This window comes from Arcticibacter tournemirensis, from assembly GCF_006716645.1.
Lineage (GTDB): Bacteria > Bacteroidota > Bacteroidia > Sphingobacteriales > Sphingobacteriaceae > Arcticibacter > Arcticibacter tournemirensis.
Genome location: NZ_VFPL01000001.1, coordinates 2,997,937 through 3,055,607 on the forward strand (window position 1 = coordinate 2,997,937; position 57,671 = coordinate 3,055,607).

The window sequence follows — 57,671 nt, forward strand, 5'->3', positions numbered from 1 at the left end:
GACGATGACGGAAACCGCTCCTTTCGGGGTATGTATTTTTGTGAGTCCAGATGCTAAAACTCAGTATCCGATGAAGAAGAAGGTTATCAGGCTGTGTAACTGATTAAATACTTAGCCAGATTCATAAAAACAGAACTTATACGCGCCTAGGAATTCGTTCATTGGCTGGATATTTCTGAAAGGGTTTAATGAGGGGCGAATTATTGTCACTATCTTTTTGTGTTTTAAATTTCAAGGACAACCAATGTACGTGATAATTAGCGGATTAGCTTTTGAATAATATTGTTAGCGAGATAAGTCTGCCCGGCAGCATAAAAAAATAATTCCAAACTGCGGTGTAGTCGCAGCCTGGAATTATTTTAGTGGACCCACTTCTTAGGACAAGAATGATACAATAATAAGCTGTGTTGTTGTTATTGCAGGTGTTGGAATGTGTGTAAACTCGAAGAGTTTTCCACATTTCCACGCCTTTCTCTTTTTTGCTACTTTTTTCTCTTTAAAAATCATTGTTGATAACAGCCTAAGCAGCATTGAACAGATCAGCAGGGAGGCGATCCTCCAGGCTCTGATGGTGTCTTTGATAGTTATAAAAGTCGAACCACTTTTTTATTCCCTGGTAAAGGCTTAATCCATCTTCCTGTGGATTCAGATAAACGTATTCCTGCTTCAAACTTCTCCAAAGGCGTTCGATAAAGATATTATCGGTCGCCCTGCCTTTGCCGTCCATACTGATCTGAATAGTGTTGCTTTTAAGTAGTTCTGTATACTCATCACTGGTAAACTGACTGCCCTGATCGCTATTGATTATCTCCGGTTTTCCGTGACGTGCTATGTCTTGTCCTGAAATAGCTTTACATTTAATGTAAAGCTATTTCAGGACAAGACATTCATTTGAAGTTCCGCTACACTTGTTTTGTCCTCACCTGCAAAATCCCTGAGGATGGAAAGTTTCGAAGCGCCGTTTATTGTACCGATACCAAAATTTCCATTAGAACTCAAATATACTCTCGGTTGTCCGCCTGCGAAAAATTTTATTCCTCCGTATGACGAGAGGTAGGCAGACGGCCCACCTGTATTCCATGAGTCGTGATACCAGCCAAGTGCATAGTGACCAACCAGGTTTGAATTATAGCTAAACTGATCTGAGAGGGCTATGACTCCTGTAACCTCCCCATTTTTAGGACAGTTTGTAAATATACGCATGCACATTTAACTTAGTGGTGTTCATCAAGAAACGGAAACCGGCTCTGCTGAGGAGCAACCTGTCAGGGATATTGATGAACCACGAAGAATAAACGGGATGCGTTGTACCTTGTGCAGCGCATCCTTCTTTCATATTCTTTGTGCCGTATGCCTTAAAAAAACCTATCCGCATTTTTTCAGTCTGTAAGTAATGGGACTTAAATCGTTCAAGGATTCATGCGGCCGGTACATATTGTAATCCTCCAGGAACTCGTCGCTGAGTAACCTTACCTGATGAATGCTCTCAAAGAGATTGGCATCAAGAACATCTTCCCGGTAAGATCGATTAAATCGCTCAATATATCCATTCTGCATAGGTTTTCCCGGCTGGATGTACAGCAGTTTGATCTGCTTCTCCAGGCACCATTCTGAAAGAGCGGAAGAGATAAACTCAGGACCGTTATCCACGCGAATGGCCATTGGCTTACCTCTTTCAAGTACCAGGCGTTCAAGTATTTTGATGACCAGGTTGCTGCCAATACTGAAGTATGGTTCTATTCTTAAGGCTTCCCGGTTAAAGTCATCAATAATATTGAGTACTCTGAATTTTCTTCCATTCATCAGCGTATCATGCATGAAATCCATTGACCAGGTATCGTTAGGCTGGAGCGGAATAATTAAAGGCTGCTTTACTCTGGCTGGCAGGCGCTTTCTGCCACGCCGCCGCTTATTCAATCCCATCATCTTATACACTCTTGCTATACGTTTACGATTCCAGTTCAATCCCTGATTACGGATGCGGCCATAGAACTTATCCTGACCTTCTTTTGGCTTTTTCTCAGCCAGTTCCTGCAACTTCTCAATTACTTCCGTGTCATCTTTGATTGAAACGTAGTAATATACCGATCTGGGAAGGTTGATTATTTTACAAACCCGTTGTGCGGTTTAAGCGGCAAGGGCATGTTTTAAGTGATTAATGGGTTTGTTGTTTTTGAAATTGATCAACTGCAGAACGGCTACGCCACTTATCTTTGAACACATCCTTGTGAAGAGCCCGCTGAGCGATTTTGCATAATTCCTTTTGATGTAAAGGTGGTCGCAAAGCTGAGAAAACAGCGTTTCCACTCGCTTTCGGACGTATCGGTAAGAAGGATTCCAGAGCGTTGTTCTTTTCTTCATATTATTCCTTAAAGGGGTGATTAACCGAATCCTGTCCTGTTCAAAAAGAGTGGTTTGATAGGGCAGGGATAAATATCCTTTATCTGCAATTAATTCACATTCATTTAGTTCCAGATTTTCAAGCTGGCTGAGATAGTGTACATCATGTACATTAGCAGCCGTTATTCCCATTGATACCGGAACACCGGCTTTCGAAATAATCAGTTGCATTTTGAACCCGTAATAATGCAGCCTGTGAGATGCATGATACCCTCTGGAAGGTTGTACATGCAAATCTTCTCTGCATATGCTGGTCCTGGAAATCCTTACATTCTGACAAATAGGAACAGGTACCGAATCTATAATAAACTGGTGGTTATCGGGATTGATTATTTCCGATATAGGTTGAGCCACCAGGGCAATATAATCCTGAAGTCTCTTTCGTCTTCTGTTGTAATTAGACCGGTCTATTAAATTAGGAAACTCACCGCTATATTCTGTTCTAAGTTTAGAAAACAGCAGGTTTTCCGAGTCAATACCCAGTGCTTCGGAAGTAATAGACAAAGCAACTATCTCTATATCTGACAGTTTTGGCAAATTCCTGTACTTGAAGAAGTTGCCATCCGCTAACATATATTCTGTCAAAGCAAGTTTGCTAATCTCAAGAATCTTATCGAAATTGGTCTTTAAGTTGTGCATGTAAGAAAATGTAGAATACTTTCTTAATTTACTGCTTATCAGTAACGTGCACAACTTTATTCCTTCTTCTTTTTTCATTTATTTACTTTTACTCAAACCGCACAACGGGTTTTACAAGCTCTTGTGAGGCTATATCCATGCTCGCTGCGGATATAGTCAACCCGGTCCTTCCGCTCACAAGGCTTTAGAACTTTTTTGAAAGCACATCTTTCAGCACTTTATTATCCATGGCCAGCTCTGCATACATCTGCTTTAACCTCCGGTTTTCTTCCTCCAGTTCTTTCAGTCGCTTCAAATCCTGCGTCTCCATCCCACTGTACTTATTCTTCCAGTTGTAAAAGGTCTGCTTATTGATGCCCAGACCCCGACAAACATCCGCAGCAGGCTTTCCTGCCTCGTACTCTTTGATAGCCGCAACAATCTGGGCCTCTGTAAATCTCGTTTTCTTCATTTTTGACAGTTATAAAGTTAATTATTCTACTTTTAAACTGTCCGATTTTTAGGGGAGGTTACAGGTGGTCGCCATGGTGATGATACATTATCCGTAACAACCACCATTGAGGAATTGAATAAAGATGAATTAGCAAGAATTCATCCCTTTGCCTTGTCGACAGATGGGTTTTACCTAGCGGTTAAAATCGATAAGGAGTGGTTGCAAATAAGCCCCCCATACTCCTCCCAGACTGCTGGCAGACTGACGGCAGACTGCTCTCAGGTTTATTCTACGGATATACTTCCGCCCGAGCCGGTTTATTCGACTCCGACTCGATGAATTGTCGATGAATTCAGCATACGCAGTCGATGAATTCTCGATCAAATGTGCCGGCAGTGTGCCAGTAGTCTGCCAGCAATGTGCCAGCAGACTATGGTAACACGAACCTTTCCGATACTAAGATGATGCCGGTGACATCAAAACAGGTCCGGCAAAGAGTACGGACTTTGTTCTTCGGTGTTTTTTATTTCTGAAGCGCTTCTCTTACAGTATCTGCAAGCGGTGTCGTTGGCCGTCCGATTAAAGCAGAAAGCTGTTGCGTTTCATCAAATAAAGCACCCTGGGAGGCTGAAACGTCCCATCCAGCTATTGCCTGGGCTAGCTCTTGCGGCAAACCAAAGGAAACAAGTGCGGCGGCATAGTCACTTTCCGGCAGATTTTTATATGGTATATTTTTGCCTGTCTGACGCGAAACTTCTGCGGCCAGATCACTAAGCGTCCATGCTTCGTCCCCTGCAAGTTCGTAGGTCTTCCCCTGGTGGTCCTCTCCGGTTAAAACGGCAACTGCAGCCTCTGCGTAGTCGGCCCGTGCAGCAGAAGAGATTTTTCCTTCACCGGCGCTGCCAATAAATGCGCCGCCAGCAATAGCTCCCTGAATAGAACCGGTATAGTTTTCTGTATACCAGCCATTACGCAGCAAAGTAAACGGAATGCCTGAGTTCTTCAACGCAGTTTCAGTAGCAAGGTGTTCCTCCGCAAGACTGATAGTTGAAGTGTCGGCACGAAGGATACTCGTGTAAATTATCCATTGAACACCGTTTTGCTTGGCTGCCTCAATAACATTTTTATGCTGCACGGCACGTTTGCCCACTTCACTTCCTGAAATAAGCAATAATGTATCGACGCTCCTTAATGCATTGTTCAATGTTTCGGGTTTATCGTAATTGGCTTCTCTCACTTCCACGCCCAGATCAGAGGCTTTTTCAACAGAACGAACGAGGGCAACGATACTTTCTCCATAACCCTTCTCTTTTAGTTTATTTACAACCAATTGGCCAAGTTGACCTGTTGCTCCGGTAATTGCTGTTTTCATTGTTTTTTGTTTTATTGTGAGGCAAAGATCGTGCAATTCAACGCCAGAGAAAGGTAAAAATGGGACGAAGAATGATACTTTCGGGAACTTAACGATTAAAGTATGCTTCTCTGAATTCTATAGGTGTGTTATCTGTATGCTTGCGAAAGTACTTGATAAAGTTGGTAGGTTCTTCAAAGCCGAGGTCGTACCCAACTTCTTTAATAGAGCGATTGGTATAAATAAGCAATCGTTTGGCTTCCAGCATCACCCGTTCATCGATGATAATTTTGGGCGATTTGCCCAATGTTTTAGTTGTAGCATGTGTTAAACGCTTCTCGGATACGTTCATTAACGCGGCATAACCAGTAACTGATTTAAGAATTTTGAACTTTGAATCCAGCAGGTCTCTGAACAAAACGGTGTAATCGAGATCGGCTCCTTTGCTGATCTCACTGAACCCTTGCTTTCTTCGTTCTCTTTCGGCTAATAAAAGCAAGTTGTGAAGCAGGTTATGTAAAAGGTGGTAATGGTAAGTGTCGTTGTTTTCTGTTAATTCTGTTTCAATGGCACTGAAAGCTGTTTGTAAAGAAGGTGATGAATTAACGTTGATGACAGGCGTATTCAAGAGGTCGTTGAACAGAGTGGTACTGTGAAGATATTTGAGATCATCTTCCGTTTTTCCAAAGAAGTCATCCGTAAATAACATGATCTTGCCATCGTGTTTGCTACGGTTGTCAATTGCCTTCACCCGGTCCTTGTTAACGAAGAGAAAGGAATTTGCTTCTGCTTTTACCGGCTCAAAGTCTATCAGGTATTCGGCGGTTCCTTTTTGTATCCAGAAAATATGATAAAATGTTGCGCGGTGCGGTACGGTGATCGAGTTGTGATGCTTTGCTACTGTCGCAGCAATCGGAATGATCTCTATTTCTAAAGGAAGCCCGGACTTGAACGTTACCTGCTTAATTTCTGATTGCATATGCGAAAATAAGAGATTATTGGCGAGCTTCTTTATAACTTTACCCTGAACATGCTATCTTTAGATAATGCGGCACCAGGAATTTGAGCCTCCTGAAGAGCTTCGGGATACCATTAAGTGTTTTTGGTATAACATTAGAGACTTCGGAGAACAACAAACGGACTTTGAAGTGGTCCCTGACGGGTATACAGAAATTATTTTTTATTTCGGAAGCCTCTCTACCATTTCTTACAGCAACGGCTTACAGCAGCTGCCATCGCCGTTTATGATGGGGCTGCTTAATCAGCCCGTCCGTTTTTACACGGAAGACCGTCTGGAGATCATTGGTATAAGGTGCTTTCCCTGGACGGTGTTCGATTTGCTTGGATTACCATCCGGCAAAGGCGGCGTGCACATATTTGAACATCCTATCGCTACACTTCAATCGTCATTGAATGAGTTGGTGATCGCTGGCAGGATAGACCAGGCGCTGGCTCGTGTAAAAGAATATTTTCTTAATATACGATCAGGTATTGCTACCAGCAGTATGCTGTTCAAAGCAGGAGTTGCAATGAGAGAAGCAAATGGTAGTATGCCGGTAAGTGAGGTTGCTGCATCTGCTCATGCAACGGTTCGTACGCTGGAAAGGAATTTTAAACAATCTTCAGGGTATACCATTAAAGATGTGTCTGCCCTGATCCGTTTTGAGCAGGTGCGCAACCATTTATGGTGGTATCCGGACTCTAACCTTACCAGTCTGGCTCACGAGTTGGGTTATGCGGATCAATCTCATCTAAGCAGGGAGTTCAAACGCTATAGCGGTTCTACGCCCGGGGCATTCGCACGAAAATCAAAGAAAAGAAAACAGGCCCTGGGCGACGATTTTGTCGCATTTATACAAGCCTGAGACAGGGGCAATCCAGAATTTTGTATTTCAATTATTTAACATGAAAGAAATACAGAAAATTATGAAGTCCGCGCAAAATTATAGTGCCCACATGAAGGCACTTCAGAATCCCTTATTTGTTATCTTCACAGCCATTGCTCTTGATGCGATTGGTATTGGGCTCATTTTCCCCATCCTCCCTGAGCTATTGCGGGAGGTGACTCATGCAGGCAATGTAGCGCCATATATAGGTATAACCACTGCGCTTTACGCCTTTATGCAATTTATCTTTTCGCCCGTTCTCGGTTCTCTCAGCGACAGACTGGGGCGCAGGCCGGTGCTGTTAATTTCACTATGCGGCGCGGCTGTTAGTTACATTTTTATGGCATTTTCATCGCAACTCTGGATGTTGCTTATTGGGCGTGCTATTGCCGGGCTTACCAGTGCAAATATGGCTGTTGCCACCGCCTACATCACCGACATATCTCCTGAAGAACAAAGGGCCGGCCGGTTCGGGATTTTCAATGCGATGTTTGGCATCGGGTTTATCATAGGTCCTGTTCTTGGTGGTCTGCTGGGTGATTACTGGTTACGACTTCCTTTTATGGTTGCTGCCGGTCTTAATACCTGTAATATGTTACTGGCTTTATTGGTGTTACCCGAGTCGCACAAGCCGCAGCGTCGCAATATAGATTGGGCTGCGCTCAATCCGCTCCGGCCAATGAAATGGGCTTTTTCAATGAGAGGATTAACGCCCCTGATCTTAATCTTTTTTATTTTCAGCTTTTCTGGTGAAGTATACGGAACCTGCTGGGCGCTTTGGGGTATGGATACGTTTAAGTGGAACGGCTTGTGGATCGGTCTTTCTCTAGGGACGTTCGGCATTTGCCAGGCGCTTGTACAAGGTCTTCTCACCGGACCTGCAGTTCGGCGTATGGGAGAACGCACTGCTATTTTTACCGGCATTGCATGCGCCTGCCTTGCAGCGGTGTTGATGGCTTTTGCAAGACAAAGCTGGGCGGTTTTTGTGATAATGCCGGTGTTCGCGCTCGGCGGTATTGGCAACCCGGCACTGCAATCTTTAGCAACAAAGCAAGTCGACATGGCGAAGCAAGGCCAGTTTCAGGGAGTACTGACCTCTGTGATTAGCCTGTCGGCCATCATAGGTCCGCTTGTTTTTTCGTCTGTGTATTTTCTGGTGCAAAAGGAATGGCCCGGAGCTGTTTGGCTTTCGGTAGTCGTTGTCTATATGATTGTAGTGCCCTTAGTAGCCAGCCTAAGATTGTCGCCGGGTTCTATCGGAAGATAAAAATCAAAGCTCAGCAAGTTTACCTTTTACAAAACCAAGACGAAGACTTTGTTGAAATCCCTGAACTTTGGGATAACATTATTAAGATCTTATAGTATGAAAACAAAAGTTGGATTTATTGGCCTTGGTAACCTGGGCACACCAATTGCTCAAAACCTGATCGAAGCAGGATATCTCCTGCAGGTTTATAACCGGACAGCGTCAAAGCTGGATCAACTTGACCAGGATGCAATCACAAGATGCGCTTCTCCCGCTGAGTCTGCTGAGGGCGCTGCCTTTATAGTGACCGTATTATCGGATGACAACGCCGTAAGGGAAATAGCCACTAAAGATGATGGGATCTTAAAAACGTTACCTGAAGGCGCTATTCATATCTCCCTCAGCACCATACTGCCAGAAACTGCGAAAGAGCTTGATGCGCTCCATCGTGACGCAGGCAGCTACTACCTGACATCGCCTGTGTTTGGAAGGCCTGAGGCGGCTGCGGCAAAAAAACTATGGGTATGCGTTTCCGGCTCTGAGGATATTAAAGCGGCGGCTAAGTCCCTGCTGGAAAGTACAAGTCAGGGTATCATCGATTTCGGAGAAGAAGCGGGTGCCGCTAACGTGGTAAAGCTTGCCGGGAATTTTATGATACAGGCATCAATGGAGATGATGGCTGAAGCATATACACTTGCAGAGAAGTACAAGGTTGACCGGACGAAGGTTGCTGACTTTTTCGGTTCGACGCTGTTTAATTCTCCTATTTTTAAGAATTACGGGAAAATGATTGCCGAAAAAGACTACTCGCAGGTGGGTTTTACTACGCAGCTAGGTTATAAAGACGCAAGGTTGATATTCAACATGTCGCAACAAAGTCACACACCTATGCCTTTCATTACAGTTGTGCATAACCGGTTACTGTCTGCTCTGGCAAAGGGATGGAATGAACGTGACTGGTCAGAGGCCATAAGCAGGGGAGTAACAGATGATGCCGGACTTGGATAACGAAGGCTCCGGTTAAGTATACTGGGCCATTCAAATCGTTGCATTGCCGCAATTTGGATCATTTTCGACATGTTTTAATATTTTAAAATGATGTTTGACTAATAAATCTGTATATTCTTTCGTGTCCAGAGAGGCATGAAATACATTTTCTCCGCCCATTACTCCCCATGCCTCTCCGTGCTCCGATCCCGACGTGAAAAGTAAAATTCCGCCGGGATTTAAATGCCTTTCAAAAATTGCAAACATCGCCGGCTGATCCGCAGCCGGCAAATGGAAGAAACTATGCCACGCAATTACTGCATCATATTTGCCGGATAAATCCAGCTCCCGCATATCTGCCAAAATAAGATCAGCAGAGGGAAAGTTTGTTTTAGCGATTTCGAGAATTCCGCTGCTGGCGTCAACCCCGGTGACCCGGAGGTTTCTGCTGAGAAGGTACTCAAGGATTGGCTTTCCCGTGCCGCAGCCTATATCCAGAACAACGCCATCAGCTGGCAAATAATCTATTAAGCTGTCGAGATATTCTTTTTCCATCAATCCGGTGTATCTGTCTTCAGAAAACCAGTGGGCAATCTTATTGTATACCTTGTAAACATCTTTTCTCTCGCCATTTTCCATGTACGAATAAACATAAATATTTATTAATTGATGTGCAGCAATTACTAATGGTCACCTATTCGTTATAAACATCAATTGCCAGTTTTAAATATCTCGTTTTTGAAGGCCCCATGTGGTTTGCTTTGATAATCAATCCAAATCCCAGCACTGATAAGGTGGCTGCCGGAATAATGCCAGTAAATGCAGTGCTCTTCCATGACGAGTCGTGACGTTTTTCCAAATCAGAGGAAGGCGCGTCCGTATCGATGGAGAACAATACAACTCCTGCTAAAAAGGAGGCAACTGCAGATGTATATAAAATAGTTCTTTTCCTTTGCACAGATCTGTATTTCTTGAGAAGCTCTATGCTTTTAGCATTGGAGGCTAAATCACTGCTCAGGTCTACATAGTTGACTTTTTTAAGGTTGCCATACCCTAGATTATAATAGTTTTTTGTTTGGACGACGGTAGGGTTACGAGTATAGCCATGTATGCTATCATAGGTAACCCATTTGATCGTTTTTGCTTCATATAAGTTCACCTTTCCTTTTCTGATACGCTCAGAAAATGTTATTTCACCGTCAACATCGAAGTCTTTCACATTGGCAAAGAAACCACGATTGTTGTTAAAGAATTTTACCTGATCCGGATGGATGCGCCGTGAATCAACCCACAGATAAAATGAACCTGCAGGGTCTCTTTCAAGGTCAATACGATTTGCATGAATTACTGAATCAGAATAAAGATAAAGGAAATCTCCGGATTCGTCGGATTGGGCGTGCCCAATATGCATGCACATTGCATACGCAGCGATCAAGGTTAATAAAGCTTTCATCTCAGTGTGTTTGTGTGATACTAACTTAAGAAAAAGTAGTGAATACAGCAGAGAAACCTTTGTAAATAGATGGTGACAATGTTTTGCAGGCAAACTCAGAAAAAGGCACTCTTTAACATATATTTTTGTAACTTTTAGCCCGATAAACCTAAAATGCTCTTTTATGGAATTTTTAAACGGCGTTAATGCACTCACGCTGATTTTTACGGGCTTACTCGTTTTTGCTATTGCTTACCGGCTGTACGGTGTGTTTATGGCCAACAAGGTATTGCGTTTGAGTAATAAAAACCTTACCCCGGCGGTTGAGTTCGCCGATGGCCAGGATTACGTTGCGACAAACAGGAATGTACTGTTCGGGCATCATTTCGCCGCCATTGCTGCCGCCGGACCGCTGGTTGGTCCCGTACTAGCTGCACAGTTTGGATATCTGCCCGGTGCTCTCTGGATCCTGATAGGATGTGTATTAGGTGGAGGAGTACATGATATGGTAGTATTGTTTGCTTCCGTACGCCATAAAGGTCAGAGTCTTGCCACCATTGCCTCGAGGGAAATTGGCGCCGCTACGGGGACTATCGCCGGGCTTGCCATTTTATTTATTCTGATCCTCACGCTCGCAGGACTATCCCTTGCCTGCATTAATGCCATGCATGAAGCATCCTGGTCGTTATTTACTGTTGTTATTACGATGCCTATAGCGATTATTATGGGCTTAATTATGCGTTACAGGAAGGACAGTGTTGGCTTCGCGAGTATACTGGGCGGTGTTTTGCTGATTGTCGGCATTATAGGCGGACACGATCTGATGCAAAACCCTCAGATTAACAGCTTGTTTAGCTGGAACATCGGTACGATCTCTATAGCTATTCCGCTATATGGTTTTCTTGCCTCTGTTCTTCCGGTATGGCTATTACTGGTGCCGAGAGACTACCTGTCAACCTATCTTAAGATCGGTACTATCCTTATGCTTGCAGTGGGCGTGATATTTATTCATCCCACAGTGCAAATGCCCGCGCTTACGGCATTTATTCATGGCGGCGGCCCCGTAATAGGAGGCCCGGTACTGCCGTTCATTTTTATTGTGATAGCCTGCGGCGCCATCTCAGGATTTCATGCGGTGATCGCTACGGGGACAACGCCCAAGATGATTGCAAAAGAAAGCGAGATCCTCTTTGTGGGTTACGGCGCAATGCTGGTAGAAGGTTTTGTGGCCTTGATGGCTCTCATTGCGGCCTGCACGCTAATGCCGGGAGATTATTTTGCTATTAATACTCCAAAAGAGGGCTATGATGCATTTCTGGCTGCTCATCCCAACTTACATACCGTAGATCTGAAACATTATTCTGATGTGATCGGCATCGATCTCCATGGGCGTACAGGCGGGGCCGTATCTCTTGCCGTGGGAATGGCCCATATCTTTAATAAAGTACCTTTTATGGATCAGCTTACTGCATACTGGTATAATTTTGCCATTATGTTTGAGGCGGTATTCATCCTCACTGCTATTGATGCAGGTACGCGGGTAGGCCGCTTCTTTTTACAGGAAATGCTTGGTTCGGCGATACCAAAGTTTAATGATAAGAATTGGGTGCCTGGCGTTATCATAAGCAGTGCATTGTTCACCTTCGCCTGGGGATACCTGGTATATACAGGTAATATCGGTAGTATCTGGCCTTTGTTTGGTATAAGTAACCAGCTGCTTGCGGCGTGCGGGCTCATCGTTTGTACCACCATGCTGATCCGCATGAATCGTGGACGATATGCTCTCTGGTCGGCTATCCCAGGGGTTTTCATGGCACTCATTACTTTTTGGGCCGGATACATACAGGTTACAACGATATATCTTCCCAAAGAGCAATATCTTCTTGCTTCCCTCGCTGTGATCGCTATGTTTCTGATGCTTTTGGTATTTATTGGCGCCTTCGGAAAATGGTATAACCTGCTTAAAAGTAAGGCCCCTGATCAGATTGATTTTTACGGAGAAAGTGTAAAAGAACTGGTGGAACGTTAAGGTTCTTATTGCGGACGATCATCAATTCTTCCTCTTTTGACATTTTTGCTGGTTTTTTGAATATTCTTATCCGTGTTTAGCACAACACTCTCATAGTTTTGGCTGGTACTATTTGATAAACCAACAAGCCAAATAATGAAGGAAGAGATTTACAAAGAATTAAGTTCGGTTGCGTCGCAGGTGCGCCGCGATATAGTAAGAATGGTGCACCAGTGCCAGTCGGGGCACCCCGGCGGTTCCCTGGGATGTGCGGATTATCTCGTCGGTCTGTATTTTTATGCCATGAAGCACAATACGCGCTTTAACATGGATGGTACGGGCGAAGACCTTTTCTTTTTGTCCAACGGACACATTTCACCAGTATGGTATAGCGTGCTTGCCCGCGCAGGATATTTTGATGTTAAGGAGCTGGGTACATTCAGAAAGATCAATTCGAGGATTCAAGGGCATCCGACCACTCATGAGCACCTTCCCGGAATCCGCATCGCTTCGGGCTCGCTGGGACAGGGGCTTTCCGTAGCTATCGGTGCAGCGTTAACCAAAAAACTAAATCATGATCCTTCGCTTGTGTTCTCATTGCATGGCGATGGAGAGCTTCAGGAAGGCCAGATCTGGGAAGCCGCGATGTTTGCTTCACACAACAAGGTTGATAACCTTATTTCTGCCATCGACTTTAACGGACAGCAGATTGACGGCCCCACAGAAAAAGTGCTGTCGTTGGGCAATCTTCGTGCGAAATGGGAGGCATTCGGCTGGGAAGTACTCGAAATGAAGGGGAATGATATGAAAGATGTTGTGGTTGTACTGGACGAGGCGAAAGCTAAAACGTCGGGTGGAAAACCGGTAATGATCCTGATGCATACGTCAATGGGCTACGGTGTCGACTTTATGATGGGATCGCATAAGTGGCACGGCGTTGCACCAAACGATGAACAGCTGGCGGCGGCCCTGGCCCAGCTTGAAGAAACACTTGGTGACTATTAAATCCGTACTCACAGAGTTCAAACCGATTGAATACTATTTAAATGAAGAAATACACTTTTACTGAAAAAAAAGATACGCGCTCAGGTTTTGGAGCTGGCCTGCTGGAAGCGGGTAAACGAAACGGCAATGTAGTAGCATTATGTGCCGACCTGGTGGGCTCTCTGAAGATGGAGGCCTTTATTAAGGACTTTCCAGAACGCTTCTTCCAGATGGGAATTGCTGAAGCCAACATGATGGGTGTTGCAGCAGGCATGACGATTGGCGGAAAGATTCCTTTTACCGGTACTTTTGCCAACTTCTCGACAGGCCGGGTATACGACCAGATCCGTCAGTCGATCGCCTATTCAGATAAAAACGTTAAGATCTGCGCCTCGCATGCAGGACTCACGCTTGGAGAAGACGGCGCAACGCACCAAATCCTTGAGGATATTGGATTAATGAAAATGCTGCCAGGCATGACAGTAATCAACACCTGTGATTATAATCAGACAAAGGCCGCTACTATTGCTATAGCGGAGTATGAAGGCCCGGTTTATCTGCGCTTTGGTCGCCCAGTGATGCCGATCTTCACCGACGCTGATCAGAAGTTTGAGATAGGCAAGGCATGGATCGTGAACGAAGGTGCCGACGTTAGTATCTTTGCTACCGGACATATGGTATGGGAGGCTATCCTTGCCGGTGAAAAGCTGGCAGAAATGGGAATAGATGCAGAAATTATTAACGTCCATACCATTAAGCCACTGGACGAGGAAGCCGTACTGAAATCGGTCGCAAAGACGGGATGCGTGGTAACGGCTGAAGAGCACAATAGACTGGGTGGTCTGGGCGACAGCATTGCGCAACTGCTGGTTAAAAATAATCCTGTACCACAAGAATATGTAGCAGTCGACGACTCGTTCGGCGAAAGCGGTAAGCCTGCTGACCTTATGGCGAAGTATGGCCTCGACAACGAGCACATTGTCAGCGCAGTGAAACGGGTAATGAAACGGGCGGGCAAGTTAACTGAGCTACGGTGAAAAGGAAAGGATCTTTAGCCTTCATTATATTGTCCCTGTTCGTCTCCTTAGCATATAGCCAGGGACCGGGACAAGCAGGCTACATTTTCGAACGGAGAGAAAAAGGTTATTTTCCTTTGGTCGCAGAAGGAAAAGCGGCTCCCATCCTTTTAAGCCAGGATGAATGGCCGGGCGTACGCCGGGCGGCGAACAGTTTTATAAATGATATAAAAGCAGTGGCGGATGTGCGTCCGCTGCTCCCGGATAGGCTGGAAGGAAACAGGCGACTGGTAATAGCCGGTACTTTAGGCCGGAACCAATGGATTGACCTTTTGGTAAAGCAAGGAAGAATAGATGTTAACAGCATTGCCGGCAAATGGGAAACTTACCTGATACAGTCCGTGCCGAAGCCCTTTCCTGGCGTTGACGAGGCCCTCGTTATTGCAGGTAGCGATAAGAGAGGGACGATCTATGGTATTTACGATATGTCGGCTCAAATTGGCGTTTCGCCGTGGTACTGGTGGGCAGATGTACCTCCAAAAAAGAAAAGGGCCATTTATGTACAGCCGGGTAGGCATACCGATGGAACTCCTGCAGTTAAATACCGGGGTATTTTCATAAACGACGAAGCCCCGGCATTTTCGGGATGGACAACGGCGAAATTCGGCGGGTTTAATCATGGGATGTATGAAAAAGTACTTGAGCTTTTGCTGAGGTTGAAGGCCAATTATTTATGGCCGGCCATGTGGGGAAGGGCATTCAACGATGATGATAAGTTAAACCCTGTGCTTGCCGATGAATATGGCATCGTGATGGGGACCTCTCACCACGAGCCGATGAACCGGGCACAGCAGGAGTGGAAGCTGTATGGCAAAGGCGAATGGAACTACGAAACCAACAAAGAGGTGCTAAGCGGGTTTTGGAAAAAAGGGATTGAAAATATGGGGTCGAAGGAAACGATTGTAACCGTGGGGATGCGTGGCGATGGGGATATGCCGATGACCGAAGGTAGTAATATTGCTCTTCTGGAGAGAATTGTTAAAGATCAGCGTACGATAATCAGCGATGTATTAAAGAAAGAAGCCTCTGAAGTACCTCAGATGTGGGCTCTGTATAAAGAAGTGCAGGACTATTATGATAAGGGCATGCGAGTGCCCGACGATGTCACATTGCTCCTTTGCGACGACAACTGGGGCAATATCCGTAAGCTTCCTTCGCTAACAGAAAAGCCGCGAAAGGGAGGTTACGGTATCTATTATCACTTCGACTATGTCGGAGGCCCGCGTTCGTATAAATGGATTAACACAAACAGTGTTTCTAAGATCTGGGAGCAGATGCACCTGGCTTACGAGTACAATGCACGGCAACTTTGGGTAGTAAATGTTGGCGATTTAAAGCCAATGGAATATCCCATAAGCTTCTTTCTGGATTATGCATGGAAACCTGAACGCTGGACGGCAGACAAACTGCATAATTATAGTGTTGAATGGGCGGCTCAACAGTTTGGTTATGTCCATGCTGCGGAAATAGCCGATATACTGATAGGATATACCCGCTATAACTCCCGGTGTAAGCCGGAACTTCTGAACGAAAAAACATATAGTTTGCTTAATTATAATGAATTTTCGAGGGTTGCTTCGGATTACAGATTGTTGGAAGATAAAGCAAAAAAGCTCTATGAAGTTCTTCCGGCTAATTATAGGGACGCTTTTTATCAACTGGTACTACATCCAGTGCAGGCCAGTGCGAATCTTACAGAAATGTATCTGGAGACAGCTAAAAACAGGCACTATATACAGATTGGGAATGCCGCAGCCGCAAATGAAGCCGCAGATAAAGTGAAAGTTTTATTTGATAAAGATCAGCAAATATCAGATTACTATAATAATCAGTTGGCTGACGGCAAATGGAAGCACATGATGGATCAAACGCATATCGGTTATGTGAGCTGGTCGGATCCTGCAAATAACGTTATGCCTGCAGTAACCAGGCTAAATCCTGACAGTACAAAAAATACTACTTCGCTGCCTTTGTATATTACGAATCTAACCGCGGGCAAACCTGGCATATTTAAGGATGAGCACGGCTATATAGCGATAGAAGCAGAGCATTTTAGCAGGGCCGTGGTCAACGACGAAATTCGCTGGACGGTAATCCCCGACTATGGCAACACGCTTTCAGGTGTAACACCCTGGCCTGTCACTTCTGCGCGGGTAAAGACTGGCCTGAAGACGCCTCGTCTGGAGTATGATATCGACCTGAAGGACAGTGGTATAGTCTCCATTATTACATGTGTATCTCCAACTATTGATTTTAAACATCAGAACGGCTTGTTCTATGCTGTTTCAATTGATGATGAGCAGCCACAGATAGTCGATATTTCTACCAGGGTGGACACTCGCGAATGGGAGACTTCTGTGATTGGTAATATTAGGAAATTAACTACCCGGCACAAGATCGGCAGTCCGGGAAAGCATGTTCTCAAGTACTGGATGGTTGATCCTGCAGTAGTTCTTCAGAAGATAATGATCGACTCAGGCGGATTGAAAGAAAGCTTCCTGGGGCCAGTATATAAAGCCGAAACAGAGAGATAAAAGCATCTACACTGCTCATTGAACATTTGTGCTACTATCAGGAACAAGGACATCGCAATTTAATCCTTATCAAGGGTAATTTTACTTCAGTAAAACTAATCAAGCATCAATACGGCGGCTGCTGCAACTGGTCTGTGGTAATATTACGAATATATTTAGGCTTTTTGATATAGTAGAAATACTATATATTGTAAGCATTAAATTATCATAGTGCCAGGGCAACCATAGCCGTCCGGAAGATCGGAAGTTAAAGTAGAGACCAATTGATACAACCATGACCCAAAAAAGAATAAGGTTTTTTTTCTTTGTTGCCCTTTTCTGTCTGTTTGCAAAGGCCGGATCCGCGCAGATAGGGGATTTGAATTTTATGAATCTTGGCACGAGGGAAGGTCTTTCATCCAATATTGTAAGCGCAATTTTGAAGGATCGGTACGGGTATGTCTGGTTTGCTACTAACGACGGCCTTAATAAATTCGATGGAACACATTTCACTATTTACAGGCGTAATGCTGAGGATCCCTCCAGTATTATCTCCAGTAATATATTAAGCCTCTACGAAGATAGCCGGGGGAACTTATGGGTGGGAACAGAAGCCGGACTGGTTCTTTATAACCGGAAGATGGACTCGTTCATCAATTATACTCCGGGACCGCCTCTGTCGGTTACCTCGATTTGCAGCGATGCAAAGGGAATGATTTGGATCGCAGGCTATGAAGGTATAAGAACGGTGAATCCAGAGAACCGGAAGGTATCGCTCTTTAAAGCAGCGCGAAGGGCTGATCAGGAAGTTGTGTCGCAAGTCGGCCTGAGACTATTCCGCGACAGCCGCAAACGTGTATGGCTGGGGACGAAAACTGGTCTTTACCTCTATCTGGCCGGGCGCAACACATTTAAACGTTTTTCTCATTCAAATGATAAGCCCTCAAGTCTGGCCGATAACTCTATTTCGGCGATCTCCGAAGATAATAAAGGTAATATTTGGGTGGGTACAAACAATGGATTAAGTATGCTTAAGCCCGACGGACACAACTTTATAAACTACAGGAATATAGCCGCCGACAAATTCAGCTTAAGCAGCAACATTGTTTATGCAGTAGCTCCTGAGCCAAACGGCAAACTATGGGTCGGCACGGAGGAAGGCTTGAATATTCTTGATCCTGCCGACGGGAAGGTGTTGAGAGTTGAACGTAGCGGCCGGAATAAATATGGTCTTACTGGTAAATCGGTTAAAGCCATACTGATAGATAAACATGGTATTTACTGGGTCGCAACTTTCCGGGGCGGTGTTAATAAATACGACAAAAACCTGGCATTTTTCAATCTAAGGCAGAGTAATTCATACGATCCTTACGGACTCAGTGCCCCTGTAGTCACCTCCTTTGCCCCTGGTAAGGGAAACACGGTTTATGTTGGGACAGATGGCGGGGGGCTGAATCTGTTCGACGTTAGTGCAGGCATGTTTCGTCATATAGCCCTTGGTCAATCTCCTCAAGGCCATAGGCTTTCCATCCTGGCGATGGAAAGCGTTTCTTCTGAGATATGGATAGGCACTTTTCTTGAAGGATTGTTTGTTCTTGATACAAAGACTGGTGAAAGCAGGCAGATAAAAAAGGGTACTAACACAATTAGCAGTAACGAGATTTTTTGTATAAAGAAAGATAGTCGTGGAACGGTGTGGATTGGGACCAACGGGCAGGGTGTGGATTTCTATGATCCTCAGGAAAAGCGCTTTCAACACTTCAATAAACATAGAGTGAGTGTACGGCCGGGATTTTTCAACGGTTATGTGCGTGCAATTGAGGAAGACTGGGACGGAAATATTTGGATAGGTTCAAACGGATCGGGTATTGTAGTGTACAACCCCGTATCGGGACAGTCACGACTCTTAAATCAGACGAATAGTAAGCTGCCAAATGATAACGTAACGTCTATCTGCACGTCCGGCGACGGCACTGTTTGGGTGGGTACAGCCGGCGGAGGCCTGGCTCGTTTTAACAAAAAGGCCTCCTCATTTTCCAGCTATTCGGAAAAGAATGGCCTGGCTAATGGTGTGATCTATAAAATTATAGAAGATAAGTCGGGCAAGCTTTGGATGAGCACCAATAAAGGAATCAGCAGTTTTGATACCAAAGCCGGGCGATTCAAAAATTATTCTTATTACAATGGTCTTCAGCGAAATCCTTTTGTTCCGGGAGCAGGCTTACGATTGCCCGACGGCAGGCTGTTTTTTGGAGGTATTGATGGCTTTAATTATTTCGACCCTCAGCAACTGCATGCTAATAGAAATGTGCCAAGGGTTGTATTAACCGACCTGAAGATTTCAAATCAAAGCGTTTTACCATCAGCTTCATCGGAGATTAAAGAGCACATTTCGGTGGCCCGTGAGATCCATCTCGACTATAAACAGAACTTTTCGCTGAGCTTTGTTTCCCTTAATTATACATCGCCCGAAGAGAACCGCTATCTCTATAAACTGGAGAACTTTGATAAAGAATGGAATCGGGTCGGGCCGATAAATACGGCAGTATATACGAATCTTGATCCCGGAGAATATGTTTTTCGGGTAAAGGCTACTACCGATGCAGGCGAATGGACAACACCCGTTACTTCTATAAAGATTTTTGTGAGACCGCCTTTCTGGCTTACGTATTATGCCTACGCTTGTTATATTTTGCTGATAGGTCTGATTCTCGCGTATATGCGTTATGTCGGAATTCAGAAGTTGAAAGCTCGTTTTGCGATCGAACAGGAACGGGTAAAAGCACAACAACAAATAGAACAGGAACGCCGGGAAGCAGAACGCCTGCATGAATTTGATGAGCTCAGGATAAAGTTCCTAACTAATCTGAGCCATGAATTCCGCACTCCGATCTCGTTGATCGTAGGTCCTGTTGAACAACTCCTTCAGCAGGAAACAAGTAACCAAAAAGCGAATCAGCTGAATATGATCCGCCGGAATGCCCGGCGCTTGCTAAACCTGGTGAATCAGCTGCTTGATTTCCGGAATGTAGAGAAGAAAGAGCTAAGCCTGAATGTTACGGAAGGCGACTTCATTTCATTTGCAAAAGACGTCTCCGAGTCATTCAGGGATCTTGCAGAGCGTAAGCAGATCCATTTCGGCTTCAGAAGTTCCGTAAGAGACTTCTTTACGTTCTTCGATCATGATAAAGTGGAGCGGGTCCTGTTTAATCTTTTGTCTAACGCATTTAAATTCACCTTGAAAGGAGGGGAGGTGCTGTTGCATATAGAGAACGCGCCTAATTCTGAAGGTGTAATAATACGGCTTGAGGACACAGGGGTTGGTATACAGGAGAGGGAGAAAATGAAAATATTCGATCGTTTTTTCCAAAGCGATACAGATTCTGCTGTCCTTAATCAAGGCAACGGCATTGGCCTGTCCATCACGCGTGAGTTTGTAAAAATCCACGGTGGAACAATAGAGGTAGAAAGCATAGAGGGAAAGGGGTCTACCTTCATTATCTTCCTGCCTTTAAAGAGGATCGAGGAGACCTTTGTGCTGGAAGAAGATTCCGTTGTCCAGGTTGAAGATGAAGAAAGAACGCCTTTAGAGAATAGTGCTGAAAAGGCGCCTGTGGCTTCAGCAATGCCTGTTGTATTGCTGATAGAAGACAATGAAGACTTCAGGTTTTATCTTAAAGACAACCTGAAATCGTCTTACAAAGTTCTGGAAGCTTCTAACGGAAAAGAAGGATGGCAAAAAGTACTGTTTTCTCATCCGCAGGTGGTTATCAGCGACATTAGTATGCCCTACATGAATGGCATAGAACTGTGCCGTAAAATTAAATCGGATAAAAGGACCAGCCACATTCCGGTATTGCTGCTCACTGCATTAACAGGGGAGGAAGACCAGTTGCATGGACTGGAAACAGGTGCAGATGACTATATGACAAAGCCATGTAACTTTGATATTCTTGATATTAAAATCCGGAACCTGCTGGCATTAAATGAACGTCTCAAAACAGCTTATAGTAAGCAAATTAAGGTACTAGCTCCCGAAGTGAAAGTGGAGTCGGATAATGAGAAACTCTTAAGTAAAGTGATCAGGCATATCGACGATAATCTTACTAATCCGCAGCTTTCTGTCGAAAACCTTAGCAAACATGTTGGGATGAGCCGCGGATCACTTTATACCAAAATGCTGGAACTGACCGGCGAGACCCCTGTTGAATTTATACGCTCTGTGAAATTAGATAGGGCGGCTGTTTTGCTCGAAAAAACCGAGATGAACGTAGGACAGGTTAGCTATGCAGTTGGCTTTGCTACTCCTAATTATTTTGCACGGGCCTTTAAAAGCAGATTTAATATGCAGCCATCCGAATATATCAGTTTGAAACGAAGTAATGAAAAAAGTGTATCATGGGTCAACCAGAAAAATGTACAAACGGACTAGGTTTCAGAATAGCTTGTTGAGTATGGTTTTTTTAATGTTAAATATTGATAGTCAGTTTGTTAAATATGTATAAAATGCCAGCAAAAGAGAGGAAATGAAAGGACTTATATTTTGAAAACAGCCATTGAACATATCTTCCATATAAATGACGATTAGTCCTCTTCTGTTAAAGCGCCCAAACCTACTTTAGCATTAAACCTGTACAACAATTATAAACCGAACAGGCAACATGATAGAGGAAACGTTAAATACGGTATATGGCAGTATGTATTCATCACCAGTATTTGATATAACAGGACCGACGCTTGTCTTGACGGAAGCAGTAAAGAATTTAAAATAGAATTAACACAATTATGAAAGGCTTTATTAGAGGACCGGACTGCAGCGCCGGTGACGATGTCACATTATTTAAACATTCTAAGCAATTTTAAAACCTTCAATTTGAATCTAATGACTAAACAATTATTTAACAAATTCAGGAAACGTCTATTCCTATCCTTGCTATACCTTGTTGTTTCTATGGCTGCTTATGCCCAAACGAAGCAAATCAGGGGAACGGTAGTAGACGAGAAAAATGAGCCGCTGCCGGGAGCAACGGTGAAAGCAAAATCAGGAAAGGGTTCCGCCAGTACAGGCGCCGACGGGAGGTTCACGATAACCGTTCCTCAAAATGAGCAGACACTAACAGCTTCCTTCATTGGCTTCGATCTCAGGGAAGTTAGTATTGCCGGACAAACAAACATCACTATTAAGATGGTACCCAGTTCCAAGAGCCTTGAAGAAGTAGTGGTTATTGGTTACGGAACTCAAAGGCGGGAGGCTGTTACCGGTTCGGTTGCTTCGATCTCCGGCGAGAAAATGCGCGATGTGCCTTCTGCAGGTATCACGCAGGCACTGCAAGGGCGTTTGCCTGGAGTGGAGATGGCTCAAACTTCATCTCAGCCAGGCGCAGCAATGCGTATCCGTATCAGAGGTACCCGTTCGCTTACCGCTACAAACGATCCGCTTGTGGTACTCGACGGTATTCCTTTCGCCGGATCTATCAACGATATCAATCCTAACGATATCCAAAGTCTGGATATCCTGAAGGACGCCTCGGCAACCGCTATCTATGGTTCACGCGGTGCAAACGGTGTTATATTAGTAACAACCCAGAAAGGAAAAAAGGAACAAAAAGCAGTGGTAAGCTATAACGGTTATCACGGAGCAAAGAGTGTGTTTGCACCATATCCCATGATGAGCGGATCTGAACTTTCTGCACTTCGCGAAGCGTTCAATTATCAGCCAAGATTGGGAGGAGATGAAGCAGCCGATGTTAATACCGATTGGCAGGACTTACTTTACAGAACAGCTGCCTTAACAAGTCATGACCTGGGAGTTACAGGCGGCACCAAGGGAGGTAGCTATAACGTTAGTTTGGGCTATTATCAGGATCAGGGAGTGATTCCTTCTCAGCAATACGATCGTTTGTCATTACGTGCTTCTGTTGATCAGGAAGTTGGCAAATATCTACGCCTTGGATTTACTACAAACAATAACTATAACGTTACCCAAGGCTCGCAGGTGGGTATGTATGGTGCATTGAGCATGTCGCCTCTCGTTAGTCCCTATAATGCGGATGGTACGCCGAGAAGAGTAGCTCAAATGCCTCAGGACCAGCAATGGATCTACACAAAAGATGTAGTTGATTCGTTGGAAGACCGGTGGTTGAACGAAACAAAAGGCTATGCTACTTACAATGCTATCTATGGTGAGGTTAAAATTCCTGGAATTGAAGGCTTAAAGTATCGTGCAAACGTTGGCTTAGATTTTCGCCAGAGTAATAATGGAGCCTTTACCGGCAGGGGCGTAAATGCAATTGACCCTACAACAGTGTCAACAGCTTCTGTTACCAATTCACATACCTATCACTGGGCTGTAGAAAACTTACTTACTTACGACCGGACTTTCAACGAAAAACACCGTGTGAATGCAGTAGCCTTATATTCGGTTGAAAAGACCAATTTTAATCAGTCGAACATGTCGGGAAGAAATATTCCAAACGAGGATTTTCAGTACTACAACATCGGCAGCGCCCTTGATGAAGTTACTGTTAATCCCGACAACCAAAAGTATTGGTCGAGAGGTTTAGTGTCGTGGATGGGACGTGTAATGTATTCATACGCAGATCGATATATGTTAAGTGCGACAGTGCGATCTGACGGATCTTCCGTTCTGGCGCCAGGATATAAATGGCACACCTATCCTGCAGTATCCGCAGGATGGAATATCGGGAATGAATCGTTTATGGAAGGTATCACCGCTATAAACTCACTGAAGTTAAGAGTAGGGTATGGTGAAACTTCCAACCAATCGGTTGATCCTTACCGTACACTTGGAATACTGAGCCCCCGACCGTATAATTATGGCAATACAAACGCTACCGGATTCTATGTCTCTCTGGCGCCAAGTCCTGTTCTTGGCTGGGAATATTCCAAAACCTGGAACTACGGCCTGGATTTTACCATATTGAATAACAGGCTGTCGGGTACAGTGGAGTACTACGTAACAAATACTGAAGACCTCTTGCTGAATAAGGGTTTACCTCCTACAGCCGGCGTCGACAGAGTTACTCAAAATGTTGGGAAGACACAAAATAAGGGTATCGAGTTTTCTCTTAATGGCCAGATCCTAAATGATGTAAATGGATGGAGCTGGGAAGCAGGTGTCAATTTCTATGCAAACCGTAATAAAATTGTATCCCTTGCCTCGGGAATACAGAGAGACGAGAACAATTGGTGGTTTGTCGGTCACCCGATTAACGTAATCTATGATTATGAAAAAGTCGGTCTCTGGCAGGAAGGTGAGCCTTATCTCACTAATTTCGAAGGTAATTCAGCAAAGCCGGGCATGGTCAAGGTCAAGTACACCGGTGAGTATGATGCCAGCGGTAAACCTGTGAGGGAAGTTGGTCCGGCAGATAGACAGATATTAGACGCCGACCCTGATTTTCAGGGAGGATTCAATACCCGCGTAGCCTATAAAGGTTTTGATCTGAGCGCGGTAGCCGTTTTCCAGAGTGGCGGTATCCTGAACAGCACGCTTTACGGGTCAGCAGGTTATCTTAACTTAATGAGCGGACGTCGCGGTAATGTGAAGGTTGATTACTGGACTCCAGAAAATACCGACGCCAAATACCCGGCTCCGGCAGGCCTGCGGAGTGGGGACAACCTGGAGTATGCCTCTACGCTTGGCTACTTTGATGCATCTTATCTGAAAGTACGTACCATTTCTCTCGGGTATAACTTTAGTCAAAAATTGTTAAAACGTTCGGGCATCAGCAGACTGCGTATTTACGGTACCGTTCAGAATCCTTTTGTGTTGTTCTCTCCGTATCATAAAGAGTCGGGTATGGACCCCGAACCCAATACTACAGGTGACCAAAGTTCGACAATGGCCGTACCCTATAGTGGAAATCTGAGCAGGCTGCTTACTATTGGTACTAACTCGCCTTCAACGCGCAATTATTTGTTTGGTGTTAACTTAACATTTTAAAAAAGATCACGATGAGACGCATTCATATTAAAACTTTTATAGGAACAGCTATCCTGACATTGTTTATGGCTGGTTGTTCTGACATTCTCGACGAAAAGCCCCGCAGTTCATACACTCCCGAGTTTTTTAAATCGGAAACCGGGGTTAGAGGAGGATTAACGGCATTGTACGCACACCTGCGATATATCTATGGTCAGGCTTATTACTACAATACGGGTGAAACGGGTACCGATGAAGTAACCTACGCAGTGGATGGCGACCAGAATTTTAAGATCATGGACATCTCCGGTCAGGGGAACATAACCCCTCAGGATAGCCGCGCCGATGTATTATGGGGAGCTGCGTTCCCTAATATTAACACAGCAAGTGGTATTATTGAAAACGGCGCAGCCGTTGGGGTGTCGAATGCATTAATTGCAGAGGCTCGTTTTTTCCGGGCGTTCGATTATTTCCTTCTGGTGCAAACGTTTGGCGGGGTGCCTTTGGATCTTGGTGCTGGTGAACTGAAGTTCAATACTGACCCCAAAACATCCTCTACCCGCAACACAGTACCGCAGGTTTATACAAAAGCAGTATTTCCTGACCTGCTGACCGCTGTGAACGATTTGCCCGACCAGCCGCGTATAACGGGTGCAGCAACCAAAACTCTGGCGAGACTGTTTTTGGCTAAAGCCTATCTCACTTATGGCTGGTGGCTGCAAAATCCTAATAATATCCCTACTTTTCCGGCAAGCGACAGAACTGATCCAGACGGACATAATGCCCAATGGTATTTTCAGCAGGCTTATGATGTAGCTATAGCAGCTATAGATAATCATCCTGCCAGCATCGGCTTACAGCCTACATATTATGATGTTAACCTCGGTCCGAACGACCGTAACGGCGAAATCCTTTTGTATGCCGATCATACCCAGTCAAGTGAGTTCTACAACGGTGGTAGTCTTACTTATGGTAGTGGCGGTGCACCGGATAATTTCGCTGGTTGGATGATGACCTGGAACTATACTAACATCAGAAGCAGCTCTTCGAGTACTACATGGACTGCGGTGAGCTCGGTTCAACGCGAAGCAGCACAGGCACTCGGACGTCCATGGACCCGTATGGCTCCTACTATTGGTGCTATCAAAAATACCTTTGCCGATAAAACCAACGACTCGCGTTATGATGGTACTTTCGTTACTACCTACCGTGGTAACTGGAACAAGGCCAACATCAGTGGTCCTTTGTATAACGCGAATTCAATGCAGGTGAATCCGGGCGACGCTATACTTACTTTCCTTGATGATGAGCCTGCTGTTCCTATTGTTTACCCTGGCGGTGCAGGCCAAAATGGCGTGGGAGCCGGTGTATTACCGGGAAGGGCTGACTTTGTGATATCACCGAACGGCATTGGCAGAAGGGTGTACCCTGGATTATGGAAACTCGGACCGTACAGAACCGACAATGGCACCGGATTAGGGCAACCCAATGCGGGAAGCACACGTCCTTTTAACATTGCGAAGTTTTCAGAGCTCTATTTTGTCGCTGCAGAAGCTGCTGTAAAGGGAGCAACTACACAATCTGGTAAAACCGCCCGTGATTTAATTAATGTCATCCGTGCACGTGCAGGTAAATGGCGCTGGAGTAATAACGGAAATGCAGCCAAAGTGCAGGACAACGCATTAGTTATGACTGCAGCAACACCGGCAACTATCGACATTAACTATATCTTAGCAGAACGCTCCCGTGAGTATTATGGCGAGGGTTATCGTTGGTTTGATCTTGTGCGTACGCAAAAGTGGACCGAACTCGCCTCTACATACCAAATCTCAGGAGGGAATTACGGAGATCATACTCCTGCCACGGTAACGCGAAGTATTCAACCTTACCACTATCTGCGTCCTATTCCACAAAGTCAGCTGGATGCAATGGAGGTAAGTCCTGAGGAAAAAGCTGCTTACCAGAATCCAGGATATTAATTTTATCAAACTTTCATACTTAAAAGATTGGCTGTCCCAATACAGGGCAGCCAGTCTTTTATCGTTTAGCCGTACATGGACCGATTTAAAACTATTTTGATTCTCTTTCTGTCTGTAGTGTTGCACATAGGAACCATTACTGCCCAGATACGATTACCCCAATTAATCAGAGATAGCATGGTATTACAGCGTAATACAACGCTTAAGCTGTGGGGATGGGCGTCGCCGGGGGAAAAGATCAAAATTCGCTTTAATGGCAAGAGTGTTAATACGTCTGCTGGTAGGGACGGAAAATGGAATGCAGCACTTCCGGCTATGAAGCCAGGAGGGCCATTTGAGATGCAGTTAACAGGAAAGAACTCAATTATCTTAAAAGACATTCTTATTGGCGATGTATGGTTGTGTTCAGGGCAATCTAATATGGTACATCAGATGGGTATCCATAATATCACCTACGCCGAAGATATAGCAAATGCTAACTTTCTTGAAATACGGCAATTTCTGGTGCCAACGACGACAAGTCTGAGCGGGCCCAGGGAGGACGTCCCGCAAGGACGCTGGAAATGGGCAAATCCTGAAGATGTGAGGGACTTCTCGGCGGTTGCTTACTTTTTCGCACGCCACATTTATAACACGTATCATATCCCTGTTGGAATCATTAATTCAAGCGTAGGGGGTACGCCTATCGAAGCATGGACAAGCGCAGAGGGCTTAAAGGAATTCAGCTCACTTACTGCAATCATCAAAAAGAACCAGGATACAACCTACGTTGCCGGCCTGAAACGGGCCGCCAGGACTGTCGTCGTAAAAAACGATGAACCAGACAAAGGGCTTAGTGCACCGGTAAAATGGTTCGATACTGCTTATGTAGCTAAAGGATGGCGCAATATAAATATTCCCGGTTACTGGGAAGATCAGGGTATCCGCGACCTTGATGGCGTGGTGTGGTATCGTAAGGAAGTGATTGTCCCAGCCTCTATGACAGGAAAACCCGGCCGTTTATTTATGGGCAGGATAGTGGATGCTGATGTAGTGTATGTAAATGGCAAGCAAATAGGCAGTACGGCTTATATGTATCCCCAGAGACGATATTCTGTACCACCTGACGCACTGAAACCAGGAAAAAACCTGATCGTCGTGCGGGTGCAAAACAACTCAGGAAAGGGTGGCTTTGTCCCTGATAAGCCTTATTATCTGGATGCAGAAGGGCAGAAACTCGACCTGAAAGGCGATTGGCTCTATAAAGTTGGACAGGTTTACCGGCCCGTGTCCCGCCGGTCACAGCCCTTAGGGATTTCTGAACAGAATCAGCCAACCGCTTTATATAATGCCATGATTGCGCCTTTTTGTAACTATCCTATAAAGGGGGTACTATGGTATCAGGGTGAAAGTAATATCGGCAACGGACATGAATATGAAAAGTTGCTTCCTGCATTGATAAAAGACTGGCGAGCCAGATTTTCCAGTCCCGGTCTGCCATTTTATTATGTGCAGCTGCCCAATTTCGGTGATGCCAGTTATCTGCCCGGTGAGAGTGGCTCCGCAGTTGTACGCGAGGCAGCCCTTAAAACGCTTAAGGTCCCGAATACGGGCATGGCTGTAACGATTGATCTGGGAGAATGGAATGACATCCATCCGGATAATAAAAAGGATGTAGGCGACCGCCTCGCTTTGCTTGCCCGCCACTTTACTTACGGAGAAAAAGATTTGGTGTACAGCGGTCCGCTATACCGGTCCTCGGAAATTCAGGGCAACAAGGTCCTCATAAGTTTTACGAATACCGGAAGTGGCCTGATTAGTATTGATGGCGAGGAATTATCTGAGTTTGCCGTAGCCGGAGCGGATAAGAAGTTCGTATGGGCCAGGGCCCGCATTGTTGGAGATAAAGTGGAAGTCTGGTCGGATGAAGTACCCAACCCTAAATATGTACGTTATGCCTGGGCGGATAATCCTGTTCAGCCAAATCTTTATAATTTTGAAAAACTGCCTGCTTCTCCTTTCAGAACCGGTGAATAGGAAATACTGATAGAGAAATGTAAATAGAATGATTGTAAACCGCTAAATAAATAAAATGAGAGTCCGCCTGAGTCAAATGCTTATAGTCTTACTGCTGTTTTCTGCAGCCGCTAAGGCTCAAACGTTTAAATATCCCTTTCAGAACTATCACTTAAGCTTCGAACAGCGGGTGTCAGACCTGGTCAAGCGCCTGACGCTTGAAGAAAAAGTATCGCAAATGCTTAATTCCTCTCCTGCAATTCAGCGGTTGGAAATACCGGCCTACGATTGGTGGAATGAAACGCTGCATGGTGTTGCACGGACGCCATTCAAAGTGACAGTCTATCCGCAGGCTATAGGAATGGCTGCTACATTTGATCAGACTTCGCTGTTCAAAATGGCAGAATACTCGGCCATAGAAGGACGGGCTATTTATAATAAAGCGGTAGAAACGGGCCGCACAAATGAAAGATACCTCGGACTGACGTACTGGACTCCCAACATTAACATCTTCCGTGATCCGAGGTGGGGCCGGGGACAGGAAACATATGGTGAAGATCCATTCCTTACCGCTGTACTGGGTGACGCTTTTGTGAGAGGGCTGCAGGGAAACGATCCGAAATATCTTCAGGCTGCGGCCTGCGCTAAACATTATGCCGTGCACAGCGGACCAGAGCCTTTACGCCATGTATTCGATGTGGATGTGAGCAGCTACGACCTTTGGGATACCTATCTTCCGGCTTTTAAAAAACTGGTAGTTTCTTCTAAGGTTGCAGGAGTGATGTGCGCATATAACGCCTTCCGCACTCAGCCCTGCTGTGCGAGCGATCTGTTAATGACCGATATTCTCAGAAACCAGTGGGGCTTTAAAGGATATGTTACTTCTGACTGCTGGGCTATAGACGATTTCTTTAAAAATCACAAGACACACCCCGATGCAGCATCCGCATCGGCCGATGCTGTGTTCCACGGTACGGATATTGACTGCGGCACCAGCGCTTATCTGGCGCTCGTTCAGGCAGTAAAAGAAGGGAAGATTACTGAAAAGCAAATCGATGTTTCTATAAAGCGTCTTTTTATGATCCGCTTCCGGCTAGGCATGTTCGACCCGCCTTCTATGGTGAAATATGCCCGAACTCCTTTCTCAGCATTGGAAAGTCCGGCGCATCGCGAGCATGCGTTAAAGATGGCCCGGCAGTCGATCGTATTGCTGAAGAACGAAAACAACACGCTTCCGCTGAAGAAAACAATTAAAAAGATCGTTGTGCTGGGACCGAATGCTGATAACCCAATTTCGATCCTCGGTAACTACAATGGTACGCCTTCTCAACTCTCTACAGTCCTCCAGGGCATTAAAGATAAAGCCGGTAAAAATACCGAAGTGATTTATGAGAAGGCTATCAATTTCACCAACGATACTCTTTTAAACTATGAGGATGTAAGAAAGCAATATTCCTTTGCTGGCAAACTGGGCCTTAAGGCGGAGTATTATAATAACAAAGAACTTAGTGGTTCGCCTGTATTTACCACAACAGAGGAGGATATCAATCATCTGTGGCAGGAGGGAGAGATGATAGCTGGCGGAATCAGGGCAAATAACTTCTCCGCAAGATACACTACAGATTTTAAAGCAGCGGTTTCGGGAGATCTCACTTTCGAGCTCGAAGCAGATGACGGATACCGGTTTACAGTAAACGGCAGTGTTGTAGCCGACGCCTGGACGAAGAACCGATGGGGAGCCAAAACCTATAATCTCGCCATGAAGAAAGATTCGGTGTACCGCCTTGTGCTCGAATACTGGCAGGGTGAAGGGAAAGGCAACGTAAGGCTCAGCGCCGGAACGTATCAACGTACAAACTTTGCCGCCCTCGCAGAACGATTCAAGGACGCCGATGCATTTATATTTGCCGGCGGAATTTCACCCCAGCTTGAAGGAGAAGAAATGAAGGTTGATTTTCCTGGTTTTGAAGGAGGCGACCGCACTTCAATATTATTGCCGAAGGTACAGACAGAACTGATGAAGGCCTTGAAGGCTACAGGTAAACCGGTGGTATTTGTAATGATGACAGGCAGCGCGATTGCAATTCCCTGGGAAGCAGAGCATATGCCGGCCATTCTGAATGCCTGGTATGGCGGACAGGCAGCTGGAACCGCAGTGGCCGATGTTATTTTCGGCGACTATAATCCCGCAGGCCGGCTTCCTGTAACTTTTTATAAAGATGATGCTGAGCTGCCACCGTTTTCGGATTACAGCATGGAAAACCGTACCTATCGGTATTATAAAGGGAAAGCTTTATATGGATTCGGTTACGGTCTCAGTTACACCTCTTTTAACTACGACAGGGCAACCATTCCTGCAACAGTGGTAAAAGGTAAACCGGTAACGGTTTCTGTGAGGGTGACGAATACAGGGCGAGCAGCTGGCGAAGAGGTTGTTCAGCTATATCTCTCCAATCCGGATCAAACCGTAAAATCGGCTTTGAAGAGTCTGAAGGGCTTTAAACGTATAAATCTCAAACCTGGTGAAAGTAAGGTAGTGGCGTTCAGTCTTACTCCCGCCGATCTTTCTTATGTGAACGAACAAGGGCAGAGCACTCCTTATTCCGGAAAAATAAGCTTGAGTATAGGGGGCAGTCAGCCTGATGAGACAAACCCAACCAGCGGAAATTTAATTAAGACGACACTCCTGATAAAATAGGACAAATCTGATCTCGAATGAAAACTAGGGTAATTATAAATATTTTCCTTTTTGCTGTCATTCACATGGTGGCTAAAGCTGATAACGGGCACGATTTGTGGCTTCGAAAGACCATCGCCAATCCGGTAAAGGTGGTTGGTACGGGTAAGTCGCAAAAGATGGCTATCGCTATGGAGGAGTTGAACAGCAGGTGGCTGGGTGAGGCAGATGCAACTGTAACACTTACGATTAGTCCCGACAAACGGATTAAACCCGATGGCTACCGCCTCACTGCAAACAACGTACAGGCGACCACCGAGTCGGGCATTCTGTATGGTGTTTACGAGCTGTTAAGACTGCAGCAGACAAAGCAGCACGTGGGGACTCTTATTTCCAATCCTTCCTACCAATACCGTTTGCTAAACCACTGGGACAACCTCGATGGTAGCGTGGAACGTGGTTATGCTGGTCGTTCGATATTCTGGAAGGGCAAAGGCAATACTGCTGTTACTGATGACGACCGGAGTCGCTGGGCCGGGTACGCCAGGGCCTGTGCTTCCATAGGTATCAACGGAAGTGTTTTGAATAATGTCAATGCCTCACCAGAGGTGCTTTCCGCCGCCAGCCTTAAGCGTGTAAAGGCTATTGCTGATGTTTTAAGGCCTTACGGGATCAGAACGTTTCTATCTGTGAACTTTTCTTCTCCGAAGTTGCTTGGGGGATTGAAAACCTCCGATCCGCTAGATCCGTCTGTTGCACGATGGTGGGCAGAAAAGATAAAAGAGATTTACACACTGGTGCCCGACTTCGGTGGCTTTGTGGTGAAGGCAAACAGCGAAGGCCAGCCGGGTCCCCAGGATTTTGGCCGCACCCATGCCGAAGGCGCCAATATGCTTGCCGATGCACTGAAATCCAGGGGCGGAATTGTGATGTGGCGTGCCTTTGTGTACAGCTCAACCGACAAGGACCGTGCACGGCAGGCCTACAACGAATTTATGCCTTTAGATGGTAAGTTTCACGATAACGTGATTATACAGGTGAAAAACGGGCCGATTGATTTCCAGCCGAGAGAGCCATTCAGCCCTCTGTTTGGGGCGATGAAGAGAACATCTGTGATGAATGAACTGCAGATAACACAAGAATACCTGGGGCATTCTAAGCAACTGGTGTTCTTGTCGACCATGTGGGAGGAATGCCTCAAAAGTGATACTTATCAGGAAGGACGTGGAAGTACAGTCGCCCGATGCACCAACGGCAGCATTTTCGGTAACAAGTATACGGCAATCGCAGGTGTAGCTAATACAGGTCTTGACTCAAACTGGACAGGACACGATTTTGCCCAGGCCAACTGGTACGCCTTTGGCAGGCTGGCCTGGAACGATACCTTGTCGAGTGCTCAGATCGCCGATGAATGGCTGAGGCTTACTTTTGGCTCGAATGATCAGAACGAAATAACTGCGGGCAAAGACGAGCTGTGGAATACAGAGTTCCTGAAACCTGTCAAAGAAATGATGCTGAGCAGTCGCGAAACAGCTGTAAACTATTCCATGCCGCTGGGACTTCACCATATATTTGCGGCAAATCATCATTACGGTCCGGGCCCATGGTATGCGCCGACAGGGGTGAGGCCCGACTGGACACCTCCTTATTATCATCAGGCCGACACTATAGGCATAGGCTTCAATCGTACCAGCAGTGGCAGTAAGGCAGTAAGTCAGTACCACCAGCCGCTCGCATCTCAGTTTGAAGATTTGAACGCCTGCCCGGAAATCTATTTGTTATGGTTTCATCATCTTCCATGGAGCTATAAGATGAGAAGTGGACGTACCTTATGGGACGAACTTTGCTTCCGTTACGATCGGGGGGTGCAGCAGGTGAGGGAGTATCAGAAGATCTGGGATAAGAGCCGCGATTATATAGATCAGGAGCGTTTTCTCCGTGTACAGAGCAAACTGAAGCAGCAGGCGCGCGATGCGCAGGTATGGAAAGACGGCTGCCTCCTGTACTTTCAGCAGTTTAGCAGACGTCCAATCCCGTACGAACTTGAAAGGCCGGTTTATGATTTAGGCTTACTTGAATCTGTAAATCCGCTGTATATCATTCCTTCAGCAGACGGCGAAAAGGAAATTATTCCTAATCACTATTAAAGAAAAACCGGAGCGGCTGAAAAGCGGGCTCCGGTCATTACTCATTAATCCAACCTCAATGTTTTATTTGGCCCGGTACGGATCAATGGTTTGAATACTACCGTCGGGCATATGTGTTAGAGGTGTTGCTTTAACGGAGCGAAGATGTGTAACTCCTTTTGAAAGTGATGAATCGTGGTAAAACAAATACCATGTCCCCTGAAATTCCATTATGGAGTGATGACTGGTCCAGCCAACCACCGGATTAAGAATTACTCCTCTGTATGTAAATGGTCCGTAAGGCGAATCTCCCACTGCATAGCAAATGAGATGAGTATCGCCCGTTGAGTAAGAGAAGTAATATTTACCATTGTATTTATGCATCCAGGAGGCTTCAAAAAAGCGCCTTTCATTGTCGCCAGCAAGAAGGGGTTTTCCGTGTTCATCGTTGATGACGATCTCCCTCACCGGTTCTGCAAACTGCTTCATGTCGTTGCTGAGCAAGGCCACACGGGGACCAAGGGCGACTTCATTCGGTAGCGGCTCTTCGTTAGCTTCGCTATAGGTATTATTCCTGTAAGACTGCAATTGTCCTCCCCAGATACCCCCGAAGTACATATAGTATTTTCCCTCGTCTTCAAAAACAGCCGGATCAATGGAATAGCTGCCTTGTATGGGTTCGGCCTCTGCAATAAATGGACCTGAAGGAGACTTGCTCGTTGCTACCCCGATCTGGAATATGTTATCCGCCTTTTTTGCCGGGAAGTACAAATAGTAAGTTCCCTCTTTACAGGCTGCATCGGGCGCCCACATTTGCCGCTTAGCCCATGGAACGTCTTTCACATGAAGGGCCACGCCGTGATCTGTAGCTTTCCCTTCAGGAGTGTCCATGGATAATACATGATAGTCTTCCATGGCGAAGTGACTTCCCAGATCGTCGAAAGGGATTCCCGCTTCAATATCGTGAGAGGGATAAACATATATCCGGCCTTCAAAGACATGTGCTGAAGGATCGGCGGTATAGATATGGTTAACAAGGGGCGATGATATAGCCCGCTTGTTTAAATCTTCAAAATCAATATGATCAATAGGTTCTTCTGGCATTATAATGAGTTTTAATATTCTGTGTTCTATATTAACTATCTACGTTCTTTAAGATCCTGCTCTATTTGTACCTCAGTTTTCTTATCAATCGGGTACATTAAGAGGAGAGCGGCTCCCACAATAAATATAAATCCAGGAATGATACTGATGAGCATCCTGATACCTGTTGTGGCTGTTTGTGGCTGAACAAGTGCATCAGGAATGTATCCGAATATGCTTAATAGCCAGGCGGATAAAGCTCCTCCGATACTCAAGCCGACCTTTAATCCAAATATCATTGCCGAAAAGATTATCGCTGTTGCTCTCCTGTTGTTCTTCCACTCGCTGTAGTCGGCTACGTCGGCAATCATTGCCCATAAAAGTGGGATGGTTATCCCGTACAGGAAGCCATGTACTATTTGTGTTGCAAATGTGGGACCCACTGCCGTCGGTGGATAGAAGTTGATCATGATTAAACAAAAAGCCGACAGGAACAGGAACCATCCGAATATGTTGCGCTTTCCAAACCGGTCCGCCAGAGGTTTCGAAAAGAAGATCCCGATGATCATCGAAATAGTGCTGAACGCACTGGTAAAACTGGCTACAGCATAAGGTGCGCTGCCTGGCTTCGAAAATTCGTCGAATGCCTTAGGCGTGAATACGTTGCCGAGCCACCTGATAATGTTGTCGAAGCCCACAGAATTGAGAAATCTCACCTGGCTTTCTTCTGTCAGATAATATTTAAAGTAGAAAATGTTCATTCCTCCTTTTGTGGCAAGTGTCACAAACACCAGTATTGTAAGAACGAGCATAATAATCCAGGGCTTATTCTTTGTAAGATCGGATAAATCCTGCATCACAGGTGTTTTCTGCTCTTTAGGAGGGGAGATCCTTTCCCTTGTGGTAAGAAAGGTGATGATGAAACATACAACCCCTGTAATTGCAAATACGAGCATAACCTTCTCAAAACCTTTTGCTTTATCGCCGTCACCGAGCGACAGCGCGAGGGGGAGCAGCAAAACCTGGATGGTAAACTGCGCGATCATCACTGCTACAAAGCGATAGGAAGCAAGACTGTTACGTTCTTTCATGTCACCTGTAAGCACTCCGCTGAGTGCCGAATAGGGAAGGTTGTTGGCCGAATAAACCAGAACCAGCAAAAAGTAGGTAATGAAAGCATATACTACTTTCCCGGTCTCGTTAAAACCGGGAGTGGAAAAGGCGAGGAGGGAAATAACGCCAAAAGGTACAGCTGTCCACAGCACCCAGGGCCTGAATTTACCCCATCGAGTGTTGGTACGGTCTGCAATCGCGCCCATTGCCAGGTTAAAGAAGGCTCCAACAACACCACCGACCAGCATCACTACGCCGGCTGAAGCAGCAGGGATCTTATAAATATCGGTATAGAAGAAGGCAAGAAATGCCATCAGCGTCTGAAAAATAAGGTTTGCTGCTAAATCACCTAAACTGTAGCCTATCTTCTCGAGGACTGATAGTTTCTGTGAGGGCATATGCTGCGCTTTAACGGCGTCGGGTTGAGTTTCTGGTACTTTACTAATTAAATCGGGCATTTTTCTGATGGCTTTGGTTATTAACTGAGTAGTTTTCTTTGATCTTTAAAACCTGATAAAAGGCTGGCTTCGGTTTAAGCTGTCTGTCGAATAAAAGCGGATAATTGGTTCTGCCCATTACAGGCCAGTTATTTAACCAAGACTGACCATCGTGTACTCCCCACATGGTGATCCTGCCAATTTTATCGCTGTGTTTCAGGAACAGCCTGAACAGGCTTGCGTATCCGTCAGTAAGTTTTTGCTGAACCGAATCGGGCAAGCCTTCTGTATACGGGTTCAGTTTAGCGTCATATTGAACGTTTTGATTAACGTCGGCCCCGGTAGCATTTGGCGGGCTTGGTAATACGCTTAGATCCAGTTCGGTAAACGCCACCTTAATACCCAGCGCCGAGAATTCGGTAATAGCATCTTCAATATGCTTTAGAGGGATATGATTTATATTCCAGTGTCCCTGTATGCCTACTCCATCAATATGTACGCCCGCTGCCTGTATCTTTTTTATCAGGCGGATAGCGCCGGCCCTTTTTGCCGGTTCTTCAATGTTATAATCATTATAGTAAAGTTTGGTATTCGGAGAGGCCTGTCTGGCCAGTTTGAAAGCCTCCACCACGAAGTTATCGCCCAGTTTTTCAAGGAATATGGAACGGCGCATAGATCCGTCTTCTTCGAGCGCCTCATTAACAACATCCCATGACTCCAGTTTTCCATCATATCTGGACGCAACAGTTTTAATATGGTTCGTAAAATATTGCCGTACCGAATCTGCGTCCTTCATCCTTCGTACAAAGGAAGGCAGCTGGCTATGCCAGATAAGGGTGTGGCCATTCACTTCCAAATTGTGTTTTTTGGCGTAGTCGACCAGTTTATCCGAAAGGCTGAAATCGTAGCGGTCCCACTCAGGATGTATCACCTCTGCTTTCATAATGTTTTCGGGCGTGACAGCATCAAAATTGTCAGTGATTATTTTCCCGCATACGGGATCTCTCTCCCTGATCTGGTCAGCATTAATAGCTGTTCCAATAGTAAAGTTGCCTTTAAATGTGTCCTTTAATGTACCTGATTGTTTCGGTTCATTGGGACTTCTGAAGCTGCTGCATCCTGCCGACAGAAGAATCGACAGTATGCTTGTTAAAATAAATGAATCTCTCATAAAGAACTAATATAAAGCGTGTGTATCCCCAGATTTTTTGGTCAGTGTTAGAGAACAAAACTAAGATACAGGGTGCAGGAGAGTGGGGAGTATTAGCTAATTTTATGAGACAAATGTTTACGCGACGGCTCTCAGCCGTGCAAAATACGGTTTTTAGTACCCCACGGCATGATCCTTCGGAAATTCTTTACCGTTCCAGGCTTTTTTCTGCGTCCATTCTTTTGCGGGCGAAGTCCAGAACGAATGATCAGCGGGAAGCCCCAATGGTAAGAATATAAGCGACGTAAGATACAGGCTGCCATTGTTTGTGTAACTGTCGGCTATTCCAGGCTGATGTCCGGCAAACCCAAGTTGAAGAAAGCCTCCTGTGTTAAAATTACCATCAACAGAGAACATTCTCTTCATGGCGGAGGTAAGGGCAGAACGCACCTGTCCTTCAGAAAGCTCTTCTGGAAGTTCCTTCTTCAGCGCAAGCAAAGCCAATGGCTGGAATACCCCTAAACGGTAGGTCATCGAGCGGCCGAATACAGGAAAGCTGCCTTCGGGAGAAATAAAACGTTCGAGAATTGCGCCGTACCGCTGCATTCTCTTTTTCGCCGTTTCAAGCTGGGCAGGTCTGGCCAGTTTCTTCTTTACCAGCTCTTCAAGCACCTCCACATACATCGGTTGTATCACATAGCTGTTGTAATAATCGAATGCAAAGTGTTCTCCGTCCGAATACCATCCGTCCCCAACATACCATTCGTCTATTTTGCGAAGAGCGCTGGTGATCCGGTACGAATCGTATTGCGCGTCGGCGGTCATCAAAAATGTCTCAACCATAGCAGAGAATAACAGCCAGTTGGTATAAGGCGGATTAATGCGCCTTAACTGCTGGAACTCGGCTATATATCGTTTTTTTGTTACGTCATCCAGGGGCTTCCATAGTTGCTCAGGTGCCCTGAGGAAGCTATTTGCAAGGAAGGCTGCATCTACTAAAGGCTGTCCCTCTTTCCGCCAAAGCAGGTAATCCGGACTTTCGGGATCGACAGCCTGAGCGTAGCTCTTTAGCGCCCACTCACGCAGCTGTTTCCTTTGTTTTCCTTCCGGAGTGTTGTCGTCGGGAAGACTTAACCAGGGAGCCAGTCCCGACATGAGCCGTCCGAAGCATTCCATATATGAAACCTTTTTATCTCTCCCGTCCCAGCTCGGGCTTAGCTCCAGCTGCATTTTCTCCGACAGTTTGCCTTCGCTCATATTGCTTAAAACAGGCGCTGCCATTTTATACAGCAGGGTCGTCCAGTACGCCCGGTCATTGTTCTTTTCAGGAATTAACCAGTTTTTTTTCTGCTGCGCTGAAACCGAAGCAACTAAACAGATCGTAAGAATGCCAATAAAGATTTTAGTTTTCATATAATGCTTTCTCTTTTACAAATATGGTCGTTTAAAGAAAATTATCTTGTTTAAATACTGGTCAATATGATTTTAATTTAGTTCAATCGGATGTTCCGCTTCGTACCCGCTTCAGAAATGCTTCAGAGTGGAAAGCCACCACTTAGCGACCATGCTTTGTCTTTCTCCCGTGCTTCTTCGATAAAAATCGAAGAAGCACGGGAGCGAGCGGCAAGATGCTACGTAGATAGCCTCATTCGGTTTTGGACAGGTATGCTTTCTCTACTGGGGAAATAAATTTCAATTATGAGCAAATGTTCATTATTATTGTGCATTATTTATGGCGCGAATAAAGAAATCAAGAGTAATACAGCGGGCTCCGTCTTTTTCGGGATTTAAGCCTTTTGGTATTCAAACATCGTCGGGCGAAGAGGTGGTACTTCATCTTGAAGAATATGAATCCATTAAACTCTGCGATTATGATCATCTTACACATGAACAGGCTGCTAAGGCAATGAACGTGTCGAGGCCTACTTTCACAAGGGTTTACCAGAGCGCCAGAAATAAAATTGCCAGGGCATTTGTAGAAGCTTCGGGTATCCGTCTGGAGGGAGGTCATTCTATTGTTGGAATCAACTGGTACTCATGCTCTTGCTGTGAGATCAGCTTTTCTTGTGTAACGGATGATCAGCCAGCCTGTCCTTTTTGTCTTTCAGTAAACCTGTCTAATGTTGAGCAACAATGATTATTGCCATAGCCCTTCATAACAATACCTTAAACTCACCCGTGCATCTTCAGTTTGGCCGCTGTTCTTTTTTTGCCTTCTATAACGGTGAATCGGACAAGGTTACTTATTTAGAAAATACTGAAAAGGACAGCCTGAAGGATACGGGCATAGCCATCGCTTCAATGCTCCTTTCAAAAAGGGTTTCGGCGGTAGTGGCAGGCCGTTTCGGCGTGAAAGTGGCAGATTATTTAAGAGGAAAACAAGTGCAGATGATCATCCCCCATAGGAAAGACACGACATTGGCGGATATCCTGAAAAAGGTTAATTCACACAAGTAGAACAACGTAATGAAAATGAATATGAAAATAGCAATAGCCGTTTCGGGAACCGATGTTTCCGGGCATTTTGGAAGTGCAGAAGCCTTCAGGATATTTACCCTGGAACCTTCGGGACAAGTAACCGAAACTGAAATCATACAAGGATCGGGAGAGTGCGGATGCAGGTCGGGAATAGCAACCGTTTTGGCCGAACATGGGGTAGAAGTACTACTGGCGGGAAGTATGGGTACCGGCTCGTACACGCTGTTACGGCGTAATCGTATTGTGGTTTTAAGAGGATGTTCGGGCGAAGCAACCACCGTTTTAAGAGATTTCCTTGATGGTCGTCTTTCCGATCAGGGAAGTAATTGTTCAGTGCATGGCGAAGATCACGGGGAAGGGCATGTATGTAATCACCATCACAAATGATAAGTTTCAGTACTAAATTAAGAGTCCAGTATTGCGATACAGACCAGATGAGCTTTGCACATCATTCCAATTATGTGAAATATTTCGAACTGGCGAGGCTGGAATTGTTGAGGAGCATAGGGGTTTCCTATGTTTCAATTGAGGAAGCTGGCTTTATCCTGCCGGTTGTAGACGTTAAAATACATTACATTAAGCCCGCTTTCTACGACGATGAACTTCTGATTGAAACCAGGCTTCCTGCTTTAAAAGGCGCAAGGATTGTATTTCTCTATCATGTAACCAATCAGCATGGGAAGCTCATCTGCGAAGGGGAAACGACGCTGGCATTTGCTGGTAAAGTCAACAAAAGGGCCTGCCATCCGCCTGCCTTTTTTATTAACGCTGTTCATAATGCGGAAGTAGCGGTGTGATTGTCGCGTTTTTTTAGATCACTGTCGATCCGGTCATTCCACTTCGCCTGTGCCGCTGCATTCATTCCGTGGGAAGTTTCAATGTCATATGCCTTTTGCATAGCGTGCATATCTCTTAAGGAATCAAGATACTGCATGTTAAGGAAAGCTTCATATGTATCAGGGGTAAGTTTCTCAGTCAAAACCTTTTGTTTAAACTGTTCGGCTATGATTTTTACAATATCAAAATGCCGTTGCTCGTGGTTTAAGGCATATTGGTTTCTTCCAGCGGAACTGGCCCAGCAGGCGCTTTTAGGCAGATAAGCTTTCATTGCGACATCAACATAGATAGTCTCATTTTTTAGCTTCGCATCCTGTATATAACCAAGACCGGGAATCACGAGTGCCTGGTATTTGTTTGAATGTATATTCTGCGACTGAAAATCACCCCAGGTTAGCTTTCTTTCAGGTGAATAGTATATCGTGTCGCCCTCAGGCTGCTCTCTGTAATCCGAAAAGTTGAACCTAACATCCCTGGCGAGCCGCCAATCGGATTTTACATTGGCCTTCATCCAGTTATCAAAACTAACCAAAGCAGTTCTTAAAATATTGCGGATATGGCTTTCTACAGAAGTCGTATTGCCAACCGGCCGGGTATAGCGTAACGCGAACTTTGGAGACGTGAGAGGGGCTACACCATATTCTTTTGTCAGTCCAAAAGAGAGATGCAGCTTTATGCGACCTTCAATGCTGCCATCGGGAAGGGTCGCTTCGCTCACTTTTAATTCATTCAGGCCGATAGTGACCGCCCTTAACGACCTGTCTTTTTGTAGATTTTTGGATAAATAGTTGTTGACTGCTGCTATTGCACCGCCATGCAGATCTGTCGTCTTAACTATTGTCTGATCTGCCGCATTTTTTATGACCAGCGAAGCGACGGCTCCTTTACTGGTTCTTTCGTCTGCGATGGTCGCGATATAATATCCCGTAGGCTTCAGTACGATCGGCGAATTCTCCAGTACTATTTGCGCTGATGTCTGAAAGCTATTGATCAGTATCAGTCCTGTAACAATGAATAGTAGTTGTATTTTATATGTCTTATATGTCCTTCGCAGTTTCATTCCCACTTTCCATACATCTAACGCATTTATCTCATAAGTAGTATCAGCGGTGTTGCGTTAATGTTCTTGCAATTGACACATAGCTCAACCCGAAATAGCGAGTACATAATCGAGATCGCAGTCAGGTTCCTCCAAAGGAATATTCCGGTAGTAAGGCTTGCCAAGTAAGCGCACTTCTTGACTTGATGATAGGCCTGGCAAGCTGACCGTTCTTTTTTCACCATTGGAGGCATTTCCCTGCAATAATCCGTAAGCCTCTTCCGAAATGATAAGGTCGTTATTCAGCTCTTTTGTTTTCGCCTGCAAGCGTGATGCTATGTTGACAGGTAAACCCATTACCGATAATTGCTGCTGTTGCGACTCAAGTCCGAATTGCCCGACGACAACACTGCCAGTATGCATGCCTATGCCAATTTCGAGCGGATTCTGCCGATATTCCGCGGCATATGCGTCATTAAACAACTGAACCGACTCAAGCATCATCCTTGCGGCCTGATAGCTTTGATTTGCCGCTTCTTTGATAGAAGATCCGAATCCGAAAACGGCATAAAGGCTGTCTCCTGCCATCTCTACAACGGTGCCTTTGAACGTTTTTATAATCTTATTAAACATGGAAAACAACCGATGCACTACCTCGATAACTTCTCTGGCTGGTCGCGATTCCATCAAACCAGTAAAATTCCGGATATCTAAAAACAAGATTGCCAGTTCTTCTTCAGCATCGGCAGGCGGAAGGATATTCGGGTAGGCAACAGCAGTTGGTGCGTAGGAGGATGTAGAGCTAATTTTCATTGGGTTATCATTATCGTTTTTTGAAGTAGACGAACAAGTATTTAAAACATTTTAAATTTTCTTTCAGAAAATGCTTTCGTAACTTTTAAATGACAAAATATGCAACTGTTTGGGTTGGATTCACTATGATCAGATTTGCTCCTGGGAAAATACCATCTGCTAATGAATAAGATTGAGAAGATGATTGCTATTTATTAATTTAGCGAAAAATACCTCAACACACATATCCAAAAAATATAAAATGAAAAAGTCTTTTGTTAAGAATGTCTTCGCGCTGCTGCTTATTGCTTTTTACAGTCTGTCTGTTCAGGCGAAAGATGTAATTAAAATATTGGCCATAGGGAACAGCTTTTCTGATGATGCTGTCGAAAACTACCTCTACGAACTTGCTAAAGCTGCCGGTGATAGTCTGGTTATTGGAAACGCCTATATCGGTGGATGTTCATTAGAAACACATAATAAAAACGCCGGTTCAAACGCGGCGGCTTATTCTTACAGAAAGATTGTAGGCGGTAAAAAGACGACAATCGCTAATAGCACCTTGCTATCCTGTATTAAAGATGAACCCTGGGACTATATTAGCTTCCAGCAAGCGAGCCCGAATTCAGGGATATATGCAACCTACTTTCCATATTTAACCGACCTGATGAAATATACTAAAAGTAATGCAACCAATCATCGTGTTAAATTTATACTGCACCGCACCTGGGCCTATGCTAAAACATCATCGCATACCGGTTTCGCAAATTACCATAACAATCAGGATGAAATGTACCGGGCAATTGTTGATGCAACCAGGAAAGTTGTAAAAGAGGTAAAGGGCTTTAAACTTCTTATTCCATCCGGAACGGCCATTCAGAACGCCAGGACAAGTGCCATAGGAGATAATCTTTGCAGGGACGGCTATCACCTGGAGCTGACTTACGGTCGTTACACTGCCGCATGCACCTGGTTTGAAGCCCTTACGGGCAAAAGCGTAGTAGGCAACACGTATGTCCCTGAAACAATAAATAGCTCAAAAGCTAAAATAGCTCAGAATGCTGCGCATTATGCGATACGCAAACCTGATGAAGTAACTTCCATGGCCTCGTTTAGTTTATAACGAGGCCATAGATATTATTTTACGCGCTCGATATACTCGCCCGTACGTGTATCGACTTTGATTTTATCGCCCTGGTTCACAAATAAAGGAACTTTTATTTCGATACCGGTTTCTGTGGTAGCATATTTCTGTGCGCCCGAAGAAGTGTCGCCTTTAACAGCCGGCTCGGTATAGGTGATTTCCAGCTCTACAGAATTCGGCGCCTGAGCCATAATTGGCTCTCCGCTCTCCAAAGAAACGATCACGTTCATGCCTTCCTTTATAAACTTTGCGGCTGGCCCGAAAAGTGATTTTGGAATATTGAACTGATCGAAGGTGACGTTATCCATAACCACAAAGTAGTCGCCTTCTTCATACAGATATTGGTAGTCATTGCTTTCTACCCGGCAGATTTCCACCTGCTCGTCAGTCCCTAAACGGGCCTCTACGATCTTTCCGGTTTTGATATTGCGAAACTTGCCTAAGTAAAAGGCTCCGCCTTTACCTGGTGTACGGTGTAATATTTCTGCAACTGTCACCAGTTCGCCGTTGAAACGTAAGATGTTTCCCGATTTTATTTCGGATGCCTTTGCCATAAAGAATAATTGTAAAATTTGAGCTCAAAGATATATGAAAATGTCTTTGCAAAATTAAAATCTGAATTTCATTGCTGCATAAGGGTACCACCCTTCTTTCGAATAGCCTGCCAAAAGCCTGAATAAGGTAATTTGTGCCGGAGCAAAATACACGCCGGCCCCGGTTCCGTTATGCCAGGTTGATGAACGCTCTCCTTTCTCCCATACTCTTCCAATATCGTAGAACGCCATAAATCCGAATTGTCCGGGCAGGATGTAACTGGCGAAATCCGACGCTTTGATCCTCAGCTCAAGATTATTATATACCATGTGCTGACCGGCGAACCGGTACTGGCGGTACCCAAGCAGATTGTCGTGCCCGCCGAGGAACAACGACTGGTAAAAAGCTGTTTTACCCGCCGAGATACCCCCACCGAGACGTTCAGCAATGACGACCGTCGATTTCTTATTCAGACTTTTATAAAAGGCAAGCTCTGGCAGAACCTGCAGAAATGATCTGGAATAGTCATTAAGTCCTTTGTATCCTTGTATCCTGATGTTTACGTACGTTCCCCAGGAAGGCAGGATCGCGTTATTCCTTTTATCGCTGTTAAAATTAATAACAAAGCCGGCGTGGGCTTTCTCTTTTGAAACGGTGAGGCTGTCGTATGAATTAATAAGCGAAGAATTGCTGATGATCCGGCCCACATTGTCGGAAGGATCAGAGGTATAATACTGAAAAGAGGGGCCTATACTCAGACTGCTGCCTTTATCATTTCTCCATTGCAGGGCAGCATCAAGGAGATAGGTATTATAGCGGGAACGGTAATACCTTTTGAAATCGCCCGTTTTAATGAAGGGAGTTGAATTTCCTCTGCCGAAAAAGTTTCGTGTATTATCAGGTGCATTAATCAAAGCGCTCATGACAAAACTAGCCGAGCCGAGCGCCCTGTTCCATTCACCGCGGTAACTCAACGCAAAAGCCTCTGTTGAAAAGGAGTGTGTGAGCATTATCTGTTGTGTATTGGCATAAGGCGTTTTTCTGAAACCTTCCTGACGGATATGCCTGAACCCGGCTCCTAAGAGAAAGCCATCATCAATGTTAATGCCTGCATTCATGAGCGGTACGGTAACATTATAAAGGTTCACGGGCACAAAAGCCGTGTTTGTGCTGTCATTGTCCAGCCGCTTTATGACTCGGGCGGAATTTCCGCTAATCCTTACCTGTTCTTCCTTTCCGTAAATCCTTATTTTTTTCCCTGCATCTGTTATCTCATAGGTTTTGGCTCCTGAATCTCCGATCAGACGTATTTTCACAGGCGATTCTTTTACATCTACAGTTACGTCATCTTCCCCTTTTCCTGTATATAACCTGATCTCCTTTGTTATTGCAGAAGGATAGACTTTAGACATCAGCGTATCCGTAATTGCACCATCCTTGTTTTTCTTTCGCAATGTAAGCCTCACACCTTCAGGTGTGTCGCTTAGGACTGCATTTTCGTTTTTATCGCTTGCCCTTATATCAACGATTTTGTTTATAAATCGGTAATACTCATCCATCGCCGCCGGGATCGCCTTTCTTCTGTCTTTTAATTGAGTCAGTAACCGGTTATGTCTCAGAGTATAAGTTTCCGGAGGAAGCCTTCGCAACGCAGCTTCGAGTACCGAATCTGTAATGGCATTAACAAAGTTTTCGGTGATTTCCGTCCATCGTTCATAACTTATATGCGACGCTGGTATGTGGTTAACGAAACGGGTTTTGAACAGCGAGTAGCGCACATCGTCAATCTCCCTCCCAAAACCCTGCAGGGTGGGAGCTATCCAGCGACGTCTGGCGACTGTTGGAAAAAGCCCGTCCGATACCCTGAACACCTGATCGCGGTCTCGCGGTACGCCCAGATAAACTTCTTCGTTGCCCTTTTTACTATCCACCCAGCGCCATTGGTCCTCATGCCGGTCCCAGTCGCCGATGAGAAGATCCAATAAGCGTGCTCTTAAAAACGCCTCACTGTCGTAGCTGTTATCATTATCTTTCCTGATTTTGTCAAGAACTTTAAACGTATTGTCCGATTCTCCTAAAGGTTCACGCTCTTCTAAAAGGCATACCGTATTTACAAATGCTTTTTCGTAGACCCCCAGATTTTTGTCGGGAGCGATTACACCTATCACCGGGTTTGTATGAGGGACATTCGCGGCATGCGCCAGAGGAGGTACCACTAATGCTGAGTAAGGATGCTGAGCGCTTACGGCGTCGTCGAGCCAGTCCCTCGCAAAAGTTTCACGCAGTGCTTCAGGCAGTAACAGGTCAGGACTTTTTTCAACGCTCCTGATGACCCATTCTTTGCCGTTTTTATCTTCAAGCCGTAAAGATTTAGACTGCATTCCTCCGCCGCGTTTAGTGGGTCTAAGCCCTCCGCTTATTTCAGAGATCCGGATGAGCGGTAGCTTCGTTTCGGTTGCCCACTCTTTACGATAGTTCTCTCCAAAAAGCTTCCTGTGCCAGTTGCTTGCTTTTTCGTAATCGGGCCGGATAGCGACTGTCGTACTGTCGCCCGTGAAACTTTCATAAAATGCCTGCTCCGCGTCCCTAACCCGCACATAAGGCTTTTTATAGGAGAAAGCTTTCGATACCCCGGTGTCAGAATAAATATAATAGGTCAATTGAATTGCGTTATCCTTCAGAATGTCGGCAATAACGTAACCTTGTGTAGCATCGGCAAACAAGGAATGTTTTCCTTTTTTTGCATAACTGTTTTTGGCACCCGCGCCGCTGACTACCTGAAACTGTTCGCCCTTTATTAACTGAAGGCCGTGTTCATGACCCGCAACATGGATCAGGTTCGGATACTTGTCGAACACCCCGTCAATTCTCCTGATCATATCCTGATAAAGAGGATGTTTCACGTCTTCCGGATTCGTAAAAGTGTTGCGAAGGAACGGATATAGTGAGCCTATTACCGGAAGTGGGATATAAAGGTTTTTGCTAGCCGCAGTGAGCGGGAACAAATGATCTTTAAGTGAGAAGTATCCGCCATGAGTGCCATAGGTCTGAAATGGATGATGCGATGCAAGCAGGATCACTTTATGCCTGTTTTTAAAGAAAAGCTCTTCGAGCCGCATTATTATTTCATCTTTTGTGCTGCAATCGCAATCTCCATCCTGATTCGTTTTATTGTAAGTATATACCCACCATTCCGAATCAAAAGCAATTACCGTAAGACTATCCGAAAGCGGGATTTCTACCGGATCGGGACAGCCTTCGCGAGGTATCATTCTGAGAAGGCTGTCATTCTGCATTTCAAGGAACCTCGACTGCTGTTTAATTTTAGCAAGCCCTGCCGGTCCCATCCGGTCCCAGTCGTGATTCCCCGGTAAAAAATATACAGGAGCGCCAGCTTTGCGTAAAGGCTCATATTGTGATTTGAGGATCTCCTGCGTTGTCTTTTCTTCAGCGCTGCCTGGCAAGCCCATTCCTCTGGGATAGATGTTGTCGCCCAGAAAGAATACAGATGTCCTACTGGTAAGTATTTTTGCTACGGCGTCCGAAACAACATTTTTCTGCTGCATGTCAATTTCACCCGCATCGCCTATTAAGATCACCCGATAAAGGACAGAGTCCTGCGCAATGAGATTTAGAGTGAGAGTGAAAAGGAAAATTGTCAATAGATATCTTTTCATAATGAGATGCTTCAGTATTTTCGGATGCACAGTTCAAAATACACGAAATATCGAACCTGTTATACAATAATAGTATAATTATGGATAAAAATAGGGATCCTTAAAGGAAGTGTCAGAATGTTGTCATTGCCTTTCGGCTTTCGGCTTTCAGCTCCCAACTTTCACCTATATTTACAACACCTATGAAATTGTTGTCATTCCCCGATACACCTTTCCAGATACAGCTGTCGTTCGATTCTGTAATTGACAATCTTGAATCAGCCGTTAATGAAAAAGCAAATCGTCAGGCAGGGCATGAAGAGGCTTTGTTGAAAGAGATCAACCAGCATCCTGAACTCAGGACCGGAATTACAGATATAGCTCAAATTGAATCGAATGCCGGTCTGATTAGGCGCCTGCTCGCGGAGTATTTTCCTGAGCCACTTACCTTAAACGAGATAAAGGGCGTATCCTTTCCATATTTAAATGTGGTTTTTAACCGTACACAACGGTTCAATAATATTCTCAAAGCAGCCGGCGATAATTTTGAGTTTAATATCCGCGACTTAGATCAGCACCAGTTTTACGTTCTCAATTGCTGTTTGATACTTAATGAGTTCTACAATACGAAACTCGACTTCAGAAAACCATTATTCTACGATATTCCTGCTTCAGATGGAACCATCAGACACTACAGGATTTTGTATAATGCTGATTTTCTCGATATTTTACCCACCGAAAGATCGGTTAAACTCACTTCCGCTGATATTGATCAGTTAATAAACAACTACGACAATCTGGATTTATGGATGGAAAAGTTTCCGCCAAAAAGCTGGTTAATCAAGGGCTTCGCCTTGATGTCGCTGATTGATGTGACGATAGAAAACGCAGTATCCGTTCTTAAGGAAAGATTGCTGCGTTTCGATGCAGCGAGTTTTGAACAGAGTATTGATCCTGTATTCCAATCGATTTTCGACACGCCGCATATTAAAATAGGCTTTACCTTATTTAACAGTGAAGACAATACGCTTAGTATTGCCGCTTTTGGCAAGCCCCTGCGCAGTTTTATTATGGAGGGCACCGAACCCCGCAACATTAACGATGTGTTATGCCCCGGATCGTACCAGGCGCTGATCGTCGAGAGGCGTTATTTCGCCGTTTCGGATACCTCTGATTTTCATATTGAAAACCCCGATAGCTCTTTAGCTTGTCATGTGGCACCCTCCGCGATCAGGAGCTTTATTTTAGCTCCCGTTGTTAAAGATGACGAAGTTATAGGCTTGCTGGAGGTAGTATCAAAGAAGTCCAAAGAACTTAACAGTATCAATGCCAACAAGCTGGATGTGGTGATGCCCTATATCACAGATAATATTAAAAGGCTGATTGTCGAATTCCAGAATCAGATTCAGGCATTTATACAGGAAAAGTTTACCACTATCCATTCCAGCGTATACTGGAAATTTAAGGAAGAAGCGCAGCGTTATATCTATAGCCGGCGGCGCGGGGAGGAAAAGTCGTTAGGCGCAATAGTCTTTAACGAGGTATTTCCCCTATATGGTGAAATTGATATAAAGGGTTCATCGGCTGCGCGCAATCTCAGCGTTCAGAAAGATTTGCAAACCCAAGTGCTCAGTCTGTTGTCGTTATTGCAGAAAATACCAGTTCCCACGCCATCTGACGGCTTTGAGAAGGGAAAGAGACAACTCGAACGTTTTTTGCAGGATCTGCTTCTTCCGGTGAAGGCAAGCACCGAACAATATATAACCGACTACATACTGAACAATATTCATCCATGGCTGAGTGAATGCCAGGAACCCGGTTTAGCCAGTGCAATAAAAGAATATTTTATAGAGAATGATAAAGCCTCCGGGGTGTTTCATGCTCATCGGCGTAAATACGAACAGTCTATAACGATGGTAAATGAGAAGCTGGCGGGTATAATTGACAACAGGCAGGAAGAGGCCCAACAGGCATTCCCTCATTATTATGAACGGTTTAAAACCGACGGAATTGAGCATAACCTGTATATCGGCCCGTCTATAGCGCCGGGACAGGCTTTTACAGAAAAACACCTGAGGGACCTGCGCTTATGGCAGCTAAAGGTTTTATGTGAGATGGAGACGGCTCACCATTACTATAAACCGTCACTTCCTTACCCGCTTGACGTTACTACACTGGTTTTGGTGTACGATACGCCCATTTCTGTTCGGTTTAGAATGGATGAAAAACGGCTTGATGTAGACGGCAGCTATAACGCCAGGTTTGAAATAGTAAAAAAGCGGATTGATAAAGCTTGTGTGCTGAATACCGATGAGCGAATAACACAGCCAGGGAAAATCACCATCGTTTATTCCAACCTGCATGAAGAAAAAGAATATAGCGAGTACGTTCATTTGCTTCAGGAACAGAATATACTCGACCGGAATATAGAAAAACTTGATGTGGAAGATTTACAGGGTGTGGTTGGGCTAAAAGCACTGAGGGTGAAGATCAATCACGATAACACCTCTTTAACGATGATGTAAAGGCCCATAACCAGTACAAACCAACCAAAGCCCTTTTTTAGTTTTTCGCCAGGGATTCTTTTATTTATCAGGCCCCCGATGAATATCCCTGCAATGGCGATCAGCGTTATAACTGAAAGGAATTGCCAGTCAATTGTGAAATGCCCCAGGTCTCCGGCGAAGCCAACAAGGGAGTTAATTGCAATAATGAATAAAGATGTTCCTATGGCCTTTTTCATGGGCAGCTTGATCAGAAATATCAGGGCGGGGATGAGGAGGAATCCGCCGCCTGCACCAAGGAATCCCGTTACCAGGCCGATACTAACTCCATAACCTGTTAGCTTAAAAAATCTTATACAATCAGAACACTCTTTCTCAGGTGAGGGTTTATCATGATCACGGATCATACTAAAGGAGGCCAGCAACATCAGCGTACCAAACAGTATCATTGTGAGGAAGGGCTCTGTAATGGTAAATTCACCAATTGTCACAATATCTTTGGGAATTGCAGGCACGATAAATTTTCTTGTTATAAAAACAGTTATAACAGATGAGGCGCCAAAAAAAAGCGCTGCTCTTAGATTTACCTGTCCTTTTCTTAGATTATTGACAGCTCCGATTAAGCTGGTGGTTCCAACGATGAAAAGCGAATAGGAGGTAGCCAGCAATGGAGGTACGCCGAACAAATACACCATAACAGGTACAGTGAGGATAGATCCACCTCCACCAATCAATCCTAAAAATATACCTATTAAGGCCGATGCAATATACCCTGTTAATTCCATAAGTTTCTGGCACGAAGGTCCGACTCCAAAGGCTGATGAACGGTGACTAAAGTCACGGTTACATGTTTTATGCTGCCAGTAGCGTGATATGCCTCTACAAAGGTATGTGTTTTTTGCAGCACCAACAGCTAGAAAGACGCCGATAGCGTAAGTCCAGAAGCGTTGTTGTAGTAAAAGGGTGTTACCGAAATATTATTCCGGTGTTTTACCAGATTTTTAATTTGAGGATATATCAGGTATGCTGCTTTTGTCGACAAAATACCTACACCTGCTCCGGCAATTATGTTGCTGAACCAATGCGCATTGTTATATACCCTCAGAACTCCGGTTGCTGTGGCAGCAGAATAGGCGGCAATGCTATACCATGCGGAACGTTCGCCGAACTCCTGATGCATAAATTCGGCCGCTGCAAAGGCGGTTGCAGTATGACCAGAAGGGAAGGCAGAGTTGGAGCTCCCGTCGGGGCGGAGCTGACGGGTGCTTCGTTTAAGAAAAGTTACCGAATTGCTTACTACGGCAGTAGAAATGAGATAAATAAAAGTCTGGTCGGTGAAGGAATGCCTGCCTTTAATTCCAGCGATGTTTAGTGCGACAGAAGCCGCTGCCGGCGAATAGCGCAGGTAGTCGTCGATCTTTGTTGAGAAGTGCGGATGATCTTCCCGCATATCGTTATATACGCTTCGGTCGACTCCTATAAGCGCCTTGTTGTTAAGTGCCATAAACCCGTAACCCACATAAAGTGCCGGGGGAATATAACTTACCAGCGAGGTATTTCTATTGCTGGAAAACGGCTTAACCAGGGAATCAACTGTCTGGGCCTTTGTTCCTATTGAAGAAAAGAACAGGATAATAATCAGATATTTCATTTTATGCTTTTATTCCAATACATCACCCAGTCTTTTACGATTATTTGAACCGAAGGTTCAGGGTAAAAATGTTTGAGTTTAAATCAGTTGAACGAACGTAATGACCATAGCGGATTTCCAGCATATTGAGGCGTTGCCAGCCAAGTACTCCCTTAGGCGGCGTTATTCTGAACCCTGCCCCTATGAAATTGCTGTGAAGATCCGACAAGTCATAGTCGCTCGTGAAATGCTCGGAACCGGGACTGTGTTGCCCGTAAGGAGCGAAATATTTAGTTCCCCGTTGTGTATTAAACCGGTAGAAAGGACTTACCGAAACAAAAGAAGTAAACTTTACAGGAACTTCAATTTCGGCCGTATGCGCGCGCAGTCCCCAGTTATCCAGATAATACCGGTAATAGGTACGGATAATATAATGATCACTTAAAAAGTAGTTCAGTCGCAGGGCAAGAGGCAATTTATACCTTGCGCTGGGAAGATCCTCCACCTGGACTGATCCGTCGGTGAAATAATTTCGTTGATAACGCGTCGCCAGCAATCCATGCTGATAGGAGGGTTCTATTGCCAACAGCGCCTGGAGTCGTTTGCTGATCACCTGAGATAGCGAAAACGACGTACTGAAGGAGTTTCTGGGAGCGGAATCTCCCTGTCTGTAGCCTTTGCCTACCTCATCCCTCAGCTCAACCGGCAAAATCACACTCCACCGGTCAAGGAACACCTGGGCCTTGAAGTCGAACTGCGTATTCTTGTCTTTGGAAAGCCGTGTAATATTAAATGCAGCGCCAACCGACTGGTAATCGTATTCGCTTGAAAATGAACCGGTGAATCCAAAAGAGTTGCCTGTTTGCTCATTTAAGCTGGTCCATGACAAAGAAGGATAGATCCTGATATCCTGCATGGATGCAGATGAAATAGTTGAAGGGTCGATTTTATCTGAAGACGCCGAGGTGTAATGATCAACCCCAAGCTCAAAAAGGTAAGTGTTTTTCCGCCCTTGTTTGCTAAAGTTCGAAAGTTGAATATCAATGGTATTGGCGAAATCCGATAGGCGTTCTGTTCCGATGCCACCGGTGACTGCCGAGTGGTTACCATTCTGATGGTAGTAAGACGATACAAAATTAACCTCCTCAAGATTGAGCTTCCGCGACTTGTAGGTTGTTGTGTCCTGTTCAGCAGAGGCGACTTGAGTTGGCTGTGCATGCAATGAAAGCAGGCTCAGATAAAATACGGCAATATTAATATATAGCTTCTTCATTATTCTTTTACTTGATCAGTTACAACCGCAGCCTCCGCCACTTTTTCCGCCGTTTGCGCCCGAAGCGCCTTCTCTGTAAAGCTGAAAGCTTTGTTCGAATTTTTGTGCATGCCTGGCTGATAGCTCCATTTCAGCATCATTCAGCTTGTTCTTCTGGTATGGCTTAACACTAACACAGGAAGGGAGCGTGCAGCTGAAAAATATCAGAAGCGCCGCCACTAATAAAATCATTGGTAATTTGTACATATTTCAGGACTGGATATTTATATTCTTGGAGGTAAAGAGATGGTTATTGTCGTCGATTACAATACAGCCTACATGCCGCAGCTGATTGATCATATCAAGACCGGCAGAAACTCCCATAACCATCACAGGAGTGGCCAGCGCATCTGCAAGCTCCGCGCTTGGACAGATGATACTCACACTTTTAATTCCGCTTACGGGGAGGCCTGTTTTCGGGTCGATTGTATGTGAGTATTTTTTTCCGTCTATTAAAGCGTATTTTTCGTAATTGCCCGATGTAGCAATAGCCATATTACTGATGTTCAACTTCGAAAAATAAGGCACCTTCCGGTTAGGGTCGGCAATGGCAATGGTCCATGGACGGCCGTCGGGCTGACTGCCCCAGGTAGCCAGATCACCGGCAGCATTTACGATACCGCTTTTTACTCCATTCTGGAGTAGCAGCGCCTTGGCCACGTCTGCTGCATATCCCTTGCCAATTCCGCCAAAGCCAATACGCATTCCTTTTTCTTTTAAGTATACCGTTTGCTCTGAAGCCTCTAAAACGATGTTTTTATAGTTGATTAGCTTTACCGATTCGCGCGCCGTTTCAGGAGCTGGTAAGTGCTTCATGTTCACGTCAAAGTTCCATAGGCTTTTGTCGATTGATCCATAGGTAATGTCAAAAGCGCCTTGTGTTAATTCTGAGATTTTTACTGCCCGTGTGATCAGATCAAAAACCTCTTTATCTACTCTTACTGGCTTTACTCCTGCATGGCGATTGATCAGGTTTGTCTGACTGCTCTCCTGAAAAGTGGTAAGCAGCGCTTCTATACGTTTAATTTCAGACACCGCTTTATCAATGCAGTCTTCTGCCCATCGTTTATCGTCGCTGACTACGCTTAGTTCAAAATGGTTCCCCATTAAACGCAGGCCCCGCTTATGCATAACGGGCAGATATTCCATAACCTCACTGTCTTGCATCGTCAACTAACTTGATCTGACTAACAAACTGCTCAGGAGAAAGGTCGGGAAACCCATCCCAATGTTTAAGCACTTTTCCATTTTCGTCTACCAACACTGTATAAGGGAATTTTCCTTCAGGATTATACATGTCCGCCAGAGCCTCATTCTTTCGCTCCTGCTCCTTGCTAAGTTGATTCTTTTTCTGACGCGGAAAGTCGGCACGGACGAGGATGAGCTTTTTTTGAGCGTACGATTCAAACTCACCTGACTCTAAGATTTCCTTGCGAAGCCGGATGCAGGGTCCACACCAATCGGAGCCAGAAAAGTTAACCAGTATCAATTTATGCGTTTCCTGAGCCTGTTTTCTTGATTCATTGAAATCGGCAGACCAGATAAGCTGTACAGCGAATAAAACATTAAAAAGCAATAATCTAATCATTTATTATGGATTTACCCTTAGGAACCACCTAAAAGGGAGTGTGTCGAACGAAGGCAGCATGCGTTAAGCTCACTAATAGATGAAACTAACGGCTTCTTCTATAAAATTAAAGAGAAAATCTGAAGACATTCTGTAGTTAGCCATGAACTTTTTTTCCACCGCAAAACTTGCTATCTTTCGTGTATGAAAATATTGATTGTGGAAGATGAAGTCAGTTTGCTGAAGAGCATAAAAGACTATCTTACGCATGAGGGCAATATCTGCGAAAGCGTTTCCCGCTTTGAAACGGCCCGGCAGAAGTTGTCATTGTACGATTACGATTGCGTTGTTTTGGATCTGATGCTGCCCGACGGGGAGGGTATGCAATTGCTGAAGTATATTAAATCGCTTCATAAAACCTACGGAGTGGTGATCATATCAGCCCGGAATGCACTTGAAGATAAAATCACGGGGCTCAATCTGGGGGCTGATGATTATCTGGTAAAACCCTTTCATATGTCTGAGCTGAACGCACGTATAGCTGCTATCATCCGCAGAAAAGACCATAACAGCAATACACAGATCATCTTTAATGAAATAACCATCGATCCATTGGCAAAAACGGTGACGGTTAATGATACCGAAGTGTATTTTACCCGGAAGGAGTATAACCTCTTGGTTTATTTTGTAGTAAATAGGGGGAAAGTGATTTCAAAGAATGCGGCCGCCGAACATATATGGGGTGACGATGCTGATATGGCCAACAGCTTCGATTTTATTTACACGCACATTAAGAACATCCGGAAAAAGCTACAGGAAGCAGGATCAAAAGATTACTTCCATTCGGTTTATGGTGTTGGATATCGATTTACTGCCGAATGAAGTTATTTACGATATATAACAGGATGTTGCTGGTAGTGCTCTTTGGCGGGTTTATAACTGTCGGCGCATTTTTTTACCAGGCATTAACCTACATATTAAATTCGACCATTGATGAAGGTCTTAATGAGGAGTTAATGGAAGTTCGTGAGTTTATGCACTCGCGAAACCATGCACCTGCGCCCAAAGGTGATAAGAACCTGATCATCACATTTGAGAATATCCCCAATGCCACAGACTATAAAGAAATTAAGGATACTGTTTTCTTTAATCCAAAGAAGCGTGTTACCGAGTCGGGCAGATACTTAAAGGCCGATATAGTTTTTGAAGGCAGGCCTCTGCGTGTATTAATAATTAACTCCAAATTACCCCAGCAAAAGCAGTTTCAACTTATCTTCTTTGCTATCCTGATACCGGTACTGATACTCTTTGCCGTTCTGATATACATTAACCATTACATTCTAAAGAAGATGTGGCAACCGTTTCGCCATATTCTGAGTCAGATTAAAACATTCAACTTAAACAAGGAGAGCAAGTACATTAGTGTAAATTCATCAGTGGACGAATTTACTGAGCTTGACGAAAGTGTATCTGCCATGATCACTAAGATCCGGGAGGACTTCAGAGAGATTAAACTGTTTACAGAGAACGCTTCTCACGAAATGATGACTCCGATTGCGGTTATAAACTCCAAACTGGATAATATCCTTCAATCCAATACTTTGCGTGAAGAAGATAGCCAGTCGTTGCAGGATCTGTATATGGCAATATCAAAGCTTAATAAGATAAGTCACTCCCTGCTGCTCCTCGTAAAAATTGAACATGATTTATTGACAGGCCCCGAAGAGCTTTCCGTTAATGAAATGATATTACAAAAAGCAGATTATTTCAGAGAGCTTATTTCTGAAAGACACCTGCACTTAACTATAAAAACAGCAAATACTACCGTCAAGACGAGCCGGTATCTTTTTGATATTTTATTGAATAATCTGTTCAGTAATGCCATCCGGCACAATATAGATTCAGGGAAAATCAATGTTTCCCTAAAGGATGGAGAGTTGATTTTTGAAAACACAGGTCAGTTGAGCCCCCTTCAGGAAGATAAAGTATTCGAACGTTTTTATAAGACCGCAGGATCCGAAGGTATAGGACTAGGCCTGGCTATCATCAAACAAATATGCAATAAACAAAACTTCGACTTAAAGTATGAGTACCGCGCTCCTTTTCACAGCTTCATTATTAACCTGAATTAAAACTATTTTTATCTGTTTTTGGTTATACTAAAAGATCAGTTATTAAACCAATATACCTCGTCCATCGAAGGCAAATAAAGCGCTTGTTTCATTGTTAGAGATATTAAATGACTCAAAATGAAAACGATATTAATTCTAACCGATTTTTCAGACCCTTCATTAAACGCAGCCCGTTATGCCGCTGGTCTGAGTTCTGAACTCAATACGTCCAGGATCATCCTTTATCATTCTTTTCTGCCGCTGCCCATGGCTACAGAACTTCCTGTTCCCCCGCCTTTGCCGTCAGAAGATCCTTATGGAAGGAGCAACCGGCAGCTGAATACTCTTAAGGACGAATTATCGGTTAAGCTCTCTGAAAGGGTCCACATAGAGACCCGGACAGGAGAGGGGCCGTTCGTTTCTTCCGTAATGACGCTGGTCAGGGATGAGAATATAGATATGGTGGTAATGGGCACTTCGGCAAAAGGAACACTTGAGCGGATCATCATGGGAAGCAACACGCTGGAACTGATACGTAAATGCAAGGTTCCTTTGTTGGTTATACCTCCTGAAGCTAAATATAAACCAGTTCATGTCGTTGCGTTTG

43 protein-coding genes and 2 pseudogenes (1 of these 45 running past the window's edge) are annotated in these 57,671 nt (G+C 44.8%); 22 read left to right on the plus strand and 23 right to left on the minus strand.

Annotated features, from left to right (window positions below; genetic code table 11):
• Positions 1-520: 520 nt before the first annotated feature.
• The 7 genes and pseudogenes from BDE36_RS24180 to BDE36_RS12670 form a co-directional block, all read right to left on the minus strand.
• Positions 521-862 carry an integrase core domain-containing protein gene (locus BDE36_RS24180; RefSeq protein ID WP_141815159.1) on the minus strand — a complete coding sequence of 114 codons (342 nt, stop codon included), beginning with the start codon at positions 860-862 and terminating at the stop codon, positions 521-523.
• Between the two features lie 11 nt (positions 863-873).
• Positions 874-1,203, minus strand: a complete 330-nt coding sequence (locus BDE36_RS12645; protein WP_141815160.1) for a hypothetical protein — start codon at positions 1,201-1,203, stop codon at positions 874-876.
• 162 nt (positions 1,204-1,365) lie between these two features.
• Positions 1,366-2,109 (minus strand): annotated as a pseudogene (locus BDE36_RS12650) (IS3 family transposase); the annotation flags it as partial.
• Between the two features lie 18 nt (positions 2,110-2,127).
• On the minus strand, positions 2,128-3,039 hold the full coding sequence (locus BDE36_RS12655) for an IS982 family transposase (protein WP_420837438.1): 912 nt from the start codon (positions 3,037-3,039) through the stop codon (positions 2,128-2,130).
• A gap of 110 nt (positions 3,040-3,149) precedes the next feature.
• Positions 3,150-3,490, minus strand: a pseudogene (locus BDE36_RS12660) (transposase); the annotation flags it as partial.
• A gap of 505 nt (positions 3,491-3,995) precedes the next feature.
• Positions 3,996-4,844, minus strand: coding sequence for an SDR family oxidoreductase (locus tag BDE36_RS12665; protein ID WP_141815163.1), 849 nt, complete (start codon positions 4,842-4,844; stop codon positions 3,996-3,998).
• 88 nt (positions 4,845-4,932) lie between these two features.
• Positions 4,933-5,802: a helix-turn-helix domain-containing protein gene (locus BDE36_RS12670; RefSeq protein WP_141815164.1), complete on the minus strand. Its 870-nt coding sequence runs from the start codon at positions 5,800-5,802 to the stop codon at positions 4,933-4,935.
• Between the two features lie 67 nt (positions 5,803-5,869).
• Here BDE36_RS12670 and BDE36_RS12675 point away from each other — a divergent pair, with 67 nt between their 5' ends.
• The 3 genes from BDE36_RS12675 (at position 5,870) to BDE36_RS12685 (ending at position 8,963) form a co-directional block, all read left to right on the plus strand.
• Entirely contained in the window at positions 5,870-6,688 is an 819-nt protein-coding gene (locus BDE36_RS12675; RefSeq protein ID WP_141815165.1) for a helix-turn-helix domain-containing protein, read from the plus strand.
• Positions 6,689-6,728: 40 nt separating this feature from the next.
• Positions 6,729-7,976: a TCR/Tet family MFS transporter gene (locus BDE36_RS12680; protein WP_141815166.1), complete on the plus strand. Its 1,248-nt coding sequence runs from the start codon at positions 6,729-6,731 to the stop codon at positions 7,974-7,976.
• A 96-nt stretch (positions 7,977-8,072) separates the two neighbouring features.
• A complete protein-coding gene (locus BDE36_RS12685; RefSeq protein WP_141815167.1) occupies positions 8,073-8,963 on the plus strand; it encodes an NAD(P)-dependent oxidoreductase in 891 nt (296 codons plus the stop codon).
• A gap of 30 nt (positions 8,964-8,993) precedes the next feature.
• On the opposite strand, the gene BDE36_RS12690 is transcribed toward BDE36_RS12685, so the two are convergent.
• Positions 8,994-9,581 carry a class I SAM-dependent methyltransferase gene (locus BDE36_RS12690; protein ID WP_141815168.1) on the minus strand — a complete coding sequence of 196 codons (588 nt, stop codon included), beginning with the start codon at positions 9,579-9,581 and terminating at the stop codon, positions 8,994-8,996.
• Between the two features lie 55 nt (positions 9,582-9,636).
• The gene (locus tag BDE36_RS12695) at positions 9,637-10,395 is read right to left on the minus strand and encodes a hypothetical protein (RefSeq protein ID WP_141815169.1); all 759 of its coding nucleotides are present in this window, start codon (positions 10,393-10,395) and stop codon (positions 9,637-9,639) included.
• Between the two features lie 163 nt (positions 10,396-10,558).
• Here BDE36_RS12695 and BDE36_RS12700 point away from each other — a divergent pair, with 163 nt between their 5' ends.
• The 10 genes from BDE36_RS12700 (at position 10,559) to BDE36_RS12745 (ending at position 33,698) form a co-directional block, all read left to right on the plus strand.
• Positions 10,559-12,403 carry a carbon starvation CstA family protein gene (locus tag BDE36_RS12700; RefSeq protein ID WP_141815170.1) on the plus strand — a complete coding sequence of 615 codons (1,845 nt, stop codon included), beginning with the start codon at positions 10,559-10,561 and terminating at the stop codon, positions 12,401-12,403.
• A gap of 135 nt (positions 12,404-12,538) precedes the next feature.
• Positions 12,539-13,387 carry a transketolase gene (locus BDE36_RS12705; protein WP_141815171.1) on the plus strand — a complete coding sequence of 283 codons (849 nt, stop codon included), beginning with the start codon at positions 12,539-12,541 and terminating at the stop codon, positions 13,385-13,387.
• Between the two features lie 41 nt (positions 13,388-13,428).
• Entirely contained in the window at positions 13,429-14,403 is a 975-nt protein-coding gene (locus BDE36_RS12710; protein WP_141815172.1) for a transketolase family protein, read from the plus strand.
• On the plus strand, positions 14,400-16,976 hold the full coding sequence (locus BDE36_RS12715; protein ID WP_141815173.1) for a glycosyl hydrolase 115 family protein: 2,577 nt from the start codon (positions 14,400-14,402) through the stop codon (positions 16,974-16,976). The genes BDE36_RS12710 and BDE36_RS12715 overlap by 4 nt, the downstream gene beginning before the upstream one ends.
• A gap of 274 nt (positions 16,977-17,250) precedes the next feature.
• Entirely contained in the window at positions 17,251-21,387 is a 4,137-nt protein-coding gene (locus BDE36_RS12720) for a hybrid sensor histidine kinase/response regulator transcription factor (RefSeq protein WP_141815174.1), read from the plus strand.
• Positions 21,388-21,837: 450 nt separating this feature from the next.
• Positions 21,838-24,921, plus strand: a complete 3,084-nt coding sequence (locus BDE36_RS12725; protein ID WP_141815175.1) for a SusC/RagA family TonB-linked outer membrane protein — start codon at positions 21,838-21,840, stop codon at positions 24,919-24,921.
• An 11-nt stretch (positions 24,922-24,932) separates the two neighbouring features.
• Positions 24,933-26,879 (plus strand): RagB/SusD family nutrient uptake outer membrane protein, encoded by a 1,947-nt coding sequence (locus tag BDE36_RS12730; protein ID WP_141815176.1) that lies wholly within the window; start codon positions 24,933-24,935, stop codon positions 26,877-26,879.
• A gap of 75 nt (positions 26,880-26,954) precedes the next feature.
• Positions 26,955-28,895, plus strand: a complete 1,941-nt coding sequence (locus BDE36_RS12735) for a sialate O-acetylesterase (protein WP_141815177.1) — start codon at positions 26,955-26,957, stop codon at positions 28,893-28,895.
• Between the two features lie 55 nt (positions 28,896-28,950).
• Positions 28,951-31,572, plus strand: coding sequence for a glycoside hydrolase family 3 C-terminal domain-containing protein (locus tag BDE36_RS12740; RefSeq protein WP_141815178.1), 2,622 nt, complete (start codon positions 28,951-28,953; stop codon positions 31,570-31,572).
• 17 nt (positions 31,573-31,589) lie between these two features.
• A complete protein-coding gene (locus BDE36_RS12745; RefSeq protein ID WP_141815179.1) occupies positions 31,590-33,698 on the plus strand; it encodes an alpha-glucuronidase in 2,109 nt (702 codons plus the stop codon).
• Between the two features lie 63 nt (positions 33,699-33,761).
• Here the strand turns inward: BDE36_RS12745 and BDE36_RS12750 are convergent, their stop codons facing one another.
• The 4 genes from BDE36_RS12750 to BDE36_RS12765 all read right to left on the minus strand — a co-directional run bounded on the left by BDE36_RS12750 (position 33,762) and on the right by BDE36_RS12765 (position 38,873).
• Entirely contained in the window at positions 33,762-34,781 is a 1,020-nt protein-coding gene (locus tag BDE36_RS12750) for a glycoside hydrolase family 43 protein (RefSeq protein ID WP_141815180.1), read from the minus strand.
• Between the two features lie 35 nt (positions 34,782-34,816).
• Complete coding sequence (locus BDE36_RS12755) at positions 34,817-36,331, minus strand: MFS transporter (RefSeq protein ID WP_202618147.1); 1,515 nt, start codon at positions 36,329-36,331, stop codon at positions 34,817-34,819.
• A complete protein-coding gene (locus BDE36_RS12760; protein ID WP_141815181.1) occupies positions 36,315-37,481 on the minus strand; it encodes an endo-1,4-beta-xylanase in 1,167 nt (388 codons plus the stop codon). Before BDE36_RS12760 ends, BDE36_RS12755 begins: the two co-directional genes overlap by 17 nt.
• A 153-nt stretch (positions 37,482-37,634) precedes the next feature.
• A complete protein-coding gene (locus BDE36_RS12765; RefSeq protein WP_141815182.1) occupies positions 37,635-38,873 on the minus strand; it encodes a DUF2264 domain-containing protein in 1,239 nt (412 codons plus the stop codon).
• Between the two features lie 319 nt (positions 38,874-39,192).
• On the opposite strand from BDE36_RS12765, the gene BDE36_RS12770 reads away from it, so the two are divergent.
• Genes BDE36_RS12770 through BDE36_RS12785 form a run of 4 tightly spaced genes read left to right on the plus strand, consistent with a single transcriptional unit; the run spans position 39,193 to position 40,735 of the window.
• Positions 39,193-39,597 (plus strand): DUF134 domain-containing protein, encoded by a 405-nt coding sequence (locus tag BDE36_RS12770; RefSeq protein WP_141815183.1) that lies wholly within the window; start codon positions 39,193-39,195, stop codon positions 39,595-39,597.
• Positions 39,594-39,917, plus strand: coding sequence for a NifB/NifX family molybdenum-iron cluster-binding protein (locus BDE36_RS12775; RefSeq protein WP_141815184.1), 324 nt, complete (start codon positions 39,594-39,596; stop codon positions 39,915-39,917). Before BDE36_RS12770 ends, BDE36_RS12775 begins: the two co-directional genes overlap by 4 nt.
• A 21-nt stretch (positions 39,918-39,938) precedes the next feature.
• Positions 39,939-40,325: a NifB/NifX family molybdenum-iron cluster-binding protein gene (locus BDE36_RS12780; protein ID WP_161987623.1), complete on the plus strand. Its 387-nt coding sequence runs from the start codon at positions 39,939-39,941 to the stop codon at positions 40,323-40,325.
• The gene (locus BDE36_RS12785; protein ID WP_141815186.1) at positions 40,322-40,735 is read left to right on the plus strand and encodes an acyl-CoA thioesterase; all 414 of its coding nucleotides are present in this window, start codon (positions 40,322-40,324) and stop codon (positions 40,733-40,735) included. The genes BDE36_RS12780 and BDE36_RS12785 overlap by 4 nt, the downstream gene beginning before the upstream one ends.
• On the opposite strand, the gene BDE36_RS12790 is transcribed toward BDE36_RS12785, so the two are convergent.
• Both BDE36_RS12790 and BDE36_RS12795 read right to left on the minus strand, forming a co-directional pair.
• A complete protein-coding gene (locus tag BDE36_RS12790) occupies positions 40,711-41,835 on the minus strand; it encodes a hypothetical protein (protein ID WP_141815187.1) in 1,125 nt (374 codons plus the stop codon). The genes BDE36_RS12785 and BDE36_RS12790 overlap by 25 nt on opposite strands.
• An 84-nt stretch (positions 41,836-41,919) precedes the next feature.
• Entirely contained in the window at positions 41,920-42,627 is a 708-nt protein-coding gene (locus BDE36_RS12795; RefSeq protein ID WP_141815188.1) for an adenylate/guanylate cyclase domain-containing protein, read from the minus strand.
• 241 nt (positions 42,628-42,868) lie between these two features.
• Between BDE36_RS12795 and BDE36_RS12800 the strand changes: the two genes are divergently transcribed.
• Positions 42,869-43,729: a DUF4886 domain-containing protein gene (locus BDE36_RS12800; RefSeq protein WP_141815189.1), complete on the plus strand. Its 861-nt coding sequence runs from the start codon at positions 42,869-42,871 to the stop codon at positions 43,727-43,729.
• A gap of 14 nt (positions 43,730-43,743) precedes the next feature.
• On the opposite strand, the gene efp is transcribed toward BDE36_RS12800, so the two are convergent.
• Positions 43,744-44,304, minus strand: a complete 561-nt coding sequence (efp, locus tag BDE36_RS12805) for an elongation factor P (RefSeq protein ID WP_141815190.1) — start codon at positions 44,302-44,304, stop codon at positions 43,744-43,746.
• A gap of 54 nt (positions 44,305-44,358) precedes the next feature.
• Entirely contained in the window at positions 44,359-47,961 is a 3,603-nt protein-coding gene (locus BDE36_RS12810) for a BamA/TamA family outer membrane protein (protein ID WP_141815191.1), read from the minus strand.
• A gap of 182 nt (positions 47,962-48,143) precedes the next feature.
• On the opposite strand from BDE36_RS12810, the gene BDE36_RS12815 reads away from it, so the two are divergent.
• A complete protein-coding gene (locus BDE36_RS12815) occupies positions 48,144-50,465 on the plus strand; it encodes a GAF domain-containing protein (RefSeq protein WP_141815192.1) in 2,322 nt (773 codons plus the stop codon).
• Here BDE36_RS12815 and BDE36_RS12820 read toward each other — a convergent pair.
• The 6 genes from BDE36_RS12820 to BDE36_RS12845 all read right to left on the minus strand — a co-directional run bounded on the left by BDE36_RS12820 (position 50,435) and on the right by BDE36_RS12845 (position 54,974).
• A complete protein-coding gene (locus BDE36_RS12820) occupies positions 50,435-51,229 on the minus strand; it encodes a sulfite exporter TauE/SafE family protein (RefSeq protein WP_141815193.1) in 795 nt (264 codons plus the stop codon). The genes BDE36_RS12815 and BDE36_RS12820 overlap by 31 nt on opposite strands.
• A 128-nt stretch (positions 51,230-51,357) precedes the next feature.
• The gene (locus tag BDE36_RS12825) at positions 51,358-52,095 is read right to left on the minus strand and encodes a phosphatase PAP2 family protein (RefSeq protein WP_141815194.1); all 738 of its coding nucleotides are present in this window, start codon (positions 52,093-52,095) and stop codon (positions 51,358-51,360) included.
• 40 nt (positions 52,096-52,135) lie between these two features.
• Positions 52,136-53,347, minus strand: coding sequence for a DUF3570 domain-containing protein (locus tag BDE36_RS12830; RefSeq protein ID WP_141815195.1), 1,212 nt, complete (start codon positions 53,345-53,347; stop codon positions 52,136-52,138).
• Between the two features lie 15 nt (positions 53,348-53,362).
• Positions 53,363-53,593 carry a DUF4266 domain-containing protein gene (locus tag BDE36_RS12835; RefSeq protein ID WP_170205922.1) on the minus strand — a complete coding sequence of 77 codons (231 nt, stop codon included), beginning with the start codon at positions 53,591-53,593 and terminating at the stop codon, positions 53,363-53,365.
• Between the two features lie 3 nt (positions 53,594-53,596).
• Positions 53,597-54,553 carry an FAD:protein FMN transferase gene (locus BDE36_RS12840; RefSeq protein ID WP_202618146.1) on the minus strand — a complete coding sequence of 319 codons (957 nt, stop codon included), beginning with the start codon at positions 54,551-54,553 and terminating at the stop codon, positions 53,597-53,599.
• The gene (locus BDE36_RS12845) at positions 54,540-54,974 is read right to left on the minus strand and encodes a thioredoxin family protein (RefSeq protein WP_141815196.1); all 435 of its coding nucleotides are present in this window, start codon (positions 54,972-54,974) and stop codon (positions 54,540-54,542) included. Before BDE36_RS12845 ends, BDE36_RS12840 begins: the two co-directional genes overlap by 14 nt.
• Before the next feature lie 183 nt (positions 54,975-55,157).
• Here BDE36_RS12845 and BDE36_RS12850 point away from each other — a divergent pair, with 183 nt between their 5' ends.
• The 3 genes from BDE36_RS12850 to BDE36_RS12860 all read left to right on the plus strand — a co-directional run.
• Positions 55,158-55,835 (plus strand): response regulator transcription factor, encoded by a 678-nt coding sequence (locus tag BDE36_RS12850; protein WP_141815197.1) that lies wholly within the window; start codon positions 55,158-55,160, stop codon positions 55,833-55,835.
• Positions 55,832-57,085 carry a sensor histidine kinase gene (locus BDE36_RS12855; protein ID WP_141815198.1) on the plus strand — a complete coding sequence of 418 codons (1,254 nt, stop codon included), beginning with the start codon at positions 55,832-55,834 and terminating at the stop codon, positions 57,083-57,085. The genes BDE36_RS12850 and BDE36_RS12855 overlap by 4 nt, the downstream gene beginning before the upstream one ends.
• A 117-nt stretch (positions 57,086-57,202) precedes the next feature.
• Positions 57,203-57,671: the 5' portion of a universal stress protein gene (locus tag BDE36_RS12860; RefSeq protein ID WP_141815199.1), read on the plus strand. The gene runs 368 nt beyond the window's last position; the window shows 469 of its 837 coding nt (coding positions 1-469); its start codon is at positions 57,203-57,205; its stop codon lies off the right edge, out of view.

Coding starts and splice junctions, on each gene's coding strand:
- BDE36_RS12830 (WP_141815195.1), bottom strand. CDS start 53,347: ATGAAGAAGCTATATATTAATATTGCCGTATTTTATCTGAGCCTGCTT.
- BDE36_RS12775 (WP_141815184.1), top strand. CDS start 39,594: ATGATTATTGCCATAGCCCTTCATAACAATACCTTAAACTCACCCGTG.
- BDE36_RS12740 (WP_141815178.1), top strand. CDS start 28,951: ATGAGAGTCCGCCTGAGTCAAATGCTTATAGTCTTACTGCTGTTTTCT.
- BDE36_RS12790 (WP_141815187.1), bottom strand. CDS start 41,835: ATGAAACTGCGAAGGACATATAAGACATATAAAATACAACTACTATTC.
- BDE36_RS12670 (WP_141815164.1), bottom strand. CDS start 5,802: ATGCAATCAGAAATTAAGCAGGTAACGTTCAAGTCCGGGCTTCCTTTA.
- BDE36_RS12730 (WP_141815176.1), top strand. CDS start 24,933: ATGAGACGCATTCATATTAAAACTTTTATAGGAACAGCTATCCTGACA.
- BDE36_RS12710 (WP_141815172.1), top strand. CDS start 13,429: ATGAAGAAATACACTTTTACTGAAAAAAAAGATACGCGCTCAGGTTTT.
- BDE36_RS12680 (WP_141815166.1), top strand. CDS start 6,729: ATGAAAGAAATACAGAAAATTATGAAGTCCGCGCAAAATTATAGTGCC.
- BDE36_RS12695 (WP_141815169.1), bottom strand. CDS start 10,395: ATGAAAGCTTTATTAACCTTGATCGCTGCGTATGCAATGTGCATGCAT.
- BDE36_RS12720 (WP_141815174.1), top strand. CDS start 17,251: ATGACCCAAAAAAGAATAAGGTTTTTTTTCTTTGTTGCCCTTTTCTGT.
- BDE36_RS12700 (WP_141815170.1), top strand. CDS start 10,559: ATGGAATTTTTAAACGGCGTTAATGCACTCACGCTGATTTTTACGGGC.
- efp (WP_141815190.1), bottom strand. CDS start 44,304: ATGGCAAAGGCATCCGAAATAAAATCGGGAAACATCTTACGTTTCAAC.
- BDE36_RS12675 (WP_141815165.1), top strand. CDS start 5,870: ATGCGGCACCAGGAATTTGAGCCTCCTGAAGAGCTTCGGGATACCATT.
- BDE36_RS12765 (WP_141815182.1), bottom strand. CDS start 38,873: ATGAAAACTAAAATCTTTATTGGCATTCTTACGATCTGTTTAGTTGCT.
- BDE36_RS12780 (WP_161987623.1), top strand. CDS start 39,939: ATGAAAATAGCAATAGCCGTTTCGGGAACCGATGTTTCCGGGCATTTT.
- BDE36_RS12810 (WP_141815191.1), bottom strand. CDS start 47,961: ATGAAAAGATATCTATTGACAATTTTCCTTTTCACTCTCACTCTAAAT.
- BDE36_RS12850 (WP_141815197.1), top strand. CDS start 55,158: ATGAAAATATTGATTGTGGAAGATGAAGTCAGTTTGCTGAAGAGCATA.
- BDE36_RS12825 (WP_141815194.1), bottom strand. CDS start 52,095: ATGAAATATCTGATTATTATCCTGTTCTTTTCTTCAATAGGAACAAAG.
- BDE36_RS12735 (WP_141815177.1), top strand. CDS start 26,955: ATGGACCGATTTAAAACTATTTTGATTCTCTTTCTGTCTGTAGTGTTG.
- BDE36_RS12760 (WP_141815181.1), bottom strand. CDS start 37,481: ATGAGAGATTCATTTATTTTAACAAGCATACTGTCGATTCTTCTGTCG.
- BDE36_RS12845 (WP_141815196.1), bottom strand. CDS start 54,974: ATGATTAGATTATTGCTTTTTAATGTTTTATTCGCTGTACAGCTTATC.
- BDE36_RS12755 (WP_202618147.1), bottom strand. CDS start 36,331: ATGCCCGATTTAATTAGTAAAGTACCAGAAACTCAACCCGACGCCGTT.
- BDE36_RS12770 (WP_141815183.1), top strand. CDS start 39,193: ATGGCGCGAATAAAGAAATCAAGAGTAATACAGCGGGCTCCGTCTTTT.
- BDE36_RS12665 (WP_141815163.1), bottom strand. CDS start 4,844: ATGAAAACAGCAATTACCGGAGCAACAGGTCAACTTGGCCAATTGGTT.
- BDE36_RS12840 (WP_202618146.1), bottom strand. CDS start 54,553: ATGCAAGACAGTGAGGTTATGGAATATCTGCCCGTTATGCATAAGCGG.
- BDE36_RS12705 (WP_141815171.1), top strand. CDS start 12,539: ATGAAGGAAGAGATTTACAAAGAATTAAGTTCGGTTGCGTCGCAGGTG.
- BDE36_RS12725 (WP_141815175.1), top strand. CDS start 21,838: ATGACTAAACAATTATTTAACAAATTCAGGAAACGTCTATTCCTATCC.
- BDE36_RS12645 (WP_141815160.1), bottom strand. CDS start 1,203: ATGCGTATATTTACAAACTGTCCTAAAAATGGGGAGGTTACAGGAGTC.
- BDE36_RS12800 (WP_141815189.1), top strand. CDS start 42,869: ATGAAAAAGTCTTTTGTTAAGAATGTCTTCGCGCTGCTGCTTATTGCT.
- BDE36_RS12795 (WP_141815188.1), bottom strand. CDS start 42,627: ATGAAAATTAGCTCTACATCCTCCTACGCACCAACTGCTGTTGCCTAC.
- BDE36_RS12690 (WP_141815168.1), bottom strand. CDS start 9,581: ATGGAAAATGGCGAGAGAAAAGATGTTTACAAGGTATACAATAAGATT.
- BDE36_RS12685 (WP_141815167.1), top strand. CDS start 8,073: ATGAAAACAAAAGTTGGATTTATTGGCCTTGGTAACCTGGGCACACCA.
- BDE36_RS12745 (WP_141815179.1), top strand. CDS start 31,590: ATGAAAACTAGGGTAATTATAAATATTTTCCTTTTTGCTGTCATTCAC.
- BDE36_RS12815 (WP_141815192.1), top strand. CDS start 48,144: ATGAAATTGTTGTCATTCCCCGATACACCTTTCCAGATACAGCTGTCG.
- BDE36_RS12835 (WP_170205922.1), bottom strand. CDS start 53,593: ATGTACAAATTACCAATGATTTTATTAGTGGCGGCGCTTCTGATATTT.
- BDE36_RS12785 (WP_141815186.1), top strand. CDS start 40,322: ATGATAAGTTTCAGTACTAAATTAAGAGTCCAGTATTGCGATACAGAC.
- BDE36_RS12820 (WP_141815193.1), bottom strand. CDS start 51,229: ATGGAATTAACAGGGTATATTGCATCGGCCTTAATAGGTATATTTTTA.
- BDE36_RS12855 (WP_141815198.1), top strand. CDS start 55,832: ATGAAGTTATTTACGATATATAACAGGATGTTGCTGGTAGTGCTCTTT.
- BDE36_RS12655 (WP_420837438.1), bottom strand. CDS start 3,039: ATGCACAACTTAAAGACCAATTTCGATAAGATTCTTGAGATTAGCAAA.
- BDE36_RS12750 (WP_141815180.1), bottom strand. CDS start 34,781: ATGCCAGAAGAACCTATTGATCATATTGATTTTGAAGATTTAAACAAG.